This is a genomic window from Candidatus Cardinium hertigii (assembly GCF_050864855.1).
GTDB lineage: Bacteria > Bacteroidota > Bacteroidia > Cytophagales > Amoebophilaceae > Cardinium > Cardinium hertigii_C.
This window is the reverse complement of the sequence record NZ_JBOZWW010000058.1, coordinates 1-57671: the sequence shown is the minus strand read 5'-3', so window position 1 is coordinate 57671 and position 57671 is coordinate 1. Positions and strand designations below refer to the sequence as shown.

Genomic DNA, 57671 nt, shown 5'->3' with positions numbered 1-57671 from the left:
GATCGGGTTTCAAAATTAATCGCTCCCTTTTGCACGCGCTTTGCATGAAGCTGTTTGGCTAAGTGATTCAATACGGTAAGCGCTTGGTAAAAATCACCTTTTTGATGGTCTATGGCCATTTGAGCTTCTTCATAAGAAAATCTTTTATCCGAATAAATGATGGTTTCTCCCAACCATTTGTCATAAACTTTTCCTTGTGCATCCAATTCAAAAATAGCTGAAAAGGTTAATTTAGTTTCGTTTGGACGCAAAGAGCATAGCCCATTAGAAAGTATTTCCGGTAACATGGGAATACAACGATCTACTAAATATACAGAGGTATTGCGTGCATATGCTTCTCTATCTAGCAAACTATCTGGTACAACGTAATGACTTACATCTGCAATATGAATACCTATTTGATGGTGGCCATTGGCTAAAGGCTGATAAGAGAGGGCATCATCAAAATCTTTGGCATCTACTGGATCTATGGTAAAAGTAGGTATATGCCGCAGGTCTCTTCTTTTGGTTATTTCTTTTTCGGTAATGACCGTAGGTATATTTTTGATGCTTTCAACTACATGGTCAGGAAAGGTCTCTTTTAAACCAAACTCAGCCATAATCGCATGCATCTCTACTTCATGTAGGCCAGCTTGGCCAAGATGTTGCACCACCGTACCTGTTAATGCTTTATGCGTACTGGGAAAAGAAGTTAATGCAATGACTACTTTGTCATTTTCTTGTAGGATGTCGTTATATTTCCCCTCTAATAGAACCGTATGTGTAGTGCGTTTTTGTTCAAAAATGGCTTGGGGTTGCTTTCCAGAAACAGTGATGCGTCCAATGATGGGTGCAGTATTGCGTTCAATAATTTCTACTACCATACCTTCTGGTCGTTTACGGCCTTTCCCTGGAAGCAAGCGAACTTTAACTAGGTCTTTATCTAGTGCATATAGTAAATTTTTTTGATGCACTAATATATCTGTAGGTTGATCAGCTGCGATAATATAAGCATATTCCGTACGGACATAATCTACTCGACCTGTTACATAAGTAGGTACACTGGCATATGCATACCGTCCGCTCTTTAGCTTTTTAATTTTACCTTGTTGCACAAGATGTAATAACGCTTTTTTTACTTTATTTTTATCTGATTTTGAATGGACCTGTAATGTTGCACAAAGTTGTTGTATGGTATATGCGTGATGTAGATCTTGTTGTAAGGTCTTACAAATAATCGTAGTATAGTTTTGCACTGCTTTTGTCTTATAAAAGTCAAGATTTTATCTTATAGGCACTATAGAGGCAGGATTCCGTCTGTCGTTTGCGTCTAGTCTGTCAGTTTTATCGTTAAGGTACAAGATATGATTATTTTTTTCAATTGTTTTGATGCTAAAGTATGGCCCATGTCTATCGTATGTGTTTAATATAGACTATGACCGGTCTTAAAAATCATAATCACTGTTCTAGTTTCAAACTAAATAGCATCTTGTATAAGGTAAGTTTGTCTATCTGTATTATAAACGTGCATGCTGAATAATTATTTTTTAAATTTATAATCAACTATAAAATATATTTAATAAATTTGTTTACAAACGGTTGTATAAAAAGTATTTTTATATGGGTTATTTTAGTGATCAGGTTTTTAAGTCGTTAAAAGTTACTTGATCAAATCAATTAAAATAGCCAATTGTTTGGTACAAATACCAATAAAATATTATATTAAAAAAAATTTGTAAATCAAGTAGATAAATATATAACGTACGATTTGCGTTAATACTATTTTTAGGTATATATAATATATACATATTATGGTACATAACAGAATGATTTATCAATATCCGCTACTTTTTTTTGATTTTTAGAAAAAAATCTTTACTATATCTTATCTTTAGCCCCATCTGTTTTCTATACTTTTCTAGATTATTTAATTTATGATGTTATTCAATATGCCTATTGTGATAGTAGGGACTTTTTTGTTGTTAACCTTGATAGTAGGGATTTACTTTAGTAGAAAAAAAACCACTTTTAGAGAATATGCGGTAGGGAATAAGAATTTTTCAACAGCTACTTTAGTGGCTACTGTTTTAGCTACTGATTTTGGGGGAGGAGGTTTGGTTCGTAATGTAGAGTGTGGACATAACCTTGGATTATGGTGGATAGTTTTGGGATTTTTAACCTGTTTTGGTTTCTTGCTTGTTAGTAGGTTGGCGTTGCGTATGGGGCCATTTATGCAACACCTTTCTATGGTAGAGACTCTAGGTCATATTTATGGTAAGTATCCAAGAATTATTGCTGCAGTAGTTTGTATATGTGGTTGTATTGTTACCGTTACTATACAAATTAATATAATATCCCAGGCTATCAAGATATGTATGAATTTATCTAAGTTGTCTTATGTCGTTCCGGTATTTGCTACTTTTCTTCTTATTTTTTATTCCATATTTGGAGGTGTTCGTGCCGTTACCTATACAGATGTATTGCAGTTTATAACCTTTTCAATTATTATTCCTTTTTTGGCCTGTTTTATATTTCTAAAATTAGAAAAACCAATTTTCGAAATTGTTCCTATATTATGTAGTTACAAAAAATTTCAGTTTAGTAGCGTATTCTGTCTTGGAACTCATTTAGTAGGCATGTTGCTAATATCTTTTTCTAGAATCGCTTCTTATATAGAAGCGCCTATTATTCAGAGAGCATATATGTCTTCTGGACCTTTTCAGGCTCGAAAGGTTTTTTTATATGCAACTATTTTTAGCTTGTTTATTAAGGCTTTTATATTTATGATTAGCTTGTTTTCTTTTGTGCAAGCACCTAATTTATTGAAAGAATCGGTTTGGGAGTATGTAATGAATCATATTCCATGCTTTTTTCAAGGATTTGTTTCGATTGGTTTATTAGCAATGGCAATGTCTACAGCTGATTCTCAATTGAATGCATGTTCTGTTATGGTAAGTCATGACATATTAAAAAATCTGAATAAGACAAATAAAATTTCTGATTCATTTCAACTTAAAATAGCTAGATGGACGACTCTGGTAGTGGGTCTACTTTCTATGCTCCTAGCTTTTCGATATAGAGATCTTTTAAAATTAATGTATTGGTCTCTTGATTGTGCCGTACCTGTCGTAACGGCTCCTTTTATATTAGCCATTTTTGGTTTTCGGGGTACTGCTCGTACGGTCTTGATCGGAATGATTACAGGTGCGCTATTTATTTTATCCTGGAATAAATGGGTAGAAGTTAAAACGGGAATAAACGGTTCATTTCTGGCTGCGTTAGTTAACGCCTTGGGAATGATGGCTGCTCACTATCTACTAAGACAACCAGAAGGTACAGGTTGGGTTAAACCAGATAATACGTTTAAACAAATCCAGCAAGAAGAAAACAGAAAAATCATAGCACGAAAAGAAGCCATTAAAAATTCTTGGACTGATAAAAAAATAAACTTGGCTAGGCTAGTACCTAGCCGTACTATGATGGTATGTATGGGCTTTTATTTTTTTATAATTAGCTTACTGGCTCATTTTATATTGCCTTTTACAAATCATTATTATTGGCTTATATTTCACCTATTTGGATCAGCGTGTTGTTTAGGCTATCCATTTCTATATGATATTTCCAAAAGGATAAGATCTATTCCAGATTGGTTTATTGGACTAGTTTTGCTAATATTTTTGGGATTTTATCTCCCCTTAAAGGTACTGTTGAACTGGTGGTCCCCAGTAAACCCAATCTTTAGTTTGTCTTTATCTTTAGCCCATTTATCTGTAGTATTGTGGATATTGTCTCTTTATGTCGGTACAACTGTTATATCAATTACTTTATTATTGTCCATTTATCCAATTTATATTGGATTATCCTATCCAGAACTATCCTCGCTATTCCCACTATTTTTAGTCGTTATATTTGTTTTTACATTGATTATTTATTTTAAAGTAAAAGTAAGTAACCTTACTAAACAAATTATTTACCTGAAAGATCAATTAAAAATTAGAGAAGATCAAAAATTCAAACGATCTCTCTATAAAGCAGCTTTGGTTCCATCGACTGGTGCTATTCCTTCTAAAAATTATGGATCCATTTTAGAGAAAGTAATCCGTAAAGTTGAAGAATCAATCTCCTTTTTAGACAATAATAGTCCTATTTATAAGGAAGATTTACAAAGTATTATGAATAAGTTCTATGATTGGGTAAACTATTTTAATAAAAGATCAAAAGCTAAAGATCATGCACTCCTGCAGCCTACTAAAATTTCTTTAGATAACCTAATCCGTAAGGTAGAAGTGGCTTTATCCCAGGAGATGGATAATCCCCCTAAAATTCTGGTAGAAAAAATTGTATGTTCTAATAAATCGTTATCTACCGATATAGTATCCGATATCAATCAAGTAGTTTACTTATTGGTTAAAGCTGTTCTAAGGATTGGTAGCATAGATCGTCGTAATCGATCTATTGTTAAGGTACAATTGCATCCTACTGCTTTGCAATTTAAAAAAGCAGATTCTATTGACCAAAGTTGTCCTCTGTTTATCGATTTTCAAGCTATTGCGCTAGTATTGATCCGGTCTAGTGATACGCATGAATCTTTTCCAAAAGTCAAGTCATGTTATAATGAAATAGATTGTATGGATCCTCAAGTAAAGAAAGATAGACCACTATCTATAGATATTGAACAAGATACCATATTCAGTATGGTTCGTGCCCATTATGGTTATTTAGAAACTTATTTTGACCAGCAGCAACCCATTGTGCTGATGGTCTTGCCTATAGATGTTGGAGATATCATGAATAAAATGACTATTGACCTTCCTTTAGATGCATTAACCTCAGAAGGACTTGTTACCCCTAAAGAAGAATCTGACTCGATGATGGAATTAATGAAATTCCATGACCATATCTGTAAATCATCTTGTGAATCGGATCCTATAGATATAAAAACTGTTTCAGGTATACTCTTATTGATCAGGAAGCACTTTAGATTTAAGCGTCATGCTTCAGGTAAATTGTTTTATGTACGTACAGTAGGGATTGCCCAATTGGTAGTAGATTGGGTTTTTCACTCACCTAAAGTGGTTTATGCTGCTTTACTGTATGAATTGGTGCGTCGTACTTGTTTATCTCCTTCTTATATCAAGGAACATTATAACTTAGGCGTTTATGCGTTTGTCTCTAATGTAATAAAGATGGATAAACGGGAAGCGCTAAACCATCCTTCGTTGCTTTATGTTCAGAATAGACTGGAAAAAGCTATTCAGGAAGAGCATGTACAGCTTTCTGTCCTGTTTATAAAGCTAGCCGAACGGCTTTATGATCTACGCCATGCAGCTGGTTATATTCATCTATCAGAGGTACAGCATATGGCGCAAGAGACGCTAGCTATAGACCTGCAAATAGCGAATATATATTTGGGACCTCATATAGCAAAAGCATTAGAAGAGGCTGCTAAACAGGCATTGGAGGTATGTGACCTTAAGGGAAAAGAAGAAAATAGTTAGTCAGTTCCTTAGAAAATTTATAACGTCAATTCTGGATTAGACAGTAAAAAAAGGTTTTAAAAAGCTCCTTTGTGCTTTAAATTTGGGGGGGGGGATTGAAAAACATAACCTCTATTACAACGGTATCGATACATCGCCTACAACAATTCAAACGTTTCATGTAGTCCATTGGCTTTGCTTGAACGAATGACAAACTGTTCTGGTTGACCGGTAGAAGGGGGCATATCCGCATCCATAAATTTCATATATCGTCCCATAAATTGCAAATGAACTTGATCTAATGCACCATTCCGATGCTTGGCGATAATAACCTCTGCCAAACCTTGTGTAGGATTACCTAACTCATCTTCTGTTAATCCATAATACTCTGGTCTATATAAAAACAAAACTAGGTCTGCATCCTGTTCAATAGAACCAGATTCACGTAAATCAGATAATTGAGGCCGTTTGCTTCCTCCACGGGTTTCTACCGCTCGACTTAATTGAGAAAGTGCTACCACCGCAATATCCAATTCTTTGGCTATACTTTTAAGTGCACGTGAAATCGAAGCAATCTCTTGCTCACGATTGCCTCCCCCTCTATTGGCATCGCCAGACATGAGTTGTAAGTAGTCAATAACGACTAACTGAATATTATGCTTGGCCTTAAGTCTTCTGCACTTGGTACGCAATTCAAAAACGGATAGTGCAGGCGTATCATCTACATAAATCGGGGCATTGGATAGCGCAGCCGTCTTATGCAGCAATTGTTCCCACTCATGATCCATTAATTTACCTTGTTTTATTTTTTCACCAGCTAGCTCTGCTTCAGATGAAATCAATCGATTTACCAGTTGTAACGCCCCCATCTCTAAAGAAAAGATAGCTACAGGTGTCTTATAGTCTATAGCTGCATTGCGTAAAGCAGAAAGTACAAAAGCAGTTTTACCCATACCCGGTCTAGCGGCAATAATAATTAAATCAAACTTTTGCCAACCAGAGGTAACACGATCTAAAGCAGTAAAGCCACTGGGGATACCGGTAAGTCCATTGGCAGATGTACGGCGATTGGATAAACTATCAAAAGCTTCTACCAATAATGAACGCATTTCTAGATAACGTTTGCGAATGTTTCCATCAGAAACTTCAAATAGTGCTTGTTCGGTACGATCTAACGTATTGAACACATCCATAGTAGGATCGTAGGCATACTTCTGAACCATAATAGAAATTTCTATTAACCTTCTGCGCATGGCATATTCTAAAATAGCTCTAGCATGAAATTCGATATTGGCTGAAGAACTAATACGTGTGGTTAGGTAACTTACATAGTAGCTTCCCCCTACTGCAGCTAGTTTACCATCTTTGCGCAACTGATTGACCACCGTAAGCATATCTACCGGTTCTGAGTCATTAAACAGGTGTATGATGGCTCGGTAGATTTCTTGATGAGATTCTTTATAAAAACTTTCAGGTCGTAAAAGATCTATGACACTCACTAGCGCCTCTTTTTCTAGCATCAATGCACCTAACACACCTTCTTCTAAATCTAAAGCGTGGGGAGGATATTTTGAATTGACTGCGAGCGTATCAGGGGTAGAAAGACTAGATGGTTCTACTTCTAAGTTTTTAGTATACATGGTCATAATAGATGATACTTACACTAGCCCAAAATTAGGCATGAGAAATGATTTGATTATTCGCTAAAGCTCTTATTTTCAGGGTTTTAATCATATGTGCCAACCCACTGGAACGCTGAAATCCGATCAATGTGTTTAGGCCAATCGTTGCTATAAAATAGAGATCTGCCTCGATAATATCTTGAACAGATTGGCCAGACAATACCTTCAATAACAAACTAATTAACCCTTTTGTAATCGCCGTATTGCTGTCAGCTTGAAAAAATAGTCGTTTTGTTATAAGTGTATCGGCTACCCATACCTTAGACATACAGCCTTGTACCAAATAGCGATCTGTCTTATATAAGGCATCCATTGGGGCTAATGTATCGCCTAAATCAATAAGATAGTCTAGCATAGCGACTCTATCACCAGAGAAGGTCGTAAAGGCATCTATGATTTCGTCTTGATGTTGACGAATGGTCTTACATGCTCTTTTTACCATATGAACGGTTTCCTTTATCAATAATCTGTTGCAATGTTTCTAAAAATAGATCAATTTCTTCAATGGTATTATAGACGGCAAAAGAAAGGCGGACTACACCCTCTATCCCAAATCTTTGCATAAGTGGTTGCGTACAACAATGGCCTGTACGAACCGCAATACCTTCGGCATCTAAAAATAGACCTACATCTAAATGGTGCATATTGGTCAAATTAAAGGCAATAATAGCTACTTTATGGCTAGCCGTCCCTACCAGTTTTACTTCTGGTATACGAGCCAAACCAGCCAATGTGTAGGCAAGCAAGCTTTCTTCATGGGCAGCTAGTTTGGCGTAACCTACGCTTGAAATAAACTTGAGTGCTTCTGAAAAAGAGATAATTGAAGCCAATGGTGGTGTCCCTGTTTCAAATTTGTAAGGAGGATCATGATAGCGCACTTCTGTTAGGGTAACTTGTTGGACCATCCCGCCACCTGTTTGATAAGGCGGCATCTTTTCTAACCACTTTCTTTTTCCATATAGAATGCCCAATCCAGTTAGACCATACACTTTATGGGCAGAAAAGACAAAAAAGTCACAGTCTAAGTCAGTAACATTAATGGGCATATGGGCTACGGCCTGTGCGCCATCCACGACGACAATGGCACCTTCTTGATGTGCTTGGTCTATAATGTTTTTAATGGGATTAATGGTGCCCAATGTATTAGATACATAGGTTAGTGCAACGATTTTGGTGCGGGGCGAAAAGGTACAATGGGTTAGATCCAATTGTCCTCCATCATCTATAGGAATTACCTTTAAAGTAGCTTTTTTCCGTTTGCAGAGCAATTGCCAAGGAATCAGGTTGGCGTGATGCTCCATTTCAGAAATGACTACTTCATCTCCTTCACCTACTGCCATCACGCCATAAGTCGATGCAATTAAGTTGATGCCTTCTGTAGTACCTGAGGTAAAAACAATATTTTCTACCTCAGGGGCATGTATAAATTTTTGCACTGCGGAACGGGTTTGCTCTAAAGCGGTAGTGGCACGAGCAGCTAAAGCATGCATCCCACGGTGGATATTGGCATTATCCTCCTGATAAAAATGGCACGCAGTATCTATAACTGCAAAAGGCTTATGGACGGTAGCCGCATTGTCAAAATAGACCAGGGGCTTATTATAAACTTGCTGATTTAGAATAGGGAAAAAAGCCCTAATTTGATCTATATCTAAGGGACGAGCAGAAAACATCAAGCGCAATTCACTAGGTTAATAGGCAAAATATACTACAATTTTACAAGCTTTGCTACGAATTTATCGTATATATAATCTTGTAATGTGGATACAGAAACAGAATCAATGATCGTGCTACCAAAAGCTTCTAATAATAATCTTCGGGCTAAAGAAACTGGTATACCACGTGATTGCAAATAGAATAATTGTGAAGGATCCAATTGCCCAGTCGTTGCACCATGGGAACATTTGACATCATCTGCATAGATTTCTAATTGTGGTTTGGCGTAATGACGGGCCGTATCGGATAGAATAAGGGCATTATTGGTTTGATAAGCATTGGTTTGCTGTGCGGCAGGTGTAAGGTAAATTTTACCACTGAAACGGCCTATTGACTGATCCGCTAAGATGGATTTATAATGTTGTTGGCTAAAGCTATCGGGGGCACTATGGATCACTTGGATTTGGTGCGCTACTTTTTCTTTTACACCAAGTGTTGATAAACCATATAGCATAGCACGGGCATGACTGCCATTCATTTGCACTTTAAGATGCATGTGGAACATAGCAGTACCAAAGGCAAAGGTATGATGGGTAAAGGTGGTATGGTCTTTTTGATTGCAATAGAGGGTATTGACTTGGTAACAAGATGGAGCATCCGTATAGATGGTATAATACGATAGATGGGCCGCTTCTTCTAATAAAATATGGGTAAAATGGTTGAGCAAAGGATACGACTTATGTGATAAGGTATACCAATTTTCTATAATGGTTGCTGTACAGGCTTGGCGTACCTTAATCATCAGCTGAGGTACTACATGGCGGGCAGCATCGGTGACAATATGTTGCAATACAATTACTTTTTGTGTAGCTGCTGTAATCTCCAGCAGATAGCGCTCTTGAGACAACATGCTATTCAATAGGACAAATAGATCATCACTAGACCGAATAGCATCCATATAGGCCGTCAGTATCTCTTTCTGTTTTAGAAGTGGCAGATCTAGTAATTTATGCAACGCCACGCCCTGAGGTAGGCTCTGAAAATCCGAGGGGACGTATATTCCATCTACAAAAGTGAGCGTTAGGGTTTGGATTACATTAGCGTCCACTTCCACAGGGGAACAAGTTTGCTTAGATATAGGGTAATCGTAGGGCTGATGGATGCATAAATCAACTATTTCACGCAGGTTATTATAGTCTTCTGTTTGGCTAGCTATAAAATCAGGTTGGTTGAGCCTATTAAATGCCCATAGCCTTTCTGTGTAGAAAGGATCTGTAACAGAAAAATTTTTAAAAATTTCTGTCAACCAATTTGTAAATTCCTTCATAGATGGTGATTAGGTGAGTTGTGCAATCCAGCCATATCCTTCTTTTTCCAATCGTTTGGCAAGTGTAAAATCACCAGACTGTATAATGGTTCCATCATAGAAAATATGGACAAAATCTGGAACTACATGATCCAATAGCCTTTGGTAATGGGTAATCAAAATCATCGCATTGGTTGGACTACGCAACTCATTAATGGCTTGTGATACAATGGTTAATGCATCAATATCTAGACCAGAATCAGTTTCATCCAGGATAGCCAAAGAAGGCGCTAACAGCGCCATTTGTAACATTTCATTTCTTTTTTTTTCGCCTCCTGAAAAACCTTCATTGAGTGAACGTTGTACCAAGGTGTCATCCATACGGAGCAGTTTGCGCTTCTCTTTTAAAAGTTCTAGAAAAGCAACGGCGTCTAAGGGAGGTAAGGCCCTCTGTTTCCTTATTTGATTGATGGCTGTTTTTAAAAAATTAGTAGTCGTTACACCTGGAATTTCAACAGGATATTGGAAAGCTAAAAAAAGACCAAGTGCCGCTCTGGCTTCTGGCACTAGTTGCAATAGATCCTGACCATGTAGCAGTATATTGCCTTCTGTAACTTCATACCCGGCTTTACCAGCTAAAACAGCTGCTAAGGTACTTTTACCTGCGCCATTGGGTCCCATAATAGCATGTACCTGACCTCTTCCTATTTCAAGGTTTACGCCATTTAGTACTTTTTTACCGTCTATGTTTACATGTAAATTGGCTATGGTGAGCATGATCTATTATCCTACTGGTTTAAAGGTAAATGGTATGGCACTTTCCTAGACTTACTTAAAGCTATCATCTAGGGAATCCATTAAAGATTTGACCCATTATAAATAGTATATAGATTAAAATGACATAAAATAGTTATGAAAAAATAGCAACCAAGCCATAGGAGCGATTGCGTTAGACTATGTACTTTGCATTCATCTACTATACGGCCATCAGATCTGCCTCTTTTATTGTTAACAGATGGTTGATTTTATCAATGTAGCCATCTGTAAGATCTTGTAATTTTTTTTCTGCTCTTTTTATGGCATCTTCTGGTATACCATCTTTTTGAGTGGCTTTTAATATTTCTTTATAGTCACGGCGAAAATTTCTAATCACTACTCTTCCTTTTTCTGCTTCACTTTTAATTAGTTTTACCAAAGTTTTGCGTCTTTCTTCAGAAGGAGGTGGCAAAGTAACCATTACCATGCGTCCATCATTTCTGGTAGAAAATCCAAGTTGACTTTCTGCAATCGCTTTTTCTATATGAGGAATCGTACTTTGTTCCCATGGTTGAACCGTCAAAGTACGCGGATCAACGGTAGCAATCGAAGCCAATTGGTGCAGTGGCGTTGGATGGCCATGATAGCTTACCATCAAGTGGTGTAACATACTAGGAAGTGCGCGTCCAGCATTAATTTTTGCAAAAGCATCTTGTGCATGGATGTAAGCTTTATCCATATTGCGCTCAGCTTGATCTAAATGTTCTTGAATAATTTCCATAAATTAGTAATGTATATAGCAAGAAAAGCTACCTGAATAAGCTATTTGACCTGTCACCTTACGACCAGCCATTTATTTACATAGGAACAACAGCATTATACTATTTTTTGTTATAGCATATAGTCATTTAAATGTTAGATTTCATCTACATCCATCTCTTCTTCATTTTCTCGTAGATCTATTATTTCTAAGTCTCCATGGGCACTACTATCAAATGTAAAATAAGCATCTGATAAGGGCGTATTCACAGAAAAATTACAAACTGTACAAATATACCTTGTTTCTTCGTTTTGTACTACTTCCCATCTATGAATTTGTGTGGTAGTACGATCGATCTCCAACGTAATACTTTTAAAGCTGCTATCTTCATGAAGAGGCGTTAACTGGACTATATCTCGCATTATATTCTTGGTTTTATGTACGATACGTTCGCCGATGTAAACAAATAAATAGCCTTTTTGATAGAGATTATATAATTCAGCTAAGTTCAGATCAGAATCTGTTTTATCATATTCGCTAATAGTGACTTCTTTTAACGCTTTATCGTATACCCAGACCGTCTCTCCATCTGTTATAGTTTCTTTTTGGTCATAGGATAATCTATATTGTGGCCCTCGAGCAGTGATGCACATTTTACCATGCCGAATCGTATCCTCTTCTGGATACTGAATGGTCAAATTATAGGTCGCACTAAAATTCTCTAGACTTTGGTAGTAAGCAGAAGTTTTATCTAGAATTTCAAGAGCTTTTTCATCTACTGCTGCAAAAATAGGGACTATTAAGATAACCCAACCTAACAATAATCTAAATGACTGTACTACTAGAAAGTGACAGTGCTTAGTGATTTGCATAACCATTCATACAATATATTACTTTAGTAAGTATAATAAAAAAGAATAGATTTGAGCAACAAAAAATTAAATAGTTTATACTATGTTCTAGATGATCTTGCAGATTATTCGAATAAAAAGCCCTTGCTTCATTTTGAGATAAGACTCTTGAAGGTATTTTGACATTTCCAACGAGCACCCAATCGTTGTCCTACTAAAACTAGTTTATGTAGAGATCTTAATAAAGATAAGCAACGGTGTAATAGATGGCTACTACTTCGTCGTAGCATGTAGGAGTATTTAGCAATACTACGGGCTTGCTTAAGCAATAGCCTAAAATAGATGCCCAAGCAAATTGAAGATACAAGCAATGGCTATAAAGTTAATGCTAACCCCTAATGTATAGAAATATTTCGAGTGATTTAAACGCGCCAATGAATAGATCGCTCATTGAAAAAATAAATGATTTGTCATTGAAGCAAGGACCTATCTATTTTAGTTTTTGCTTGATCAAACTTTGATGTAAAATATGCAAAAAAGATATGGCCAGCCTTAAACAGATAAAATTTATCTAATAATGACGCTTTAAAAATTTTGCTTGTCTTCTGACAGAGAAGTTGGTAACTTCTGCAGAAAATTTTATGGAAGCAACCAAATGATCATTATACTTCTTTTTGATTGATGGCACTATATAATACCTCACAACATTCAGGATGGTTGTTCCAGTTGGCTGCATCAAATGGAGTTCTTCCATATTTATTTTTTACCATGATTTGAATGCCTTTAGTCGCTACCAATGCTTCAACTAGCTTTAAATGACCTTTAGATGCTGCATAATACAATGGGGTATTCCCATGATGGTTTGTAATATTGATATTAATGTTTTTGTTTGCTAGTAACGCATTAAGCACCTCCAAATGGCAGTCAAATACAGCATAATGCAATGGTGTATTTTCATATTTATCCTTGATATTCACATCAATATTTATATGCTTTAGCAATAGCTGTGCCATCTCTAAATGGCCGTTGAATGATGCATAATGAAGGGGCGCATAACTATCTTTGTCTATTGCATTTACATCAATAGTGGTTGATTCTTCCAACAATACTTTAATCAACGCTACATGATTCTCAGCAACGGCATAATGTATGGCAGTATCGTAATGGTTATTTCTTGCATTTACATCAATTGTGTTATGCTGTAACAATAGCCTAACCTGTTGCGCATTACCTTCAAAAACTGCCAAATGAAGTGGCGTGTTCCCATGGCTATCTTTTTTGTTTATATCTACATTTAAATTTTGTTTGGGCATTTGTTCTGGCATATATTTATGATTTAAAGAAGTTTTGCCAGTATAATGACCTGGTTGAGCCATTTAAAACATGTTAAAAGCAACCAAATCAGACTCCGTCCATTTTGCTGGATTGGGGAAAATAATTTTATTCATTTGCTGAAACCCTTAATCTAATAAATTTTTTATAAGTTCCAAACTAAATGCAGTTCCATTATCCCTATCAAGGCAACCTATCTGGCAGTTTTACGATAGTAGGTCTTCAATGCTTGTTGGGCGGCATTAGTTAATGCTTCTGCTATTTCAGGACCCAAATACTTATTTGCCAGCTTAACATCCACAATAAGGGTTTCCTGAGCCATATACCTTACTTCTTCCAGCATAATATAGCCTTCCGCGTGACGTAAGTCATAGAGCCGTTCGGCCAATTTGATAAAAAGAACAGAAAGCTGTATATGGTCTTTTTTAATAGCTTCCTTTAAGCGATTCTGAACATAAAGCAACGAAGGATGGTCTAAATCTTGCCGTTTATCTACGCCTAGTATATTTAATATAAAGGCATACACACCTAAGTTATAATGATCTTTGATATAAGAAAGCGGTACACAAGTATGGCGAACTAATTCATATAATAAAGAAGCATAAATCACTTTAGGTGAATGGAAGACCCATTCTACTACCAATTTAGCAATACCTACTACACGTATATAAAACAATTGACCTGAGCAATGTCGTTTAAAGCCAAAAGACTGTCTGAGTAATAAAAGTAGATTTGAAACTGTTTTAGCATCAATAGGGTCGACTTCATAGGAAAATTTGCAGACATAGTCATGGAACTGCATTAATGCCATCATAGAATCAGCCTGCTCTTTAGAGGTAACAGGAGTTTCTGAGGTAAGGTAGTCTATAGGCAGTTTCACCATCATCTTATCACGAATTGCTGTCCCATCAATAGGCAGTACCAACAGCATGGCTTGTTGCTTGGCATCAAAAGGATATTCCATATAGCCATAGTGGGCACAAATCATACTCGATATGGTTTCTTGTTGTAGATCTATAGATGGTGGTACTTCTTGTTGCTTTTTAGAACCCATTATACCCATTCTATCATCGTACAAAGGCTTTACTTTGGGAAGTATCTCAGAAGTGACTGCACCATTACGAACAACTAGTCCAATAGCCTGAAAAAGCATAGAAGTAGAATGGCCATCGTCTATAGGATCTGATTGCTTAAATTGTAAAGCAGTCGCATGCAGTTGTATGCCAACCATGGGTGCACTGACCCCATCTAATTTTCCGCTCACCCGTAAAACAGCTTGCACCAATGAGTAGATAACTTGATGAATATCACATATAATATAAGGCAATGGTGCGCCACTGCCCCCTTTTATTTGCTCTACAAACATCGTGGGTGGATCATCAACTTCTTGGCACAATACAAACTCTACTTTATCAATCAATTTATCTAAGCTAATTTTAGTAAGCTTCAAAAGTGCATGGTCCTTAGCCTTTTCTCTTTTATTGAAATAAGCGACCCAGTCATACAGCTTATTTATAATACTCTGAAAATCTTGCTTATAAAGAGGCATATTGCTGTCTAAAAAGGAGATGGACTCCTCCATTTTACCTACTGCTTTTCCTAAAATAGAACCATAGCCTTTGGGCGCACTACAATTTGTAAAGGGAACCATAGCTGCGTCATAAAGTGCTTCCTTAAGTTTTTGAGCAGTTCGCATCTTTTCTCTATCCTTGAGATAGTTTACCTGTTGAAAACAGGTATGCATTTTAATTTTAAGGTTAATAAAAATACCGAAAATAAGCAATCCCAATCCCAACCAAAGTAGTAGTAGCCATGCAACAGCTAATGGAGATAGGACCATCACCAATGGCTGGGTAGAATAGAAAATACTCAAGTAGATAGCTATGCATAAGGTCACTGTTACAACACTTAGACCGAGATATAGTGGAAGAACAAATAAAGTTACCACTAAATGGGCCAAAAATAAACCTAAGTTTAAGAGCAAAGTAGTTTTATGCCACCAATGCCAAAACACATTGATAGGCAAACAAAAAAATAAACCGATTAGCCAAAATAGCCCAACTACCCAACCTGGGATAGGCGTTCTCTTTTTAGAGCGAAATGTGCTATACCCTAAAAAGCAAGCACCTACTGAAAGTTGTGGTATCAGCCAATAGCTATGGTTGGTAATAGAGGCTATAAAGCAAGCCAGCAAATTAGTGATGACCACATAAAGCCCCATCCATGTGAGGGTTGCATAGCTAGGTTGAAGATTAGTCAAAGTATCCTTAATATGCATCAACCCATTTTTAATCGCTTCTTTTCGTGCTGCCTTTTTACGCATATGCACTTGTTGCATTTGCTTAGATGCATCATCTTTCAGTGGCTGAAACCAGCCTGAATCATTTGGTTGTTTGAATAGATAGTGTGCAGCCATCATAGCTATCCCATTGGCTAACATGCAAATAAAAGAACCGTTGATACCGGTTGTGGGTTCAATCCATTGGTTCCAGGCTAGAATAGATAGTATACCTGTTACCATACCGATCAAAGCTGTACGAGAGGTCCCCCTAAACCCCAAAACAGCTAAGATAAAAGGCGCAGTTGCTATAGGAAGAGAGAAGTCTAAACTTAATTTGAGCAAATTCAATAGATCATTACAATAAAAAGTCAATAGCATGGCCAATAGACCAATTATTACACTGGTCCATGTAGCCAAGCGGAGCTGGTGCACATAAGGCGCTTGTTTTGGGCTGCGTATACTTTGCAGCATATCATGGCTAATCATAATGGCACAGGCATTGAGCTTAGAATCAGCTGTAGACATAGCCATGGCTAGTAAACTGATACAAACCATTCCTTTAAAAATAGGCGGTACATTGGCCATGATATGTCCCCAAATAGCTGGGACTGGTAATTCTGGTGCACTTACAAAGACAAATAGGCCAATTAGAATGATAAAAATCGTGATGACAAAACTGAAAAGCGTAGAATAGAAAAAAACTTTTCTAGCTTGAATCGAGTTAGCAGACATATAGATGCGTTGCATAGTTGGAGGTTCTATATAACCCATTAAAAAGCTGAGTAAAAGACATCCCATGGCCACTAAATTTCTATCAAAATGAAATGCTTTACTCAATTGGAATTTTTCCTCGCTTTGTAAAAAAGGAATGATTTCTAGCATTGATTTACCTGTGCTTTTAAAGATAAACCATGCTAAAATAGGAATAATGACGGTAAAAGTTATGAACTGCAATAAATCTGTAAAAACAACTGCACGAATACCGCCGAAACTGGAATAAAGAATAAGGATTAAGGAAACTACAACGGTAATTGCTTTAGGGGGGATGCCATCTAAACACATATGGATAGACAAAGACATGGCACTGATTTGTGCAGCAATCATAGCAATCGCATCGCAGATGCCAGATAGTGCCGTAATCATGCGTGGATATTTGCCATATACGCTACCCATCGTTTCTGGCATAGACAGGTGATACATAAACCGACCCATATATAAGGCCAATCTACTGATAATATAAAGATCAAATCCAGCCAAAAGCGTCAAGATGATCTAGTAAAGGCCAAGATTATGTACTTGTTGTACAGAACGTATCAAACCACCCCCTCCATAAGCGGTAGCTAATACAGTAGCCACTAAAGTAGCGGTTGCAAATTGCTTATCACCTATAGCATATTGCCGAAAAGAGGTAGTTTTTCGACTAAAATAAATACCTACTACTAAAGTTAATACAAGAAAAGAAACCACCATGCAAAGTGGTATGTTGAGAAATGGTGCCATAGCTCAATTGGTTACAAATTGGTATTATAAAATATATTTTATACGAATTATAAGTACAAATTTGTATGTATACAATACATTGTTCACTTTTGATAAAAAATAGACCTACATAAGACATTTTTGTTGTTATATTTTATATCTCTAGAGATAGAATTATTTGTAGTAGGCCAATATTTTGTTAGTCTTGAAATAGTATATAATTATTTGTTAATCAATAAAAAATAATTAAACTTGTATGGATTAATCAGTAAGTTTTGAGTTGTTTTGTATAAAATCTTGCAAAATAATGCAGCCAATAAACCACTGAATAGGACTGTTTTATTTTTCTGAGATAGAAAAAAACTTTATTTTTACAGAACGAGTTATTGGAGTGGTGGCCGAGTGGCTTAAGGTGCCCGCCTGGAAAGTGGGTGTACCCCTAAAAGGGTACCGGGGGTTCGAATCCCCCCTGCTCCACTCTTGCGTTACAACCTTTATCAGCCTCTATGAAAATAACTGAACAAAGTTTTTCCAGCTATATTTTTAGCAATTACACAAATGACACCACCCATTTTTCACAAAAAGGACACGAACAAGTTGTCTATTTTCAAGATCAAGCAACTGGGTTGCAAGCAATTGTTGCCATACATGATACTACATTAGGACCTGCTCTTGGGGGGGTACGTTTTTTTGAATACCAAGATGAAAAGGAGGCTCTTAGGGATGTACTCCGTCTTTCCCGTGGCATGACCTACAAAGCATCTATAGCTGGGTTAGACGTTGGTGGCGGTAAAACAGTACTGATGAAGCAAAAAAGGACTGAATTGACAGAGCCATTGCTGCGTAAATATGGCGATTTTATAGATCGGCTAGGTGGCCATTACATTACTGCACCTGACTACAATACCACCATGGAGCATATGGTATATATTGCCAAATCAACCCGCCATGTTGTAGGTCTTCCGCTGGCATTAGGTGGTAGTGGTGATCCTTCAGAACATACCGCTTATGGCGTCTACGTTGCCATGAAAGCAGCCGCAAAAAAAACTTTTGGTACAGATAACTTAGCGGGAAAAAAAATTGGTATAGCTGGGGTAGGTAAGGTTGGCTATTGCTTGGCACAATTATTATGCCAAGCGCAAGCGATTGTCTATGTAGCCGATATCTGTTCCAATAGGCTACAAGCCATAACAGCAGCTTGTAAGGTGGAAGTAGTAGCTATTGAACGTTTGCACAACTGGCCTTTAGACATATATGCTCCATGTGCTTTGGGTGCAGTTTTAAATAGTGAAACCATTCCGATGTTGAATTGTGCCGTTGTGGTCGGTGCAGCCAATAATCAACTAGCAAATCAAGGAGAGGATGGGAAACGGTTGCTTGAAAGAGGTATTGTATATGTACCAGATTTTTTGGCCAATGCAGGTGGATTAATTAATGCCGTTACGGAGTTAAAAACAACTTCTATAGATTTGGTCAAACAACGTATAGAGCAGCTTTATACCATCTGTCTTGATGTATTAAATCAAGCTCAAGCAACTACACGTCCTACACAAGAAGTCGCACAAGAGATGGCTATAGCACGCATTGAAAAGATAAAAAACGCCCAACTGTGTCGATAAAGCAGCTGTATTATAATGGAAAATTTTCTTATTCCTAGACGCTTTGTGCGCATAAAAGCACTACAAAATCTTTATGCGTATGCGATTGCCAAACAAGTCCATGAAAAAGAGGCTATAGAACAGATAAAAAAAGATTTTATATGGGATTCCTTTTTACATGAGCCTAGTAAAAAGGAACAGTTGACCAAAGCACAAATCAGGGCGGTTGGCCTTTTTCAAACAGCAATAGCCACTAGCTTTCCTACCCATACTTTTGAGTATGAACCGAATAAAAAAATTGCGCAATCGGTAGATAAGCACCTTTCTTACTATGTAGAAGCATTAAAAAAAGACCAAGCTTTTTTACAGCATGGATTTAACCAGTCAAAGCAATACATCTACATAACCCTTCTCTATGCTTTGTTATTACTGGTAGAATGGTATAAATTGGCAAAAGTCATCCATGTTTCATCTAAAGAAACCACTCCTCTACTTAAAAAGCAGCTGGCACAAAATCCTTTATTGGAAGAGTTGTATCACAATAGCAAATGGATCAAAAGCATCTATAAAAATGGCATCAGCTGGGCCAAGGATCAAGATCAAGTACAAAATTGGTATAAACAATTTATTCAATCCGCAGAAGCGCCCAAAACCTATCTATCACATCCAAATAATAGTATAAAAATTTTGGAGTACGTTATCCAGCATATTATATTTAAGGAAGGGCCAATAAATGATTTTTTTGCTATGAAAGACCTCTATTGGGACGAGCATAAGCGAATGGTAAAGAAAATTTTAATCCATATCTTTACAATGCTCTCTACAAAAGACTTTGCTGCGTTTACGCTGTTTTGGGAAAATTTGGAAAAAAAATGGGTCACAGAATCAGAGTTTTACAGTCGTATTTTGACCATTGTCATTGAGAACTACATCCGTTATGACGAAATAATTGGTGCACAAACTCAAAAGTGGGATAAAGACCGTATCCTATTAACAGATAAGTTGATACTTAAATTGGCCTTAGCAGAACTGATTGAATGTAAAGAAATACCTTTTAAAGTATCTATAAATGAGTATATTGAAATAGCTAAATGGTACGGCAGTACTAAAAGTGGCGCCTTTATAAATGGTGTATTAGAAGGTATTTTAAAAAGAAGCCATAAAGAAAATTAACAGTAAAGTATCCAACCATTTAAATGATCCAATCATGGTAAAAAGAACTGAAAATTTAGTCATCCTTGGCTTAGGTTTTTGCTTAGGTGCTTTTGTGGGCATTCTTTCCGCACCTACAAAAGGATCAGTAGCTAGGGATGGTATGATGTACAACTTAAAATCATGTAAAAGAAAGTTACAAGCTTTTATTCTAAAGGTTGTAGGGCATAAAAATGATATAGCCAACGAAGCTAAAATCACTGGTAAAGAGGTGATTACAGATGTGGTCACTACTGCCCAACAGATTTTAAAAGAATTGGACTTGCTTGCAACGGAATTAGAACAAAAAACCCAGTAGCAACCCGTTAAGACTACTGTTGATCTGACCCATTCGGAAAGCGAAATTGCTTTTATTCGATCAGTCAAGAAAATGTATGAGCTCTAGTTTCGCCAATTTCTCCAAGGTAAAATCATATGCGTTATGCTCCACTATAAATTTTTAGACCAGGTTAAAGCTTTTTTGCTACCTGGTTTTAGCCAAATAAGTGAGATACCTAATTTTTTAATCTTTGGGTAGTAACGCAATGGATTCCTTTGTTTGGTATAGATGATCAAATTTTTAACACGCCATACTTTAAGTATAATGGCCATGTTATGGAGTAGGTTTTCATCTATTAGTAGGTAGTCTACGTCCAGCTTAGCCCCACGCCATCCGTGCCAATCAGCCGGAATAGTGTGAAGGGTCAGGATTATCTTTGTGTACCAGGTAGCTATGATGCCCCCAGTATAATGTCGCATTATACTGCTATTGAATGATCGCTTATTGTAACGTAACCATCTAATCCCATCTTGTAAAGTAAAAGACAACTGATGGTTGTTATAGCAAATTATCGTGCATTTTTTTTGAGTGGCTATAATTTTTTTGATGTGGTACACACTATATAGTCGGCCCTGAAATATTATTTTTGAATAAATTTATTGAATGGATATTTCTTTATAATATATATGGTTTATCAGGCGCTCTATTTTTCTTACCCAAGATATAGGTATAACTGGTTTTGGATTAAGAATTTTAATTATATAGGTTTTAATTTATTTGACTGTGAGGGTATTAAGAATAATTTTCTTGTAATCAGTCGTAGGTTATGAGCAATAGCACATAAAATAACGTTAAGTTTATCTCCTAAAATACCTTTCAAATAGTTAACGGATAATTTACCATCGGCTTTCATATGACCGATATGCGGTTCAATAGAAGATCTTCTTTTTATAGCTTTTTTTAGAGCAGGGGTTATACCCCTTTTAGAACCACTTATAAATATATCACATTCATTAACAGGAATATTATGACCTCTATAGGCTTTATCTACGAAAGCATATTTTACCTTGGTACCAGATAATTGCTCGGCTTGTAATAAACTCTTCTCTAAAGTATGGCCATCATAAGCATTAGGATGTATCGCTTCTGTAGAAACAATTAAACCTTTTTTATGGGTCAATGTAAATTGTACTTTACAACCATACTCATAAGGATTTCTAGACTTACCTTTACTCACACAGTAGACCGAGGGTTCATGGATACTATAAACTTTATCTTTACTATTTTTTGATTGATTTATAAGTTTTTTACTTATAGATAGTAGGCGCGTAAATTGGTTGCGTATTAGATCATCACAGGATGCTATAGAACGTTCTACATCTCTTATTACCCGACCAAGATAGGTTTTTAATGTTTTAACGCCCTTGGATAAACGTTTATACTGTTTGGCATGAGCATACCTATCAACTTTACGTTTAATAGATAGACCTAACCGCTGATAAGTTTGACGCAGTTTAATACCTGTTTTCTTGGCTATACTGACCAGTTTTTCTCTGGCTTTATTAAGCAAAGAAGAGTCAGTTGGGTAACGGATATTTTTCTCCATTACAGTAGTATCAGCTATAACTTTTTCAAGTTCTTTTCGGGTCACTACTTTTTTTTTTAGCGATAAGTCTATAGTCATAGATAAGATTTTATTGAGACCTTCTTGACCTAATCTATGGCGCCAACGGGTCAATGAACTGGGGTTACAAGGCACCTTAAACTGAAAATAATCATATCCACAAAAGTATTGCCAATAAGGGTTTTCTACCCATCTAACCACTACTTGTTCATCAGAAATATTATACATATGACTGATAATGAGAAGACCTATAATTAAACGAATAGGCAAAGGAGGTTGACCAGGTCCATAGCTAAAACCGCGGTCTAAATCTGATGCTAAGGAGTGCCAAGGAATCGAATCAGATAACTGGAATAAAGGATGTTTCGGGTTAAGAAAACTAGATAAGCGTTGCTCAAACAAACGCTCAAGGCTATTATTTATTTTCTTAGATTTCATCCTTATTTTGCAAGCTTTTTATACAAAACAACTCTAAAACTGGTTATTAACCAATACAAATTTAACCATTTATTTGCTGATTAACAAATAATTATACAGTATTTCAGGACCGACTATATAATGTTGTGCATAGGCTGGTTATAATAAGATATATAAGATTTTTATTTTGAAAAAAAAGCCAAATTGAAAGCAGTATAATATAGAGTAGGCAAACAGTACGCTTATCTATAAAGCAGCATGAAAGGGTACCCATAGGCCATTTTGCCAACCAATAGACCAGTGTATTGGTGGTAAAAACCAATTTTTCAAGGGTAAAACCAACTAATGTATTAATGATGGGACAATAACTACTTACTAAAAAGACCAAACTAACCATTAGGATGGTAAAAATAGCAGGTACGACCAGCCAATTGGCAATAATAAAATAGAGCGGAAATTGTTTAAAGTAATATAGAATCAGTGGTAATGTACTCACTTGTGCGGCAATAGATAAGGTAGTAGCCGTCCATATTTTCCGTAGGAAATATTGTTCAAGTGTGATAAGGCGATGGAGCGAAGGCTGGAGATACAGTATACCTATCGTTGCCAGATAGGAAAGTTGAAATGCACAGTTGAATAATAAAGATGGATCCCATAATAATAAGACAAAAGCAGAAACAAATAATCCATTGTAACGATTAGATCCTCTACCGATTAGGAAGCCTATTCTAGCCATAGTAATCATAATGGTTGCACGCAGTATAGGTGGTGCAAAATGACAAAGCCAACTATATAGCCAGAGCAAGAGAAGTGTACAAAGATCTGGTAGGATAAAAAATCCTATGTACCTACATATATATTTAAAAATAGCTTTTAGCAGCATGTACAACATACCTACATGCAACCCAGAAATGGCTAATACATGAATCGTACCTGTATCGGCATACGCTTTTTGCAATCCTGAATCTAAAGTTTCTTTTGCACCCCATAGAAGGGTGGAAATGAGTGCAATGGCTTGATTGTCTTGTAGTTGCTTGTGGAGTCTTTCACTACACCATTGTGTGATCATGGCTCTCCAGTTACTATTTTGTACTTCGGTGGTGAGTAGATTAAAATCTTGATCGATTTGTTTTAAAATATGACGATGTGTAAAGGAGTTATAGAAGGCGCTATTGTCATTTACCAGTTGGATGTGGTTGGATAATAGTATCCGATCGGGGTTCCCATGAATCAGTAGTTTATCTCCTTTGTTAGGCTTATAGCCAGATTTTTTAGAAAAATACAGTTGTATAGATCCCCTACTATTGTGCCAGCCAGAGCTGTCTTTTATATCGATCATCAACGCTTTACAGCTAAGTGGAGTATATACCTTTTCGATACAAACGGTATACCCTTCTACCTGTTGAGGCACTTTCATCCACCGCATTGCTTTGCTTTGTTCTGCAGTTTGTAACAATAGGTTGCTATAACCGACTAAAAAAATAAGCAGTAGTCCTATAGGGTTTAACCAGGTAGTGGTCCTAGTATATAGCGCAGCCATCCAATATAGTATACCCAGTGTCAGCAAAAGTAAAAGTGTCGTAAATAAGTCTGTTGGGTAATAAATGGCCAATAGGATGCCACTTATATAAAAACATATAAGGCGGAAGAGTGGTAGTGCAGTAGTGGTTAACATCTATTGGTTCATATAAGGCCGTTGCAATAGCAAATTGCATCTTTACCAAAACAAAAATATGGCTTTACAAGTTTCTTATAGGTCTTTAACGGGAACATAAGCATAACTTTTGTTGATGTTAAAAGTTTACAAAAATGTTTCCAAAAAGGCCAATTTTTTGTGATAAAGCTGTTAAAATTTTCTATAACAATGGTCTTAGTCTCTATTATACAGGTCCTAAAATCTGTTTTAAGGTGGCAGCTATGGCTGAAACTGATTCTGCTATATCTCCAGCACCAATGGTAAGGATGATCTGATGTTCCCTAATAGTGGAAACAGCTAATTTGGTAAGTAATTCATCCATAGTCACTAAAGCTTTTCTTGTACAGGTTAGTTCGTCAAATATAAGTTGTGCGGTTACACCTGGCATAGGTGCCTCTCTGGCCGGATAGATGGGTAATATAAAAACTTGATCTGCTAAACTTAAACTGGTAGCAAATGTTTTGTAAAAAGCTTTGGTACGTGAGAATAGATGGGGTTGAAAAATAGCTGTTATAGTGCTGTTGGGATAGATTTTTTTCACTGAATGAAGCAAAGCACTAATTTCTACAGGATGGTGGGCATAGTCATCTATAAGTAGATAAGATGAATGGTTGCAAACAACGGAAAAGCGTCTTTTTATGCCAGCAAAACAGGCAATAGCGGTATGGATTTGGGCTGCTGTTATACCAAGTTCCAAACAGATTGTAATCGCTGCTAATGCATTTTCAATGTTATACCATCCAGACATAGGTAAAACTATATTCGAAATTTTGATGCCATATCCTAAGTAATCGAAAACACTTTGATGGGATGTCATAGTTACCTTACTGGCTACAATAGTGCCTTCACCTAATCCATAGGTTAGAAAAGGTTTTGTATAATGTTTCCAAATTTTTAACTGATCTGAAACTCTATTTTGTATAAGCAGACTTTGCTGGTTTTGTTGAATAAATTTTATAAAATTAGCTTCCATAACTGCCGGTGTAGTATAGGTTTCTGGGTGATCTGCGTCTGCGGCAGTAACAATACTAAAAGTGGGTTTGAGATGGAGAAAAGATTGGTTAAATTCATCGGCTTCTATTACCATTAGCTTGACCGAATCTAATGGACTATTATGTAATAAGTTGGTATTGTATTGCTCCATGATCCCCCCCACAAAGGCAATCATTGGTATACCGCTTTGGTAGAGTATATGGGCAATCATAGCTGAAGTGGTGGTTTTACCATGTGTACCGGCCACTGCTATTGTAGTAAATGGTCTGGAAATAAGTCCAAGGACTTCTGCACGTGATAGTAGTGTGTAACCAGCTGTTTTAAAATAGTTTAAAACAGGGCTATCAATGGGTATAGCCGGTGTATAAATGACTAAAGTTTGGTTGGGGTGGTGGCAAATAACTTCAGGAATAGCAGCCAGTGTATCTTCACAGTAGATCGTTATACCTTCCTTTTTGAGTTGTAATACCATGTCAGATGGGTGGCGATCGTATCCAAAAACTTGATAACCTTGCTTAGCCAATAACCGTGCCAAGGCACTCATGCCTATGCCACCTATCCCTATAAAGTATATAAAAGTGTAGTCGTTCAATGGTATCATAATGGTAAACTAGCAAGATAAATGAAAGCTAAAAATAGCTAAAAAGGGTTTGCAATCTTCTATATTCGATTAAAAGCAGTCAATTGTATGGCACAGTTGGTATAGAGTAGGGTATGTTAGCTACGTGTTTGTCCAAATACCCTATGTAAACTGATCAGGCGTAATGTCAGAAAAGCGTTTCTTTTTTTTTGTAAAAAAATCAACAACAATACTTCTTTTATATCTATTAGCCAAGTAGGATGAAAAACAAATTGGGTTGCTTTTTTTTTTAAGTTTGAAAAAATCTATTTGTGCTTGCACAATCGCCCAGCTATGTGCGAATTTTCCCAGATACCACATCCTAAAAATCGCCAATAGATTGAAAATTATATTTTTTATTGTACCCATCCGATGAGCTGGATCGTACTTGTACAAAGTCAATAACCTATTTCTAAAATTTAAGTAGGTTTTGCCAGGGCTCTGATAAGCTAATGTAGCCCCCCCTAAATGATAAACGGTACTGGTACCACAGTAATAGACTTTCCAACCAGCAATATGTGCACGCCAGCAAAGATCAATTTCCTCAAAGTGGGCAAAAAACAGCTCATCAAAGCCCCCTAATGTATGGAAAGCTTTGGCCCTTACCAATAGACATGCGCCACTGGCCCAAAAAATGGCTCTTGTATCATCGTATTGTCCACTATCTTTTTCAATATGGTTGAAAATCCTTCCTCGACAAAAAGGATAACCATATACATCTATAAAGCCACCTGCTGCGCCCGCATAATCAAATTGATCTGGTCTTTGCAGCGACAATATTTTAGGTTGACAAAATCCAATTAAAGGATCATGTTCCATAAGGGTCAACATCTCTGTTAACCAGTTTGCTGTAACCAAGAGGTCATTGTTTAACAGTACATAGTAGGTAGCTTTAATCTGTTTTAGCGCCACATTATACCCTTTAGCTACACCATAATTTTCATGATGTACCATACATGTTACGGTTGGAAAATGGCTGTGTAAGTAATCTACCGAACCATCTGTAGAGCCATTATCTACTATTATGATCCGATGGTCATGGCTATACAGCAGTAGAGTAGGCAGATATGCTTTAAGCAATGATAGTCCATTGTAATTCAAAACTACAATCGCAACAGTTGGCAACGGGGCTATTTCGTTTCGTTTATAGCATGGCTGCATCTTCTTGTATGACTCTTTGGATTTTATGGTCTACTTCTTCCAACGCTAGGTTGACTGCACCTACTATAAGGTCTTGGACCATTTGACGATCTGTTTTATTCAATAGTTTTTCATCTATTGAGATAGAGCATAGCTTTTTAGTTCCATTTACCGTTACTTGAACCAGTCCAGCGCCTGTTTCTTTGGTTACGGTAAGTTGGTCCATCTGTTTTTTGACCGCTTCCATTTTTGACTGGACCTGTTTCATTGCACCAAATAAATTCTTTATATCCATTGTAATACGTTAAAGTCTAATGATAAGATTGTATAGGTTATTTGCTTGTTGTGCTACATACTACTGCTTATTTTTATAGCTTTTTATCCTATGGCTGATCCAAAATCTAATAGGCGCTAAGCTATGCACTGCCACAAGCCATAAGGCATGGATTACAATTGGACTATCACCTTCTATCAATAGTCCACTAAACAGCCAAATGATAATAGAAATATCTATTAAGAGCATATACAAGACTGCTACTAGATAAAAACCATAATACACCCTACCATCTGACCATATTTTTATCCAATAAATGTGGTCATGGCTTAGTAAGCTATCCACCAACCAAGTTAATCCTAAAAAGATAAATAGTTGTTGAATACCTAGTTTAAATCGATGGCTTTGTAAAATTTTAGCAGGTTTTATCTTAAACCATAACATAGCTACAGCTGCCGTTGAAAGCATTGTTAAAGCAAAAAATATAGGAAATTTAACTGGAAAAATCTTTTGAATGCTACTTAACTGGGTAGATCCATTGGGTTTGGGCTGTATACTTAAAAATAGTAGTTCAGCGCCTACTAAAAGGAAAAGGAGCAGTCGTATTTTATTTTTTGATGGCGCTACAACCTCATCTTTAGCAAGACCATTGAATCCTGCATATAGCCTGCTTAGCCATCTATCGGGTATAAAGTAAGCAAACCAACTACTGGCTACTGTTATGCCAACTGTTAACGTAGCAATCGTTCCTACTAAATGCAGTATAGGTAATCCATTGTTGCCTGCGACCACTATAAGGAGTATGCCTGATATCGATAAAGGACTGGCTAATAAGGCCATATATCCAGCAACCGCAATGGGAAAAACCAGCCGGGCCTTATCTTTATGTAGGCCATTTGGGTCGCATATCAATCTATATAACCATCCGTTATCTCCTGTTAAAAAAACCAATCCATAACAAAATAGCGCTATTAAAATCCCATAATAGTTGTTGATCTGCGTTATAAAAAATTTGCATTTGTTTGTCAGTAGGTAAAAAAAACCACTTGCTTCCAGTGTAGCCATCAGAAGCAACCAAGTGGCCTGTAAGAGCATTAGGTCATTAGGAGGGGGGGCAGGTTGTAGCGAAAAAGTTAAGGACCCTAAGACCAATCCACTTAGTAACCCAAGGGAAATCCCACCTAAGTACAGACTTGCGATCAGCACTATAAGGAGCATACCCCATCCAATTGTACACATCATATAGATCCAATAAATATCGTTAGATTACAAGCCAGCTACCCCAATATAGACCATTAAGAATCCAATGCCAATTGCACCAGCAATCGAGACCAAACCTGGTAACATAAAACTGTGGTTAAAAAGGAATTTGCCCACCCGAGTGGTACCTGTACTATCTAAATGCATAGCGGCCAGCATCGTTGGGTAAATTGGAATGATAAATACACCATTTACGGCTGCAGCAGAGGCTAATAATATTTTAGGAGGAATCCCTAATGCGATACCTAGTGGAAATACAGCTTTAATCGTAGCGGCAGAACTACCCATAATAGCAGCCATAAGGAGTAGAATAATAAAAAACTGCCAAGGTTCAGCGCAATAGCTCGAGATAACCTGAAGCAATATAGGTTTATTATTTTCTACAAATGTACTGCTTAACCAAGCGATCCCTAGAAGGGCTAACATCCCTTGTATGCCAGCAGAAAATGCTTTGCCTGCTGTAATAGATTTAGGTGAAATCCGGCACAATAACATAATACATGCAGCAGTAGACAACATCACTAGTGGCATAATATAAGCAGATGGGAATAGCACCTTTATACCATTTACTTCCCAAGAAGGGCGTAAAGATTGTATAGCATCTAGCAACACAATTGCTAAGCTGCCCAGTAGGAAGCAGCCAATTGAAAGCTTTGCACGGTTGTCGCTTCGAGCCAGAACAGCAGGAGAGGGGGGGGGTGTCTTTGTACCAACCATTGAGGAAGCTGGCATAGCTTTGCTTAGTAAATTGGTAACCCATGTGGCCATCAGTACGCCACCCATTGTGGAAGGTATGATAACCTTTAAGATGGTAACCACGTCGATGCCAGAGGCACTTAAAAATCCGCTTAAAATAACCATTATAGAAGAGATAGGACTGGCCAGTGCACCATGTAAAGCCGCAATAACAGAGAGTGATAAAGGACGCTCCGGACGAATACCTATTTCTTTAGAAACTTCTGCAATAACAGGAAGAATAGAATAGGCGATGTGGTTGGTCCCTCCAAAAAAAGTAATCGCATAAGTGACTATAGGACTAATATATATAATGCTACGTGGATGTTTTCTGATACAGGACTCAGCCAGTTCGACCAAGTAGCTTAATCCACCTGCAGCTTCTATAGTACCTACTGCAGCCACTACTGAAGCAATACAGAGTGTGATTTGAAAAGGAGGATCTGCTGGTGTCGCGTTTGCAACCACCATAAACAACCATATACCCAATCCACCCAGCATACTCAAACTTAAGCCTTGTAACCGAGCGCCTAGAAAAGAAGCGATCAGCAATATACTTAAACCTATCAAAAGCATTTGCGCAAGTCTATTTGTATTATATCTTCAACACACAAGAAAGCAGCTTGCTGTTGTATTTTACTTTATAGCATATAATGGCATCAATCAAATCTACATAAAAAATTACAAACGGTAAAGTAAATTGGTAAAGGTTACCAATTTACAGCTTTCTATTTTAGCGTAAAACATAGATAATAGATCTGCATCCCTTGTGCTATAAATCGCTTTTCATAACTAGTTTGAATACCAAAATGGTTATCTATTAATGAAGAACGATATAGATTTGTGGTATAGTAAAGAGGTTGTATTCCCTTTTCTTGTAGGCAATCTAATGTATGGTTAAACAGCAAGCTGTTATCGGTTTTTAAGTGAATAGGCCCACCTTGTGTAAGTATGGTTTCATATAGTTTTAAAAAACGCATACTGGTCAGTCGACGTTTTATGTCCCTGGTTTTAGGTCTAGGATCTGGAAAAGTAATCCAAATCTCAGCCACTTCATCTTCTGCAAAGAAATCCAAAACGTGGGTTACTTGTGTACGTAGAAAGGCAACATTTTGTAAGCCATATGTTTTGGCCGCTTCTGCACCTTTCCACAAACGGTCTCCTTTAATATCAATGCCTATAAAATTTCTTTCTGGAAATATTTTAGCCAGCCCTATGGTATAGGCACCATGGCCACAACCCATTTCTACGGTAATAGGATGATTGTTTTGAAAATATAAATCATTCCATTTTCCTTTAATGGTATTGTAAATCGGTTGTGGTGGTTCTATGAGATGTTTCAACCATTTGTTTGCTTCGAAACGCTTGCGCTTCTGCCTCATAATTTTACTTCGTGCGCATAACGCTTAAATATAGAAGTTTGAGGAACCATTCTTTTGAATGGTTCAATAGATGGACCAATATTGGGCCAACGAGTTGGCATGCATATATTGGATCAGTAACGGTGAAAGTTTGGTTGTTCATCTTAAAACTTGTAACCCTATTAAACGGAGTCTTGCATTAAGGTAGTTAATATCGTATATCCTTCTTCTTCAACAGCAATGGTATGTTCAAAGTGTGCTGAATCTTTTCCATCTTTGGTAACAATGGTCCAACCATCTTGTAAAGTTTTAATAGCTGAACGACCTAAATTGCATATAGGTTCTATAGCCAATATCATACCAGCTTTTAAAATAGGCCCCTGATTAGGTTTACCATAGTTTGGAATTTCAGGTGGTTCGTGCAGCATGGTGCCTACGCCATGTCCACCTAATTCTTTTACAATGCTTAGCTTATGTTGTGTAGCATATTGACCTATGGCATGAGAAATAGTAGATAGATGGATGCCTGCTTTAATGACGCGTAATCCTTCCCATAAAGCTTTTTCAGTGTGGACCAATAAAAATTTTTTCTCATCAGAAATATTGCCTACAGGGTAGGTCCAAGCACTGTCTCCAACATATCCTTTGTATTTTGCACCTATGTCAATGGCAACAATGTCACCCTCTTCCAATAGTTGATTGCTGGGTATGCCATGTACCACGCTATTGTTAATAGAGATACAAGTGGCATTTGGAAAGCCACAATACCCTTTAAATACAGGATCTGCATCGTTGCTTCGAATGATTTCTTCTACTATAGCATCTAACGTTAGACCACTAATACCTGGTTGGATGGTATTTTTTAAAACATCATGGCAAAGCGCCACAATATGACCTGCCTGTTGCAATAGCTTTCGTTCAATATGCGACCGTATTTTTATCATATAGCATCATTAGAGGCCAGTGTCTATTTTTGTGCCAACTTAATTCAAAATTATTTTGAAGATGTATTATGCTGATTGATACATCGATCTGCTTATAGCGGTGTAGCGTTAAATAGCATTATTTAGTATCTCTTTGTAAGATGATGCAATACGAACTAGCCCCTCTAAGTGGAGGATATCGGATTCGAACCGATGACCCCTTGCTTGCAAAGCAAGTGCTCTAGCCAGCTGAGCTAATCCCCCGTTTTTTTAACGTAATTATTACAGACAGTGTATTTTGTACACAAATATAGTAGTGTTTATTGAATAAGTCAAAATAAATCCTTTTTTTAGTATATCTATTTGTGATACATTATGATTATATCTATTATTGTCGCCATGTCTTTGAATAGAGTCATTGGCCAGCAAAACAGGCTTCCTTGGCATCTTCCTGCTGATTTAAAAGAGTTTAAAAAAAAAACATTAGGACATTATTTGGTAATGGGTAGCCATACTTTTCGTTCTATTGGCCGTGTTTTACCCGATCGAGTGAGTATAGTAGTTAGTACAAAAATGGATCAGTCTGTTGTGGGTTATCATGTAGTACGCAATATTGAGGAAGCGATAAGCTTAGCAAAAGAGGAAGGGGCCTCAGAGTTGTTTGTCATTGGAGGAGGAAAAGTTTACGAACAAACTTTACCTTTAGCGCATAAAATTTACCTAACAAAAATCCACCTAGTCGTATCAGGAGATACTTATTTCCCTTTGATAGGGGAGGAATGGGTCGAACGTATCATCTGTTCTTTTAAAGCAGATCATAAAAATCCTTATGATTATGAATTTATGCTATTAGAAAGGGCAAGGACACCATAAATCTTTATTTTTTATATAAGTAATATGGATTAAGCCAAATAGCTATTTTTTAATAGAATGGGATATACTTTTTTGGATAAAAAAATAAAGTAGATTTGCTATTAAATAAGCAAAAATGCAACGTTTTAAGTTTTTTTATTAAATTGCATAGGCTTAGCTTTAATCTAGTATAAGATATCAAAATAATATTTCTGAAATAGAAAAATAGAAGATTGTGCTATAGTTTTACATATCCACATGGATTGGGCTATTGGCCAAACAAAATAGAATTCTTATAAAAGTGTCTAAAGCTCTTTTTAGGTACCAGCATGATTCCCATGTTTAAATCAAAAAAATAAAAAAATAATTATGGAGTTCACGGTATCATCAGCTTTGCTTTCACAGCAGCTAACGGCCATTAGTGGGGTTATCACTCGTAATCCAGTTGTTCCAATCTTAGAAAATTTTCTTTTTCAGATAACCGATAACCATTTGGTCGTTACAGCATCAGATTTACAAACCTCTATTAGTGCTACTTTAGCGATTCAATCGGATGCCCAAGTAAGTGTAGCCATACCTGCTCGTATGTTGCTTGATACAGTTAAGAATTTACCAGAACAGCCTATTAAGTTAGCAATTAATCCCAATTCTTATACAGTTTCTATTCAATCAGATAATGGACAGTATAAATTGGCAGGGGAAAGTGCGAGTGATTTTCCGCAGCTGGCTACTTTAGAGGATGGTATAGCTTTAGACGTAGAAGTGGATGTATTGAAAAATATTTTGCAAAAAACTATATTTGCAACTAGTAATGATGAATTAAAACCTGCTATGTCAGGTGTATATATCGAATTCACGCAGGCTATGGCTACTTTTGTGGCCACAGATGGTCATCGGTTGGTTCGTTATATTCGTGAAGATCTCACTGTATCTGCACAAAGCCCCATTATTGTACCGAAAAAAGCATTGATGCTTTTAAATGGGCTAATAAGTAGTAGAGATAAGCAGGTAGGTTTTACTTTTGATCGGCATAAAATCCAATTTAGTATTGATAATATTAGTGTGATCACTAGGTTAGTGGATGAACGATATCCAGACTATGAGAACGTGATACCTAAGGAACATACCAGTAAACTTACCGTAAATAAACCTGCGTTGATCAGTGCCCTCAAGCGGGCTGCTATTTATGCCAATAAAGCTACCCATCAAGTGAAATGGATGCTTACCAGCAATGAATTGACTATTTCAGCAGAGGATTTAGATTTCTCTAATGAAGCACAAGAAAATCTTATTTGTATATATGAAGGCTTACCCCTAGAAATAGGATTTAATGCAAGGCTTTTACTAGACATGTTGGCTAGTATCTCCACAGAGGAGGTCGAATTCTTTTTCTGGGGGGGCAATAAAGCAGTTTTAATATTCCCTAAGGCACAAAATAAACAGGAGCATTTGCTGTTATTGATTATGCCTATTATTTTTTAAACTTATTTTTTTATAAGTCTATTTTTCTTAGGATAATCTTCCGTTTCTAAATTAATGTTGATCAACTTATGTCTTGCATCTTTTATAGATTTCAGTCAGTTCTATTTTTTTTATTATTTACTCCAACTTTTGTTCAAGGAAAATTGGATAAAAGTCAGTCGAATACATTGATCATCTTATTTCATGGATTGGGCAATCATGCCGCCTCTTTTAATACGATGAAAAAGAAGCTTGAGCAAGCCTTTCCTACCGGTTCTGTTGTAGCTTTGACCAGTGTAGAAGGTATAAAGAGTATAAGCGCTTCTATAGAAGAACAAAGTGCAATTAATTTTAAAGAGCTTTCTACTAAAGTAAAAGATTTAGAGCAGAGGTCTATCATCTTGATAGGTCATAGTCAAGGTGGCCTCCGTGCATATGCTTTTCTAAGACAATATAGACACCTTAATATAAAAGGGCTGGTTGCCCTAGCTGCGCCATGGGAGGGCGTTCCTGGAGCTAGGGTAGATGCTGAAATGCTTTCACACCATTTGAGCGTTCCTGTTTTGAATGATTTACGTAAGCTTTCGCTCGATCTTGGTTATCCTGAAACGGATCTTGAAAAGCGACTTATCTTAACTATACAAGACAATCAAGCACTATGTCTTTGTCCTGGTGGTAAAGACTTGATAGAGGGAAGTGCTTTTTTATGTAAAGTAAAAAAATCACTTCCTAATGTGTCTGTTCCTATATTGGCGATAGGAGGTGGGCAAACTGATTTTAGTACGCTGCTAACCAATAGAAGACGCCATCGTTTCAAGGCTTTAAATGATATGTACACTTTTTTTGTAGTGGGTGAAAAACAGCTTAACCAGTACCATGATATGCAAATTCCCCTTTATAGCCAACATGCCCTTAATATGCTCCCTAAAAGCAAGTGTAATTTCAAAAGAGTTTTGATCAAAGATGCCTTTCATAGTACCCATGTTTTGGCCATACCAGTTCCAAAGTATAAAGCCATCCTTGAACATCCTTGTGTCTTCCATGCAGTAATACAATTTGTCAAACCCATACTCAGTAAATAAGCTAAAAAATCCTTTCATTACTTTATTCGTATAGCTGCTGGAGTAGTGTCTGAGTGGTTGAAGGTATCCGTCTCGAAAACGGATGTACCGTGAGGTACCGGGGGTTCGAATCCCTCCTACTCCGCTTCTGGCTTAACTATATAGAGCCGCTACTATTTTCAGTAGCATTTACCTACTAAATCGTTTTTCTATTCCTATGTATGCCCTTTAAAGCGTAGTTTTATATCGGTATACCTCTAGGTATTGTATTACTTTGAAAGTCTATGAAAAAATTATTAATAACGGGTGGCGCTGGTTTTATAGGTGCACACTGCATTCAATTGTTTTTGAAAAAATATCCTAGTTATTATATTGTTAATCTAGATAAGTTGACCTACGCAGCGCGTGTATCTTTTGCACTTCAAGAAAAACCAAATTATTATTTTGTAGAGGGAGATATTGCCAATTTTTTATTAGTTAAAGCTTTGTTTCAAAAATTTAATTTTGATGGTGTGATTCATTTCGCTGCTGAATCACATGTAGATAGGTCCATTATCGATCCCCTTCTTTTTATAAAGACCAATATAGAAGGAACAGGCGTGCTGTTGCATGCAGCTTATAACCATTGGTTTAAAGCACCAAGGCAGTCAAAACATCCGAATCATCGGTTTGTATATGTTTCTACAGATGAAGTGTATGGTTCATTAGATGTACATAATAGACCGTTTACAGAAGCTGCTACGCTCGCACCAACTAATCCCTACAGTGCTAGTAAGGCAGCAGCAGAATGCTTGGTAAGGTCTTATAACCATACTTATGGACTTCATACAGTTATTACCCGATCAACCAATAATTATGGGCGGTATCAACATCCAGAAAAACTAATTCCGATGGTGTTGAAAAATGCATTACAAAATCAGTCTATTCCATTGCACGGAGATGGAAGTAGTATTCGAGATTGGCTACATGTGGAAGACCATTGTAAGGCTATTGATTGCCTTTTTCATAAAGGCCAAAGTGGTCAATCTTATAATATTGGTGGCCATCAAGAACAAACTAATCTTCAAATCGCGTCAATGATTTGCCAAATACTCGATCAATTGAAACCGTTATATGGAAGATCTTATACTTCCCTTATTTATTTCACTTCTGAAAGAATAGGACAAGATAGACGTTATGCACTTGATACTGGAAAAATTAAAGAAACAGTAGATTGGGCACCAACTATTCAATTGCAAACCGGTATTCAGGATCTTGTCCGCCATTATATGCAACAAGATTGATATTTGAGCGGATCAAAAGTACTCTTTTGAGGAAAATTTTCAATAATCCAGTAGCTAACCATTATTTTCTTCGCAAATCTCTATGGCCTGTTCTGCTGCGGTTGTTAATGCTTCTACGATTTTAGCATTCAAATATTTCTTTGCTAGTTCAATATCTATGGCAAGGGTTTCTTGGGCCATGCATTTTAATTCATCTAAATACACATAGCTTTTAGCATGTCGTAGGTCATAAAGTCGTTCAGCCAGTTTAATACAAAGTATAAAAAGTTGTTCTCGATTGATTACTTGTTTAAAAGAATTTTTGATATAAAGTCCACATGGTTCCATGCTTTGTCGGTCATTTACTGCTAAAATACTTTCTACAAAAGAGTATATATTCAGATCATAATTGGCTTTAATATAAGAAAGGGGTAAATCTGCATAATGCACTAAGCTGTATAGTAAAGCAACATAAATGGGTTCTGGATAAAACCGGATCCATTCTGCAACCAATTGTGCAATACCTATCGAACGTACATACAATAATTGCCCAGATGGATGACGCTGAAACCCATAGCATCGCCTTGTTAATAGGACTATTTCATCTATTACTGCTCTACGTGCTTCAGATATTTCTAATATTTGATTGTAAGATTTAATAAACACCTCTATGGATTGATCAATTTCTTTTTGAGTTGTGGGCGCATTTAAAGGGTGTATATTAGAAATCATTGCGTCTCTAACGTTTACTACATTACAAGGTACTACCATTAGCATAGGTCTTTTTTTAGCAATGGGAAAGCGTAGGTAGCCGTAGTGTGCACGAATGGCTCGTTCTATTATACGTTTTTCGACATGTATACGTTCTGCATCTGTATGACTACTGTGCCACTTAAGCTCTCTACCTTCTGTAATGTCTTGATAATAATTTTTAATCTTGGGCAACATGATTAAAGGAGTATTAGCGTTGCTGATTACCATTGCTATAGCTGGGAAGTTCATTTCTGAGTGGTATGTCCCTGTTTGCGTATTCTTTTGTATATATTTTAATTGAGTAGTATATAATTGAATTTTTATACGTTCAGTTTTTGAACCATCTAGGTTAGCAGTGCGTAAAACAGTGGGAACTAATGATTGAATCATATGGTTAATATCACATGTAATCCTTTTAGGAATAGTATGATCTTTTATTTCTATCGCTAGTTTTGGAGTTGGTGATGCTTTAGTTTCTAACACGGTCTCTAGCTTAGCAATCAATTCATCTATAGAAATTTCATTTGGCGTTAATAATATATGCTCTACATATCTGGCACGCTGCTTTAAAAAAGTAGTAAAAGTGACAAAATTATTGATAATACTTTGAAGGTCTTGCTTGTAAAATGGCCGATTATCTAAATATGAAATAAGTTCCGTGGCATCTTGCATCCCCTTTTCTACAAAAGATTCAACCTTTTTTCTGTTTTTATAACTAAGTTTTGAGCCAATATCTAGGTTAGATGCTATCGCTTTGCCTTGCTTTTTTTCTTCTCCAGTTAGCTGATTTTTAAAGTAACGGTTATAAATTTTATAAGAGGTTATTTGCCGCTTGTGATAAATGATAATATTAAAAACGATTAGGCCAAACCCTAGTAGAGATAGTAAAGAATCATTTAATGACAATAGGTTATTTAGACCTATGTTATACATTTCATAAAAAATGATGCACAGTGCACCAGCTACTAACTTTATGCTTATATAAAGGGGCAATACAAATAAAGTTGTCGATAAATGTGCTATAGATAAAGTTAGTGCAAATTGAGGGTCTTGCACCTTTATCCAATGCCATAATACATTTATAGGAAGACAAATAACAGAGCATACCAGCCAAAACACACCAATTTTCCAAGGTGATATTTTGATTTTTGGCGCTATTGTATAGCTTACAAGGCCGGTACCTATAAAAAATTGTAATATATACCAGTAAATAATAGTCTTTGCACTTATGCAATCTAATACAGTGGTAAGTACAACATAACATCCTGTAAATCCAATTACTGCATCACTTGGTATTAGTTTAGCTAATTTTTCTTTTACAGAAATAAGCTTTAATACATTTTTTATGTATGCTTTTTTACTTTTAATAGATTGTTTAATCGCGTTAATTTCATGTAGAGATTGCCTACCATCTAAATCGTCTGCCTCTAATGGAGTAGCAGGTAGATGCAAATAGAAAGCAATTACTAAAACGAATAGCAAAAAGGATAATGCTATAAGAAAAAATGCATAAAATGGCATTGTGCATGTGGAATAAATTACTATAGAAACTAGTATAATATACGAAATAAACTATACAAAGAATATAGAGAGAGCTACGATAGTAAAATTCAAATATTATGCACTTAGGATTATTGAAATAAAACAATAGACATACCGCTAGAAAATACTATCATTTGGCATTTTAATTATTTGATAGTTTTTATTTTAGCTTATTAAATTTGGTTTTTACATCGGTCAGATAGTATAAATCCTAAAAGGCATTTAGCTATGACAGGTGAGCTACTAAAGAATAGCCATACCATACCATACCATCTATACCCATAAAACTTATGATTTATCCATCATTTGAGCCTTGTGATCAGGCCTGTAGCAATAGTTCACATCGTGAGGGGCCAGTTTATTGTATGCCATCTCTTCTAGAGATGGCTCTATTGCTTTTGTTGGATTAGCATTATAATAGTGCTTTATGAATTGTTCAAAAGTATAGTCAGCTGAATCGGGCAAACTACTCATGGCACTATTTTGAATCCCATTGATCACACAATCGACCCATTTAAGCTTTTTAGCTTGGTCACCATACTCTTCCCAATCTCCATACACAGATTTTTCATAGAGCTTTTTATTAAATGTTTCAAGAGATATGCCCATTTTTTTAGCTACTCTACCTCCTAAACGCTTCCATATTTTATCCAAACGCATATAAGCTTCTTTTGTTTCTCTAAGATTACCATAGATAAACCAAGCAAGAGGTTGATGATGTAAAATAGTAGCATTTGGATAAGCATAAGACTTAGTAGCTAGTGTAGTAATCATAGCTGCCATAGAAGCAGCGAATGATTTTACGACTACGTAAACAGGTGCTTTACTAGACTCTATAGCTTGTAAAATATTGTAGCCTGCCGTTACAACCCCGCCTGGAGAGTTGCCAATAACAAGAAATATAGGATATTCTTTATTTTGGTTATTAAAATAATCAATTTGATCTACAATATAATTTGCTTTCCAGGGTGTAATAGGACCATTCAACTCAATGCATCGGTCAGAAAGCACTAGCGTATTGCTTTGCTTGATCAATGGATCTTTCAAATAGATAGGTTTCTTTTGAATGTATTTATCCCGGGTGTTTGTCGCTTGTAAAACTTCTATTTCTGCTTTTAACCGATGGCTGGTCTCTTGCAGCAGTTGCGCTTGTCCTTTTTCTAATTGTATTTTTTTATCTAACTCAGTTAACTGGGTATGATAGGCTTCCATCTCCTTCATACACTTAGCTTGCGCCAATGCTAGCTCAATAGTAAGCTTTTCTTGCTCCATATTCAATAAAAGCATAGCTTTATCATGTGCCCTGCGCACATGTTCATTTTCTATTTCTTTGTCTAGCCTCTGACGCTCCCTCTTAAGACGCAGTTGTTCAATTTGAGCAATAATAGTTGAGAGTTGTTTTTCTAAGCGTGCACGGTTGAGTGCATTTTCTGCTTCTAGGTCATGCTGTAACTTAGTCTTTCCAGCAGTATCAGTACCATTTGTGTTGGTCTTTTTTTGTATAGTAGGGGATACAACAGCTACTTCTTTCTTTTTATCTTTTGTCTTATTTGCTAATGCTATATTATGACAAGTGAGTGATATAAAACAAGAAAATCCTAACCTTATTAATCTACAATTGTAATTCAAACCAAACATTTTAGTTATTTTGAGTTTGTAAAAGATTGTTGTAAAAGCTGTCCGGCTAGGACTCGAACCTAGAGTCTTCTGGACCAAAACCAGACGTGTTACCATTACACTACCGGACAATAACTTTGTCATGTACACCTACAAATATATGAAATATACTTTTAAAAAGTAAGCAATTATCGGCTTGTTATAATGGTTTGTATTTTATACGTTATCTGCATGGTATATAGCTTTTTATGGCCAATAAAATTGGATAGGCTAATAAAAAATGGTATATTTTTAGTACCAGTCATTAACATTTTAAGTGGTGTCTAAATTTGTTGCTTAATCATTACCTAATAGATTATTTTATAGTATTAGCTCTTCATTCTATTGTATATTTAACCCACTATTTTTAAAGCTTTTTTTCTGTTATTTTGAGTAGTTTAGTATAATACTTGCGTTTTAGATGGTTGTTTATAGCTAAAAAATTACAATGTTCTTTCGTGCCCTACCTTTTATTTTAGTATGCATGTTTTTATTATTGAAGTCTTCTTTTAAGAAAGAAGAATCGGTAAAAATTAAGCCAAATAATGCGATTATAGGATTTACAGCATGCTATGTTATACTGACTACTATATTGACTTATATAAGTGTCGGTTTTGTCTATTGGTATCTACTTCAATTTGTTACAGCTCTTTCGCTCATAAGTTATGCACTCGATTCCCATAAAAAAAGACCATCCGTCACAATGGGTCGAATTTGGTTGTTAAGTGTACTTTTTTGTCTTCCTGTAAATGTGCTTTGGCATTGGTCGGGGACGCTACACGCTTCATTGGCTTTTACATTGGCCTTATCTGTAGCCCATTTGACTGTAACTTTATTTATCTTACCCTTGTGTATAAGTGGACGGCTCGTAGCCTTTATGTTATTGGTGATTGTTTACGCCATATATTGTAAAGGTATGGAGCTACTATTATTGGAATCATCTAATTTTTTAATGTCTTTGGTCGGCTTAAGCTTAATACTTTTTTTCATTATTGTTTATCAAAAACGTAAATTAGCTGATTATACAGATTATGGAAATTATTTAAAGCAAAAAATAAAAGAAAAACAAATTAAAGAACAGGTAATAAAAGAAACTGAATTTTCTTTATCTTCTGATCTAGAAACGATTTATAATCATCCAAAAGAAGCGCACGTTGTTATAGATCAAATGATGAAAGAGGTAACAAAACTTATTGCCTATTTAGACAATAGGCCAATTTATAAGGAAGATTTAAATCTGATTATAAATAATTTTGTTATTTGGGACATTTTTTTAAAGCAACGAGCTAGATCTAGAAATAATATTATCTTGATACCAACCAAAGTTAGCTTTGATGAACTCATTCAAAAACTAGAGGTTGCATTAAAATTGGAATGTAAGGAGCATACTATTCCAAAGTTGGTAATAGAGTCTAAAGATGATAAACTGTCTAAAGAAATCATATGTGATGCAAACCAGATAATTTGCTTATTGACACCTATTGTATTAAGCATGGCTGGTTTAGATACTTCAAAAAATCGTTTTGTAAGTATTGAATTGTATGCTACTTATTTAGAATATGCCTTAACAACATTTTCTAAAGACCAATCAGATGTGCAGTTTCCTGCTATAGCCCTAGTAATTGGTCATGCCGCTATTCCTCAAGAAGCGTTACCTAAAATTAAAGATTGTTATCAACATATTACGGAAAATAGTCAGTGTAATTGGCATAGTGTGGTACAAAAAGAATCAGAATGGACCAATATGGAAAAGCGTAATATACAGCAGGTTGTTCGTACCCATTATGGTTATTTACAGTTTCCAACTACTCCTAAAAAACCTATGCTTGTAGTACTTCCTTGTAACGTAGCTGCTGTGCGGGATAAAATGATTGCTAGTATAATACCTTCAAGTACTTCTATTAGCTCAAGGGAACTCAAAACATCTATGGTCGTTTTAAAAAAAGCTTATAACAGTCTTGGCACAGTGGCTGATATGCGTCCCACTGTATTAGATGAACTTTTTTTATTGATAAGGCGTTGTTATGGTTTTAGGCGTCATGCATCAGGACAATTATTCTATGTCCGTGCATTAGGTATTGCTGAATTGGTAGCAAAGTGGGTGCCTTATCAACCTAAACCAGTTTATTTTAGTTTGCTCTATGGCTTAGTACGTTATGCAGGCTTGCCACTTCCTTATGTTAAAGCCAATTATAGCGTAGACGTCTATTCTTTTATAGAAAATATTATGGCTGTCAATAAACGTCAAGATATGGAACCATGTGGGCTTTATGTGGGTAACCGCCTTAAACGGGTCATTAATAGAGAACAACTCTTTATCCCTTGTATTAAATTTGCTGAACGACTTTATGATTTACGTCATGCCAAAGGCTATGTTTCTTTGGACGAAGTAAAGCATATGGCTCAAGAAACGCTTAGAATAGATATTGAACTTGGGAAAAAGTATTTAAATGCAAATATCGTAGAAGAATTAGTAGAGGCAGCCAATCAGGCACTCCAAACTTGTAAAGGTATATGCTAGATGGAGGCTAATTTTTTATTAGCCCAGTAAGTTGTAATGGATCTTTAATGCAAGTTGCTTAGGCCTATACTTTTCATCTCCATTCGTTAGCTCAGGGCTTATAGACTTTTTGGCTAGGCTTGATCGCCCCAATTCAAAATCAATATCTATTAAAAAATGGCCTAAAACTATCCCTATGCCTAGTATATAGCCATTGATCTTTTCTTTATAGATTTCTATCAGCTGGTTGCCTTTAAATTCTCCATCGTTTTCTCCCACAGGCATTCGAAAAATAAGACCAATATGAGGACGGAATAGATTAAAAATAGGGATGCCAATGGTTAAAGGTGCCTGAATATATTTCAAGTAATTACGATCTGATTTATTCAATAGTTTATAGGAATCTAATACAAACCATCCATCTAGTTTAGCATATAAAACCCAAAGATCTAACTGTGCAAACCATCCTATCTGTAGTGCTATATTGTCTATAGAAGTTTTTAAACTTGTTTTTTTTAAATTCAGGGTAGTGTAAAATCCAGCTATACCCAAAGATGGCCCTGTAGCCAACCCAACAGCTTTTGATGGATATGCCACGGATGTGTAGGCCAGAAAAAAAAAGCCTAACATATATTTTTTTAGGTTCATTCCTTTTATGTCCATAATTATTTTTACTGTCAAAAACAATACCCACTTTTTATACCTTTACCATTAACGCTAAGGAGAGGAAGCTGTTGTATTAGATCAAGATGGCTGATTTCCCTGAGTAGTAGTTACTTCATCAGTATCACTTGGCGAAATGACGCCATTTAATGCTTCTTCGCTCTGCACTTTGGCTAAATTAGGACTTCTATTCAATAATGGTGCATTTTTGAGAAAAATAGAAGATAGTAGCGTTAAAAAAAGCAATAGGCCTACTAGTACCCAAGTAGATTTTTCTAAAAAATCTGCTTTTTGATTGATTCCAATGCGCTGTATAGAAGCTGCGCTTCCACCTGAAGGAGTGATGCGTTCTTTAGGTTCTTGCAGTAAAATAACACCAATCAAGAGGATGGCTATGATAATAATAAATATAGTAAGCAGATTGAATATAGACATAGCTAAAGATCATTTTTTAAGCTAGAGATGATACCCTCAATATACGATTTTTTTTCAGGATGCTTTGCCATTAAATGGTTATAAATTTCAATGGCACGTTTGTATTTTTTTTGTTGGACCATTATGTTAGCTAATGTTTCTGTTGCAAAACGATCATCTAAAGTAGTGGCTTGTGCACAAAGATCTATACAGCTTTCCTCTTTTAGTGGTGTGACTTCTACAAAAGGATCAAACTGTAAATTTTTATTTAAAATTGTATCAATAACAGAGAACTGCTTAATGCTATTTTCATTTGTACTCTTTTTAAGCGACTTTTTAGCAATGATTTCTAAATAGTTATTAGCGGTAGCGGCAGTTTGTTGCATACCCTTATCGTTGGCATTGCTGACTATTGGCGGTAAAGAAAGTTTGTTTTCTAACCATTTGTGCAACTGTATACGATCAATCGCATAAGTAGCAGCCCTTTGCACCACATACTTTTCTATATCTTGCTCTTTTGTATAGCTTGCTTTGGCAAGCAGTGCATGGGCTAAGTAAAAGTAAGGGTAGCCTTGTATAAGGGCTTCTAAATCCGGTATATCTGCTGGCGAAAGGGTTCCAGGATGTACCAATAATTTTAATAGTTTTTGAACTTGCATGGTAAAAACAATTTGAAATTTACCAATTATTTCCTATGGATTTGTTACAAATATCATCCACTAGTTTAAGAAAAATCTCTTTAATCAATTGATTTTCTTTTTCATCCTGATTTTCAGTAGAAAGGATATCAGAACTGGCTGAAAATTGTTTTTTATGAAAAGAGGATGTTTCATCAAAAGTATTCACGCAAGAAACTTCTACGGTTATGGTTAGGCGTTGTATTTCCTTAGGATTATCTTTATCCTCACTTTTGGTACTGAAGGTTGTATGATATGAAAAGGACTTAATCACTCCTTCGTACTGTATGTCACCATCTTTATCTTGTTTGGTTAAGGAAGTTAGGCGTAATATTTTTACTTCAAGTGCTTCTGTAAGCTTTTTGGGTAAATCTGTTGGGCCATCTGATGTCTCTGTATAAAACTCCTGAATAGAAACAGTTTGTATATCACCAGGGAGTGAAACCCCTGAGAAAGTAAAAAGACCACAACCATTCAGCCAAAATAAGCTAAAAAGCAAGTATAAGCTACGGTTTAACATCGAACTCTTCAATCTCATATTGTTTAATTTTTCGATAAAGCGTTCTTTCAGAAATCCCTAAATCATCTGCTGCATTTTTACGATTTCCATGGTTTTTTTGCAGAGATCTACGAATTAAAGCCTGCTCTTGGGCTTCAATGGATAGGTTTTCTGTTTTATCAGATGCGCCTATGCAATTTAGGCGATCTTCTTTAAAAGATTGTGCTATTTCTAATAGATGGATCTGTTTGGCTATATTTTTTGGATCATTATGGGTGCTGAATAGGCGTGTATCTTCTTTTATAATGGGGTGGTTTATAGGGCTAGACTCCATTAAATTAAACATTAACCCTTTTAATTCTGCGATATCTCTTTTCAAATCAAATAAAATAGGGTAAATATATTCTTTTTCAAGTAGCTCATTATTGTTCCATTTTTTATAAAGTACGGGTAAGGTATGGTTTTGTACTTTTGGTAAATACTTTTCCAATACCTGTGGTGTAACCATTACTACCTCTTCAAGAAGTGCCATTTGTTCTACAATATTTTTTAATTGACGGATATTACCTGGAAAGGGATAGGTACATAAAATATTTTTTACTTCGGTACTGATTTCTAATGGTTTAGTACGATACTTAGTAGCAAAGTCACTAGAAAATTTGTGGAACAATTGTATAATGTCTGCACCTCGTTCACGCAGAGGAGGTATGTTAATGGGAACAGTATTGAGCCTGTAATACAAATCTTCTCGGAATTTATTGTGTTGAATGGCATCGACTAAGTTTACATGGGTAGCAGCCACTACACGCACTTTGGTTTTTTGTACACTAGAGCCACCTACTTTTATATATTCTCCATATTCTAATACCCGTAAAAGTCTGGTTTGGGTACCCAAAGGCATTTCACCTATTTCATCTAGAAAAATGGTACCCCCATTTGCTTCTTCAAAATAGCCTTTTCGGCTTTCTAATGCACCCGTAAAGGCACCTTTTTCATGGCCAAAAAGTTCAGCGTCTATTGTGCCTTCTGGAATAGCGCCACAGTTAATAGCTATACATTTACCATGTCGGCAGGGACTTAGTCCATGAATAATTTTTGAAAAAGATTCCTTTCCAGTACCACTTTCACCCATAATTAAAACAGATAAGTCAGTAGGAGCTACCTGCATGGCTACCTCAACCGCTCTATTCAACAATGGTGCATTGCCAATAATATTAAACCGTTGCTTGATGTATTGAAGATCTTCTTTCATAATCTTATGGAGATACTACTGTGCCAAATAAAGTAGCTGCATTGCAATTGGTAATGTGTACATCTACATAACTACCTATTGTATGATTCCCTTTAGGGAAGACAACAATCTTATTTTGACTGGTTCTACCTTGCAAAAATGCTTCTGATTTCTTAGAAGGTTTTTCAATCAATACTTGATGAACCTGATCTATGCTTTTTTGATTGTGCATTAACCCATGTGCACGTTGCTTGGCTATGATTTCACTTAATCTACGCTTTTTAATGGTTTCTGGTACATCATCTGGGTATTTTCTAGCGGCCAATGTACCTGGCCGCTGGGAATAATAAAACATAAAAGAAAAATCATATTGCACTTCATCCATTAAAGAGAGTGTATCGTCATGTTCTTTTTCTGTTTCGGAGCAAAATCCTGCAATCATATCAGAAGAGATGGCGCAAGATGGACCTAAAATAGTTCTAATGGCCTGAATTCTTTCAAGATACCATGCTCGATCATAGGTGCGGTTCATAAGCGCTAAGATGCGGCTATTGCCGCTTTGCACAGGAAGGTGAATGTGCTTACAGATATTGGGATAACGTTTCATGGTATACAACACTTCATCGGTCATATCTTTGGGATGAGAGGTAGAAAAACGTACCCTTAAAGTGGGATCAATTTCAGCTACCATGGCTAGTAATTGGAAAAAGTGGATCACCTTATCATTGGTTCTATTTGATAGTGGGTCAGTAGCTGATGCAGTAGATGGATCCCAGCTATAGGAATCTACATTTTGCCCCAAAAGCGTAATTTCTTTATAGCCTGCTTCAAATAATTTTTTAGCTTCTTGGACTATAGAATAGGGATCTCTGCTTCGTTCACGCCCTCGGGTAAAGGGAACAATACAAAAAGAACACATATTGTTGCATCCCCTCATAATAGATATAAAGGCGGTTACCCCACTGGAGTGTAACCGAATAGGAGCAATATCGGCATAGGTTTCTTCTTTAGATAGAAAAGTGTTGACTGCCTTATAGCCTTGATCTACCTGACTAATAAGTCGGGGAAGATCTCTGTAGGCATCTGGACCTGCTACCAAGTCAACTACTTTTTCTTCTTCTAGCAATTGCGTTTTAAGCCGTTCTGCCATACAGCCTAATATACCTACAATAAGATCTGGTTGGTTTATTTTTTGTTGGTTAAAAACCAATAGTCTATTGCGAATGGTCTGTTCTGCTTTATCCCGAATGGCACATGTGTTGATGAGAATAAGGTCTGCTTCATGGTGCTGATCTGTAAAGACAAAACCTTGTTGCGCCATAATAGAAGCTACAATTTCACTATCTGAAAAGTTCATTTGACAGCCGTAGCTTTCTATATATAGCTTTCTAGGTAACCCAGGATTGTGCCTACTAAGCGGTTTGGATAGGCTTTTTTTGGCAGAACAATTTGTAGAGATAAATGTGTTTTGTTCCATGTGTATAGAATCGTGTTGCTATATAATATAATAATCTATCGCAAGCCTTTTGAGTAGCATAGGTGACAATTTGGTAAAAGCTATATAAAAATACAAAATAGATAGGATTGCCCCTATGGGGCAGTTACAACATCTTAGCCTTATTTAAAATGAGTCCGCGAAGCTGGTCAATACTATTTGGGTCCACTAGTGTGGAGGTGTCACCTAAATGGCCTTCTTGTCGTACTATTTTTCTGAGCAGTCGACGCATTATTTTGCCAGAACCCACTTTAGGAAGCGCCGGTACAGGTTGTATCAGATCTGGAACCGCAAAGGCTCCTATTTGGTTTCGAATGATTGATTTGATCTCAGATTCCATTATCTCATTGTATAGCTGTTCTTGTTTTAAGACAATAAAACAATGGATGGATTCACCTTTTATAGCATGTAAGGCCGATACGGCAGCTGCTTCTGCTACCGAGGGATGTTGCATCAATACGGATTCAATTTCAGCGGTTGATATCAAGTGACCGGAACAATTCAGCATATCATCTGTTCTACCTGTTATCCAAAAATAGCCATCTGCATCACGTTGTGCACCATCTCCTGTATAGTAATATCCATGGTATGGCTCAAAGTAGGTAGCTTGAAACCGCTGATGATCTCCATCAATGGTCCGTGCCATTCCTGGCCAGGGATTTTTGATTACCAGATGGCCTTTTCCTCTACCTATAATTTCAATACCATCTTCATCAACGATCGTGGCCACAATGCCCCAAAAGGGAAGTGTAGCAGAGCCAGGCTTCAATGGTGTAGATCCAGGAAGTGGACAAATAATGGGTGCGCCTGTTTCTGTTTGCCAAAAGGTATCAATGATGGGACAGCGACTTGATCCTACTACTTCGTAAAACCAGCGCCAAGATGAAGGATCAATAGGTTCCCCTACTGAACCCAGTATGCGCAAGGAGGCTCTACTATATTTTGTTACATATGAAACAGGTAGTTGCATAAGGGTTCGAATGGCTGTAGGGGCTGTATAAAATGTCGTTACTTTATACCGATCAATCAAATCCCAAAAGCGCCCTCCATCTGGATAGGTTGGAATGCCGTCGAATACAACAGAAGTGCTTTTACAGGCCAGTGCACCGTAAACATTAAAAGTATGACCTGTAATCCAGCCTAAATCTCCAGAGCAGAAAAATATATCTTCTGGATGGTAGTCAAAGACATATTTGAATACCGTTGCCGTATACAACAGGTATCCACCAGTTGTATGGAGTACCCCTTTTGGTTTGCCAGTGGAACCACTTGTATAAAGTATAAAGAGCGGATCTTCCCCATCCACCCACTCAGGTGCACATACTTCTGAGGCAGATGCCATCAATCTTTCCCAAGCGCAATCTATGGCATCATCCCAAGGAATCTCAGGTATTTGTTGGGTAGTGTGCAAGTGCTTCAACATGATACAATGGCTTACTGGGTGGCCAGCCCCCTTGCATTGCATCAATGCTTGGGTGGCAATCGACTTCAGTGCAATAAACTTTGTGCCCCTAAATGTTCCGTCCGCTGTTATCAAGAGTTTTGCTTGTGCCGCTATGATCCGTTCTGCTAGTGCGTTTGCTGAGAATCCTGCAAATACAACAACGTGGACCGCACCAATCCGCGCACAACTTAACATAGCTACTATCGCCTCTATGGTATTTGGCATATAAATGGCTACCCGGTCTCCCTTTTTTATCCCTAGACCTTTTAAAACATTGGCACATTTACAAATAGCCTTTAGCAGGGCTTGGTAGGTGATTTGCTTTTGTTCACCTGGCTCATTTCCTTCCCAATAATAGGCAATCTTATCTCCATAGCCATCCTGAATCGTTTTGTCTACCAGGTTATAACAAATGTTGGTAGTAGCCCCTTCCATCCATTTTATAAAAATATTTCCTTTGTTTAAGTCAAAATTGTAGTTAAGGAATGGACCTGCCGGTTTGGTTTTCCAAAAAAAATCTGTAGCTATTTTTTCCCAAAACTTTACCGGATCTTTAATCGAAGCGTTATATATTTCTAGATATTCATCCAACGATGCAATATAGGCTCTTTTTTGAATGGCATCAGAAGGAAGGTAGATTGGTTTTGAATCTGTTGTAGGGCTTTTCATACTTTAAAAATTCTTCTATCGATGTGTAAAGTAGTCAATCCAAATTAAGGTAATAAAATGATTGATTGTTGTTTTTTCAGTCCACTATAATTTTAAAGAATGGCTATAGTAGCCAGTAGATTTCTTGCTGCAAGGACACTATGCAAATCTGCAGTAATCGTCAGGATCAAGTTTTGTCCCGTTTTTTTTAATTGACAATGCGTTGGACGTTCTTGTATATAGTGCATAATACTTTCCCATGTATTCAAATTTCTTTTTTGAAAATCAACTCCTAAGTAGCAATGTAGAGATTGGCCTTTGAATAAAATTTTTTGAAAGCCAATTCGTTCTGCTTCCCATCGCAGTTGTATCGTTTCCAATAGGGTCTCTGTAGGGCTAGGCAATGGACCAAATCTATCGATTAACTCTTCTTTAAATTCGGTTAATTGATCGATATTTTTAAGTTCATTCAGCCTAGTGTAAAGTGTGATCCGTTGGGTGGTACTAGCGACATATTCAGGTGGTAAGTGTGCTTCACAGTCTGTTTCAACGGAGCATTCGTTGTATAGCTTTTTGGTTTCTTGGGGAAACAATGTTTTAAAATCACTATGTTTCACCTCTTCTACCGTTTCTTTTAATATTTTACAATAGGTATCGAAACCAATATCTGCTATAAAGCCACTTTGTGCTGCACCCAATAAGTCCCCTGCGCCACGTATGTCTAGATCCTTCATAGCCACTTTAAAGCCATCTCCTAATGCAGAATATTCTTCTAATGCAGCCAGTCGTAGTTTTGCTTCTGGCGTAAGGGTTGTATCTTCTGGAATCAATAAATGGCAAAAAGCTTGCACATTAGAACGACCTACTCTTCCACGCATTTGATGTAAATCAGCAAGACCAAAAAGATGGCTATCATTGATGATAATGGTATTCACGTTAGGTATATCCATTCCAGATTCTATAATATTGGTAGCTATTAGTATGTCGTAACGGCCTACCATAAACTGTAGTATTTTTTCCTCTAGCATCGATCCGGCCATTTGACCATGGGCTATACAGATGCGTGCGGTCGGCAGTAAGTCTGATAAATTTTGCGCTATAGTTTGGATATTGCTTACCCTATTGTGCACAAAAAAAATTTGTCCTCCACGGGCCATTTCATCTTCTATGGCTTCTTGAATGATTTTAAAATCGAAGCGGTGTACCTTTGTTTGGATAGCTAGTCTATGGTTAGGAGGCGTACTCAGTATACTTAAATCTCTAGCGCCCATCAGTGAAAAATGAAGGGTGCGTGGAATAGGTGTAGCCGTTAAAGTGAGGGTGTCTACATTCAAGCGGATTTTTTTCAATTTTTCTTTTGCACTTACACCAAATTTTTGTTCTTCGTCGATAATCAACAACCCTAAATCTTTAAATTGTACACTATTCGTCAGCAGTTTGTGTGTACCAATAAGAATATCCACCTTTCCAGAAGCAGTATCGGCAACCGTTTGCTGAATTTCTTGTTTCGTTTTAAACCGGTTGATGTAACCAACGTGAACGGGTAAATTGGAGAGTCTATTGATAAAAGAGTTATAGTGTTGTAGTGCTAAAATAGTAGTGGGCACCAGTACAGCCACTTGCTTGCCATTTGCTGCGGCTTTAAAAGCCGCACGAATGGCTATTTCTGTTTTGCCAAATCCTACATCGCCACACACCAGTCGATCCATAGGAGTGGGGCGTTCCATGTCTTGCTTCACTGCATCAATGGCTATGGCTTGATCGGGCGTTTCTTCATAACAGAAAGAAGCCGCTAGTGCACCATCTAGTAGCGTATCTTTCCCAAAAGCAAACCCTTTCGTTTTTTTTCGTTCTGCATAGAGTGTAATGAGTTCTTTGGCAATGTCTTTGATCTGTTTTTTAACACTGTTTTTTTTACGTTGCCAGGCAGAAGTCCCTAATGTATGCATATGAGGTGTTGTGCCATCCTTGCTGCTATATTTGCTGATTTTATATAGTTCTTGTACGTTTACGTAGACCATATCATTATTTTTATAAATCAGTCGGATGGCTTCTTGCTTCTGTGTATGGATGTTTAATGCATGTAATCCAGAAAATCGGCCAATGCCATAGTCACTATGTACCACATAGTCACCAATTTCTAGTTTTCTGCATGCATCGGTTAGTAAAGTTTCCGTTGTAGTAGGGGGGATGGGTGGTTGGTACCTATAGTATCTATTAAAAATTTGATGATCACTATAGCAGACTATTTGGGCTGTATGGTCTATATATCCTTCCCGTAAACTGAGCAGCAATGGTGTAAAAGTTGCTTTTTCTTCCAAAATAGACTTTAATCGTGCAAGTTGTCCTGCAGAAGCCGCTGTAATACATACCTGGTAGCCTTGCTGATTTTTTTTATTGAGGTCATCTGCTAGAAGGTTAAATTTTTGTTGAAAAATAGGTTGTTGTGCAGCATCGTAGTGTAGTATAAGATCGTTATCTGCCGCAACAGATGCGACCGACCCAAATAAAATTTGATGAAAGGGTAGAATAGATGCTGTAAAACTTTCTATGGTTTCTAGGGTATGGGAGGGGACTGATGCAGTATTGGGGCCAGATAGTTGTTCCCATATTTTTGCTTTGTTTTTTAGCCAAATGGCGCTACCTACTGGTAGACAAGCTGAAAAGGAAGTGTAGCGCAATGGTTTTTCCATTGTAGTTTCTGGGTTGGATACAATCGTTGCCACATCGGTTTGTTTAAAAGATTTTTGGTCTTTGGGATCAAAAATACGGATGGTAGAAACTTGATCTCCCCATAGTTCTATTCGATAAGGAAATGATTGGTTGAGGCTATATATATCAATAATGCCGCCACGTATTGCAAATTGACCTGTCTGGTAAACAAAATCTACTTTTATAAATCCTTTTTGTTTCAGTATGCTTTCCAAGCTTTGAATAGACAGGGTTTGATCTACTTGTATATTGTAAGACATAGTGGCCACTAGGGATGGGTCTAAGATCTTTTCCAGCAGCGCGGCTATATGTGTGACGACCAATGGCGCAGATTTGCTTTCGTTTATAGCATGTATGATGGCCGATCGTTTGTGTTGAATGGTTTGCTTATCGTTGTGTTCTTCTAAACTGGGTAAGCGGAGCACAGAGCAGCTGGGCAATAGCTGGTTTAGGTCTCCATACATAGCCAGTGCTGCTTCTTTGTTTTCAACTACCACTAATTGTACATGGCCACAACTTTGTTGCAGTGCGGCAATCAATACAGCGTCTAAGCTACCCTGGATACCATTCAGATGAAAGACTTTGTTTTTTGGATCTTCTTTTAGGTAGTCCGTAAGCTTGGTGACTATTTCTTTTTTTTTGTATAGTACTATAAAATCGTTGAGCTGCAAGATTAAAATAAAAATTAATAAACGTAGAACAGTTGTTGTATATCAGCCATTTAAAATGTCTCCTATTGGTACGATTGGGCTGCAAAATAGCATGCATACACTTTATAGATTGTGCCTCATGCAAAGCTACAAATACTTTTTTAAAAAGCGTGTTGCTTTTTTATGCTTCAAGCTAAAGCCAAATATTATTTTCAAAAAAACACTATAAGAAGCACAGAAAGGAAAGAATCCATTAGAAATGTTTGGGAAAATAGAAACTTGGCTTTGGATAAACTAAACTCTAGCTGTATTACGATATTATGATAGTAAGTATGGGATGTTATATTTTCTTTACTAACTTGAGACCGTTATAATAGATTTGTTAAGTCCTAGGATAAAAAAGTTGGATTACAATTTATTAGATGGTTAACTTATATCGATAGCCTAAAAAATTAGAAAAAATAATAGTAAACATCTATTACAACGGTCTTATATTGTAGATTCGCTTCCATTAGGCCTTCTTAGAGGTTGTTCAAATTAAGTGTATCGATTTATGGGTCCATTTCTTATGATGATATTATCTAGCAAACAAATATAAATATATTTGTTTGCTAGTCAAAATATTTCTTTGTTAGTAGCTTCTATTAGCTTTTGTAAATTAGTTTAACGAGCTGTTTTACAACTTTTTCGTGACCTTTTGAGTATGCAATATCCAGTCCCCTAAGAATGTCTTCTTGTTGTAGATTTATATTAATATTATGGTGTCTACATAGCGCTTCAACAACTTTTTCTTCACCATAAAAGCATGCAATATACAGTGCGCTAGAAAGATCTTCCGGTTCTATGTTTACATAAATATCATGGGCGTTAAGTAGCTTTGCAATAACTTTTTCATAACCTTGAAATGCTGCAATATTCATTGCAGTCAAACTGTCTTTTTGTTGTAGATTTATATTAATATTATCGTATTTAAGTAGCTGTTCTACAACTTTTTCATGACCATAGAAGCATGCAGTATAGAGTGCCGTATTACCGTATTTTGTTTGATGATTTACATTAATATTATCGTATTTAAGTAGCTGTTCTACAACTTTTTCATGGCCTTTTTTGGATGCAATATGGAGTGCGGTATCACCATTTTCTGTTTGTTGATTTACATCAATATTATGGTGTTTACGTAGCTGTTCTACAACTTTTTCATGTCCATTTTCGGATGCAATATGGAGTGCGGTATCACCATTTTCTGTTTGATGATTTACATTAATATTATCGTTTTTAATTAGCTGCTCTACAACTTTTTCATGGCCTTTTTTGGATGCAACATAAAGTGCAGTACAACCATTTTCTGTTTGTTGATTTACATCAATATTATGGTGTTTACGTAGCTGCTCTACAACTTTTTCATGGCCTTTTTTGGATGCAATATAGAGTGCCGTAAAACCGTCTTCTGTTTGATGATTTACATCAATATTATCGTTTTTAATTAGCTGTTCTACAACTTTTTCATGTCCATTTTCGGATGCAAGATACAGTGCGGTATAATCTTTACTATCTTTTGAATTAATTTGGGGGTTATTTTCTAAATGTCTTAATAAGTATTTCACTACTTCTAAATTACCAGTTTCAGACGCTTTATGAAGCATGGTACGTCTTGTATTGTCTTGATAATTTATTATATTAAAACTTAATCCACCATTTATGATATTAACGGAAACTTGTGCGTCAAGTTGAATCATATTTGAAATAAATAATATAGGATCATCGTTGCCTAATGGTTTAGCTGCGAGACTCTGTAAAGTTGGAAAGTTTTGGATTCTCTGCTGAGCACCCTAATCATTTAAGCTATATCTACTGGAAAAGTTAGCACAACCAGTAGTAAGTACTAAAGATGATCCTATACCTAATCCGGAAATTAATTTGTAAATTACAATATTTTTTATATCTTTTTTATGAATAAACATGCAAATAAGTATTAATAAAATTTTAATAGGTTAAAACAAAAAATATGTTTTCATAAACATAAAGGGTATATTTATTCAAAACTCAGTCTAATCAAAAAAATACTTTTGCAAAGTTCATAAAATATTTATCAAAAACAAAATAAAATAAATATTTATTCTATTGATAAATAAATATTTTTGATCTATTTTATACATAAAAATTTATTTTTATATACAATTTAACTTAAAAATTTTTACTAAACTTTTTAACTTTAATAAATAAATTATATTAATTATATAAAAATTTTTTATATAATTAATATAATTTTTTTTTATATTTAATGTTTATTTTGTTAAAACAATGATATAAAATGGAAAAAAATAAGCTTGGTTTTTTTAATTCATCAGGAAAGGCTAAAATAATGTTAGCGTGATGAAAAGAAGATTGAATATTCAGCTAGTTATGGTCCAAGTATGTCATAATGGTTAAAACGCCTTAAAATTGGTAACCTCTGTTTTTAGAAAATCCCTACTTAGCATTTGATCCATACAAGGTTGTTAAGATTTATAAAGATCAGATACGTATCCTTAAAGATCAAAATGATACCCTAATCTAAGACCTATAGGTAATAGGACAGGTTAGAGAGACTCGCCATTGGAAAATGCTAAAGCGCTTGGACTTATTACTTAAAAAAAGTCTTATTGCATCCAATCTTAGAAATGAATCAAATAAAAAACGTTGATAACGTGCATTATTATATCTGAATCGTTTTTTTATTTTACTATATCATCAATAGCATAATATATTTCAACTAATTTTGATAGATTTAATAAGAGGTTTCTTTGGTTTTTATGGTTATTTTTCAATCCCACAAATTTAAAACACAAAAGAGCTTTTTATACTCTTTTCTTAATTTTTAATCCGAAACGTTGCGGACTTTTTCCAGCTCTTTAAATTAAAATAAGATTATTTAATACAAACGTACGACTGACGTTATTAATAACCGTAAAATTTTTCCTAATGACCAATCTGCATTAAAAGTGGTATATTTAGCCATACAGAAGGCATCGGAAAAGTGGACTATGGCTTTGCATGATTGGAGAGCCGCTATGAATCGATTCGCTATCGAATTTGAAGAAAGATTCTACTAAAAAACGGCACTTACACAAAATCATTTACAGGCTCAACTTTTATTTACAAACTCCATATTTTCAAAAGACCCGCTTATGGATATCGTTAATAATGGAACTTGTAGAAGCTGAAGGTATAGTGGACCGAAAAAACTGGACAAAGAATTATAGACTTTGTTTCCGTGATATTTCGCCTATAGGGTATTGATTTTTTAAATGTGTAATATATACATTCATAGGTTTTTGATATTTAATGCTGGAATGAAATCTGTTGTAATTGTATTTATGCATGTAATCTTTAATTCCCTGTCGTACGTTTGTATTATAAAGTTATTTTTAATTTAAAGAGCTGGAATAAGGTCGCTTCCCTGTTGGTATTAAATACCGTCTTAAACGTTCCATCCCCAGCTTTTTTCATCTTAAAACTGAATAGTTCGCCGGCCATTAAAGCCCGTGTTATGCGACGATAGTTAAAAAGATGAATCAATTTAATACAAACATCTAATAATATGCAATATATAGGCATCGATATAGCAAAGAATAGTTTTGTAGTTGCTTTCCCTAAAGGTAAAGGATATATTACGTCTACATATAAGAATGATAGGAATGGCATTACAATCTTTTTAGGTCAACTTGATAAATCATTGCATCACTGTGTGTTAGAAGCCACTGGAAATTATGATGCTTTATTAGTAGAGATGCTTCTAGAATCTGACCTATCTGTTTCAGTTATTAACCCTAAGCAAATCAAACACTTTTCTAAAGTAATGCTATCTGTAACAAAAACTGATAAGGTAGATGCTCAACTTATTGCGCTGTATGGATCAAAGATGGAGCCTAAACCCTATAAAATGGCTTCAGCAAGTATACAAGCCTTAAAGCAACAAAAAACACTTCTTGCTCAACTCAAAAAGCAACTTACCATGTCCTATAATTTGCTAGAGTCTTTTAACGTATTGCCTAAAGTAGATGATTTAGCACTAAAAATGCTGAATCAAAATATAGATTATCTGGAAGAGCAAATAGCACGATTAGAGGAAGAAAACTATAAAGAGCTCTATGAACGCATTAGTTCTATTAAAGGGATTGGTGATAGAACTACCATGGAACTTATTGTTTCCACTGGTGGAGGTAAACACTTTCAAACGGCTAAACAGTTCTCTAAATACGTTGGGTTAGCTCCTATTTAGTCGGTCCTGAAATACTGTATAATTATTTGTTAATCAGCAAATAAATGGTTAAATTTGTATTGGTTAATAACCAGTTTTAGAGTTGTTTTGTATAAAAAGCTTGCAAAATAAGGATGAAATCTAAGAAAATAAATAATAGCCTTGAGCGTTTGTTTGAGCAACGCTTATCTAGTTTTCTTAACCCGAAACATCCTTTATTCCAGTTATCTGATTCGATTAC

41 protein-coding genes, 4 tRNA genes and 2 pseudogenes (1 of these 47 running past the window's edge) are annotated in these 57671 nt (G+C 36.2%); 13 read left to right on the top strand and 34 right to left on the bottom strand.

Features of this window, described 5'->3' with window-relative positions:
* On the bottom strand, window positions 1-1235 hold the 5' portion of the coding sequence (rnr, locus tag ACRRVB_RS03695; protein WP_432466629.1) for a ribonuclease R. It extends 865 nt beyond the left edge of the window; only the first 1235 of its 2100 coding nucleotides appear in the window; its start codon is at window positions 1233-1235; its stop codon lies off the left edge, out of view.
* Window positions 1236-1913: 678 nt separating this feature from the next.
* Here rnr and ACRRVB_RS03690 point away from each other — a divergent pair.
* Window positions 1914-5477, top strand: a complete 3564-nt coding sequence (locus ACRRVB_RS03690) for a sodium:solute symporter family transporter (RefSeq protein ID WP_432466628.1) — start codon at window positions 1914-1916, stop codon at window positions 5475-5477.
* Window positions 5478-5614: 137 nt separating this feature from the next.
* On the opposite strand, the gene dnaB is transcribed toward ACRRVB_RS03690, so the two are convergent.
* The 10 genes from dnaB to ACRRVB_RS03640 all read right to left on the bottom strand — a co-directional run bounded on the left by dnaB (window position 5615) and on the right by ACRRVB_RS03640 (window position 17580).
* A complete protein-coding gene (gene dnaB / locus ACRRVB_RS03685) occupies window positions 5615-7102 on the bottom strand; it encodes a replicative DNA helicase (protein WP_432466627.1) in 1488 nt (495 codons plus the stop codon).
* A gap of 28 nt (window positions 7103-7130) precedes the next feature.
* Entirely contained in the window at window positions 7131-7580 is a 450-nt protein-coding gene (locus ACRRVB_RS03680) for a SufE family protein (RefSeq protein ID WP_432466626.1), read from the bottom strand.
* A complete protein-coding gene (locus ACRRVB_RS03675) occupies window positions 7561-8811 on the bottom strand; it encodes an aminotransferase class V-fold PLP-dependent enzyme (RefSeq protein ID WP_432466699.1) in 1251 nt (416 codons plus the stop codon). The genes ACRRVB_RS03680 and ACRRVB_RS03675 overlap by 20 nt, the downstream gene beginning before the upstream one ends.
* 35 nt (window positions 8812-8846) lie before the next feature.
* Window positions 8847-10121, bottom strand: a complete 1275-nt coding sequence (locus tag ACRRVB_RS03670) for a SufB/SufD family protein (protein ID WP_432466625.1) — start codon at window positions 10119-10121, stop codon at window positions 8847-8849.
* 9 nt (window positions 10122-10130) lie between these two features.
* Window positions 10131-10877, bottom strand: coding sequence for a Fe-S cluster assembly ATPase SufC (gene sufC / locus ACRRVB_RS03665; protein ID WP_432466624.1), 747 nt, complete (start codon window positions 10875-10877; stop codon window positions 10131-10133).
* Window positions 10878-11076: 199 nt separating this feature from the next.
* A complete protein-coding gene (gene frr / locus ACRRVB_RS03660; protein WP_432466623.1) occupies window positions 11077-11637 on the bottom strand; it encodes a ribosome recycling factor in 561 nt (186 codons plus the stop codon).
* Between the two features lie 134 nt (window positions 11638-11771).
* Window positions 11772-12488: an outer membrane lipoprotein periplasmic chaperone LolA1 gene (gene lolA1 / locus ACRRVB_RS03655; protein WP_432466622.1), complete on the bottom strand. Its 717-nt coding sequence runs from the start codon at window positions 12486-12488 to the stop codon at window positions 11772-11774.
* A 641-nt stretch (window positions 12489-13129) separates the two neighbouring features.
* Window positions 13130-13843, bottom strand: coding sequence for an ankyrin repeat domain-containing protein (locus ACRRVB_RS03650; protein ID WP_432466621.1), 714 nt, complete (start codon window positions 13841-13843; stop codon window positions 13130-13132).
* 149 nt (window positions 13844-13992) lie between these two features.
* Window positions 13993-17337 (bottom strand): sodium:solute symporter family transporter, encoded by a 3345-nt coding sequence (locus ACRRVB_RS03645; RefSeq protein ID WP_432466620.1) that lies wholly within the window; start codon window positions 17335-17337, stop codon window positions 13993-13995.
* A 15-nt stretch (window positions 17338-17352) separates the two neighbouring features.
* On the bottom strand, window positions 17353-17580 hold the full coding sequence (locus ACRRVB_RS03640) for a hypothetical protein (protein ID WP_432466618.1): 228 nt from the start codon (window positions 17578-17580) through the stop codon (window positions 17353-17355).
* A 367-nt stretch (window positions 17581-17947) separates the two neighbouring features.
* Between ACRRVB_RS03640 and ACRRVB_RS03635 the strand changes: the two genes are divergently transcribed.
* The 4 genes from ACRRVB_RS03635 to ACRRVB_RS03620 all read left to right on the top strand — a co-directional run bounded on the left by ACRRVB_RS03635 (window position 17948) and on the right by ACRRVB_RS03620 (window position 20667).
* A tRNA-Ser gene (locus ACRRVB_RS03635) sits at window positions 17948-18036 on the top strand.
* A gap of 29 nt (window positions 18037-18065) precedes the next feature.
* A complete protein-coding gene (locus tag ACRRVB_RS03630; protein WP_432466617.1) occupies window positions 18066-19178 on the top strand; it encodes a Glu/Leu/Phe/Val family dehydrogenase in 1113 nt (370 codons plus the stop codon).
* 15 nt (window positions 19179-19193) lie between these two features.
* The gene (gene nusB / locus ACRRVB_RS03625) at window positions 19194-20330 is read left to right on the top strand and encodes a transcription antitermination factor NusB (protein WP_432466616.1); all 1137 of its coding nucleotides are present in this window, start codon (window positions 19194-19196) and stop codon (window positions 20328-20330) included.
* 34 nt (window positions 20331-20364) lie between these two features.
* Window positions 20365-20667 carry a hypothetical protein gene (locus ACRRVB_RS03620; RefSeq protein ID WP_432466614.1) on the top strand — a complete coding sequence of 101 codons (303 nt, stop codon included), beginning with the start codon at window positions 20365-20367 and terminating at the stop codon, window positions 20665-20667.
* A gap of 131 nt (window positions 20668-20798) precedes the next feature.
* Here ACRRVB_RS03620 and ACRRVB_RS03615 read toward each other — a convergent pair whose 3' ends face one another.
* The 11 genes and pseudogenes from ACRRVB_RS03615 to ACRRVB_RS03565 all read right to left on the bottom strand — a co-directional run bounded on the left by ACRRVB_RS03615 (window position 20799) and on the right by ACRRVB_RS03565 (window position 31934).
* Window positions 20799-21245: a hypothetical protein gene (locus ACRRVB_RS03615; protein ID WP_432466613.1), complete on the bottom strand. Its 447-nt coding sequence runs from the start codon at window positions 21243-21245 to the stop codon at window positions 20799-20801.
* A gap of 39 nt (window positions 21246-21284) precedes the next feature.
* Window positions 21285-22690 (bottom strand): annotated as a pseudogene (locus ACRRVB_RS03610) (IS5 family transposase).
* A gap of 103 nt (window positions 22691-22793) precedes the next feature.
* Window positions 22794-24344: a ComEC/Rec2 family competence protein gene (locus tag ACRRVB_RS03605; RefSeq protein WP_432466612.1), complete on the bottom strand. Its 1551-nt coding sequence runs from the start codon at window positions 24342-24344 to the stop codon at window positions 22794-22796.
* Window positions 24345-24549: 205 nt separating this feature from the next.
* Window positions 24550-25959 (bottom strand): UDP-N-acetylmuramate--L-alanine ligase, encoded by a 1410-nt coding sequence (murC, locus tag ACRRVB_RS03600; RefSeq protein WP_432466611.1) that lies wholly within the window; start codon window positions 25957-25959, stop codon window positions 24550-24552.
* Window positions 25960-26100: 141 nt separating this feature from the next.
* Window positions 26101-27138, bottom strand: coding sequence for a glycosyltransferase family 2 protein (locus tag ACRRVB_RS03595; RefSeq protein ID WP_432466610.1), 1038 nt, complete (start codon window positions 27136-27138; stop codon window positions 26101-26103).
* On the bottom strand, window positions 27122-27412 hold the full coding sequence (locus ACRRVB_RS03590; protein ID WP_432466609.1) for a YbaB/EbfC family nucleoid-associated protein: 291 nt from the start codon (window positions 27410-27412) through the stop codon (window positions 27122-27124). The genes ACRRVB_RS03595 and ACRRVB_RS03590 overlap by 17 nt, the downstream gene beginning before the upstream one ends.
* 60 nt (window positions 27413-27472) lie before the next feature.
* Window positions 27473-28633 (bottom strand): anaerobic C4-dicarboxylate transporter family protein, encoded by a 1161-nt coding sequence (locus ACRRVB_RS03585; RefSeq protein WP_432466608.1) that lies wholly within the window; start codon window positions 28631-28633, stop codon window positions 27473-27475.
* A gap of 24 nt (window positions 28634-28657) precedes the next feature.
* Window positions 28658-29962 (bottom strand): anaerobic C4-dicarboxylate transporter family protein, encoded by a 1305-nt coding sequence (locus ACRRVB_RS03580; protein ID WP_432466607.1) that lies wholly within the window; start codon window positions 29960-29962, stop codon window positions 28658-28660.
* 152 nt (window positions 29963-30114) lie between these two features.
* A complete protein-coding gene (gene trmB, locus ACRRVB_RS03575; protein WP_432466606.1) occupies window positions 30115-30768 on the bottom strand; it encodes a tRNA (guanosine(46)-N7)-methyltransferase TrmB in 654 nt (217 codons plus the stop codon).
* 161 nt (window positions 30769-30929) lie between these two features.
* Window positions 30930-31691, bottom strand: a complete 762-nt coding sequence (gene map / locus ACRRVB_RS03570) for a type I methionyl aminopeptidase (protein WP_432466605.1) — start codon at window positions 31689-31691, stop codon at window positions 30930-30932.
* A 169-nt stretch (window positions 31692-31860) separates the two neighbouring features.
* A tRNA-Ala gene (locus ACRRVB_RS03565) sits at window positions 31861-31934 on the bottom strand.
* A 111-nt stretch (window positions 31935-32045) separates the two neighbouring features.
* Here ACRRVB_RS03565 and ACRRVB_RS03560 point away from each other — a divergent pair.
* From ACRRVB_RS03560 to rfbB, 5 genes are all read left to right on the top strand, one after another.
* Window positions 32046-32543, top strand: coding sequence for a dihydrofolate reductase (locus tag ACRRVB_RS03560; RefSeq protein ID WP_432466604.1), 498 nt, complete (start codon window positions 32046-32048; stop codon window positions 32541-32543).
* A 348-nt stretch (window positions 32544-32891) separates the two neighbouring features.
* Entirely contained in the window at window positions 32892-34004 is a 1113-nt protein-coding gene (gene dnaN, locus ACRRVB_RS03555; RefSeq protein ID WP_432466603.1) for a DNA polymerase III subunit beta, read from the top strand.
* A 68-nt stretch (window positions 34005-34072) separates the two neighbouring features.
* Complete coding sequence (locus ACRRVB_RS03550) at window positions 34073-35065, top strand: esterase/lipase family protein (protein ID WP_432466602.1); 993 nt, start codon at window positions 34073-34075, stop codon at window positions 35063-35065.
* 39 nt (window positions 35066-35104) lie between these two features.
* A tRNA-Ser gene (locus tag ACRRVB_RS03545) sits at window positions 35105-35189 on the top strand.
* A gap of 139 nt (window positions 35190-35328) precedes the next feature.
* The gene (gene rfbB / locus ACRRVB_RS03540; protein WP_432466601.1) at window positions 35329-36327 is read left to right on the top strand and encodes a dTDP-glucose 4,6-dehydratase; all 999 of its coding nucleotides are present in this window, start codon (window positions 35329-35331) and stop codon (window positions 36325-36327) included.
* 54 nt (window positions 36328-36381) lie between these two features.
* On the opposite strand, the gene ACRRVB_RS03535 is transcribed toward rfbB, so the two are convergent.
* From ACRRVB_RS03535 to ACRRVB_RS03525, 3 genes are all read right to left on the bottom strand, one after another.
* Entirely contained in the window at window positions 36382-38511 is a 2130-nt protein-coding gene (locus tag ACRRVB_RS03535; RefSeq protein ID WP_432466600.1) for a hypothetical protein, read from the bottom strand.
* A 378-nt stretch (window positions 38512-38889) separates the two neighbouring features.
* Complete coding sequence (locus tag ACRRVB_RS03530) at window positions 38890-40239, bottom strand: ClpP family protease (protein ID WP_432466599.1); 1350 nt, start codon at window positions 40237-40239, stop codon at window positions 38890-38892.
* A 38-nt stretch (window positions 40240-40277) separates the two neighbouring features.
* Window positions 40278-40349 (bottom strand) — tRNA-Gln (locus tag ACRRVB_RS03525).
* A 356-nt stretch (window positions 40350-40705) separates the two neighbouring features.
* On the opposite strand from ACRRVB_RS03525, the gene ACRRVB_RS03520 reads away from it, so the two are divergent.
* A complete protein-coding gene (locus ACRRVB_RS03520; protein ID WP_432466598.1) occupies window positions 40706-42778 on the top strand; it encodes a hypothetical protein in 2073 nt (690 codons plus the stop codon).
* A gap of 18 nt (window positions 42779-42796) precedes the next feature.
* On the opposite strand, the gene ACRRVB_RS03515 is transcribed toward ACRRVB_RS03520, so the two are convergent.
* The 9 genes from ACRRVB_RS03515 to ACRRVB_RS03475 form a co-directional block, all read right to left on the bottom strand.
* The gene (locus tag ACRRVB_RS03515; RefSeq protein WP_432466597.1) at window positions 42797-43420 is read right to left on the bottom strand and encodes a hypothetical protein; all 624 of its coding nucleotides are present in this window, start codon (window positions 43418-43420) and stop codon (window positions 42797-42799) included.
* Between the two features lie 81 nt (window positions 43421-43501).
* Window positions 43502-43855 carry a preprotein translocase subunit SecG gene (gene secG / locus ACRRVB_RS03510; protein ID WP_432466596.1) on the bottom strand — a complete coding sequence of 118 codons (354 nt, stop codon included), beginning with the start codon at window positions 43853-43855 and terminating at the stop codon, window positions 43502-43504.
* Window positions 43856-43857: 2 nt separating this feature from the next.
* Window positions 43858-44493, bottom strand: a complete 636-nt coding sequence (locus tag ACRRVB_RS03505) for a DUF8458 domain-containing protein (RefSeq protein ID WP_432466595.1) — start codon at window positions 44491-44493, stop codon at window positions 43858-43860.
* Window positions 44494-44512: 19 nt separating this feature from the next.
* Window positions 44513-45031, bottom strand: coding sequence for an LPS assembly lipoprotein LptE (lptE, locus tag ACRRVB_RS03500; RefSeq protein ID WP_432466594.1), 519 nt, complete (start codon window positions 45029-45031; stop codon window positions 44513-44515).
* Window positions 45018-46262 (bottom strand): sigma-54 interaction domain-containing protein, encoded by a 1245-nt coding sequence (locus tag ACRRVB_RS03495; protein WP_432466593.1) that lies wholly within the window; start codon window positions 46260-46262, stop codon window positions 45018-45020. The genes lptE and ACRRVB_RS03495 overlap by 14 nt, the downstream gene beginning before the upstream one ends.
* Before the next feature lie 4 nt (window positions 46263-46266).
* Entirely contained in the window at window positions 46267-47718 is a 1452-nt protein-coding gene (gene miaB / locus ACRRVB_RS03490) for a tRNA (N6-isopentenyl adenosine(37)-C2)-methylthiotransferase MiaB (protein WP_432466592.1), read from the bottom strand.
* A 124-nt stretch (window positions 47719-47842) separates the two neighbouring features.
* The gene (acs, locus tag ACRRVB_RS03485; RefSeq protein ID WP_432466591.1) at window positions 47843-49849 is read right to left on the bottom strand and encodes an acetate--CoA ligase; all 2007 of its coding nucleotides are present in this window, start codon (window positions 49847-49849) and stop codon (window positions 47843-47845) included.
* A 92-nt stretch (window positions 49850-49941) separates the two neighbouring features.
* On the bottom strand, window positions 49942-53211 hold the full coding sequence (gene mfd / locus ACRRVB_RS03480) for a transcription-repair coupling factor (RefSeq protein WP_432466590.1): 3270 nt from the start codon (window positions 53209-53211) through the stop codon (window positions 49942-49944).
* 623 nt (window positions 53212-53834) lie between these two features.
* A complete protein-coding gene (locus tag ACRRVB_RS03475) occupies window positions 53835-54926 on the bottom strand; it encodes an ankyrin repeat domain-containing protein (RefSeq protein WP_432466589.1) in 1092 nt (363 codons plus the stop codon).
* 1209 nt (window positions 54927-56135) lie between these two features.
* Here ACRRVB_RS03475 and ACRRVB_RS03470 point away from each other — a divergent pair.
* Together ACRRVB_RS03470 and ACRRVB_RS03465 are read left to right on the top strand one after the other, a co-directional pair.
* Window positions 56136-56282 (top strand): annotated as a pseudogene (locus ACRRVB_RS03470) (IS256 family transposase); the annotation flags it as partial.
* Window positions 56283-56770: 488 nt separating this feature from the next.
* Complete coding sequence (locus ACRRVB_RS03465; protein ID WP_432466587.1) at window positions 56771-57451, top strand: IS110 family transposase; 681 nt, start codon at window positions 56771-56773, stop codon at window positions 57449-57451.
* Window positions 57452-57671 lie beyond the last annotated feature (220 nt).

Bases quoted from the DNA above. Each gene is read 5' to 3' on its own strand.
- ACRRVB_RS03690 (WP_432466628.1), top strand. From the start codon at position 1,914: ATGATGTTATTCAATATGCCTATTGTGATAGTAGGGACTTTTTTGTTG.
- dnaB (WP_432466627.1), bottom strand. From the start codon at position 7,102: ATGACCATGTATACTAAAAACTTAGAAGTAGAACCATCTAGTCTTTCT.
- ACRRVB_RS03680 (WP_432466626.1), bottom strand. From the start codon at position 7,580: ATGGTAAAAAGAGCATGTAAGACCATTCGTCAACATCAAGACGAAATC.
- ACRRVB_RS03675 (WP_432466699.1), bottom strand. From the start codon at position 8,811: ATGTTTTCTGCTCGTCCCTTAGATATAGATCAAATTAGGGCTTTTTTC.
- ACRRVB_RS03670 (WP_432466625.1), bottom strand. From the start codon at position 10,121: ATGAAGGAATTTACAAATTGGTTGACAGAAATTTTTAAAAATTTTTCT.
- sufC (WP_432466624.1), bottom strand. From the start codon at position 10,877: ATGCTCACCATAGCCAATTTACATGTAAACATAGACGGTAAAAAAGTA.
- frr (WP_432466623.1), bottom strand. From the start codon at position 11,637: ATGGAAATTATTCAAGAACATTTAGATCAAGCTGAGCGCAATATGGAT.
- lolA1 (WP_432466622.1), bottom strand. From the start codon at position 12,488: ATGCAAATCACTAAGCACTGTCACTTTCTAGTAGTACAGTCATTTAGA.
- ACRRVB_RS03650 (WP_432466621.1), bottom strand. From the start codon at position 13,843: ATGGCTCAACCAGGTCATTATACTGGCAAAACTTCTTTAAATCATAAA.
- ACRRVB_RS03640 (WP_432466618.1), bottom strand. From the start codon at position 17,580: ATGGCACCATTTCTCAACATACCACTTTGCATGGTGGTTTCTTTTCTT.
- ACRRVB_RS03630 (WP_432466617.1), top strand. From the start codon at position 18,066: ATGAAAATAACTGAACAAAGTTTTTCCAGCTATATTTTTAGCAATTAC.
- nusB (WP_432466616.1), top strand. From the start codon at position 19,194: ATGGAAAATTTTCTTATTCCTAGACGCTTTGTGCGCATAAAAGCACTA.
- ACRRVB_RS03620 (WP_432466614.1), top strand. From the start codon at position 20,365: ATGGTAAAAAGAACTGAAAATTTAGTCATCCTTGGCTTAGGTTTTTGC.
- ACRRVB_RS03605 (WP_432466612.1), bottom strand. From the start codon at position 24,344: ATGTTAACCACTACTGCACTACCACTCTTCCGCCTTATATGTTTTTAT.
- murC (WP_432466611.1), bottom strand. From the start codon at position 25,959: ATGATACCATTGAACGACTACACTTTTATATACTTTATAGGGATAGGT.
- ACRRVB_RS03595 (WP_432466610.1), bottom strand. From the start codon at position 27,138: ATGCAGCCATGCTATAAACGAAACGAAATAGCCCCGTTGCCAACTGTT.
- ACRRVB_RS03590 (WP_432466609.1), bottom strand. From the start codon at position 27,412: ATGGATATAAAGAATTTATTTGGTGCAATGAAACAGGTCCAGTCAAAA.
- ACRRVB_RS03585 (WP_432466608.1), bottom strand. From the start codon at position 28,633: ATGATGTGTACAATTGGATGGGGTATGCTCCTTATAGTGCTGATCGCA.
- ACRRVB_RS03580 (WP_432466607.1), bottom strand. From the start codon at position 29,962: ATGCTTTTGATAGGTTTAAGTATATTGCTGATCGCTTCTTTTCTAGGC.
- trmB (WP_432466606.1), bottom strand. From the start codon at position 30,768: ATGAGGCAGAAGCGCAAGCGTTTCGAAGCAAACAAATGGTTGAAACAT.
- map (WP_432466605.1), bottom strand. From the start codon at position 31,691: ATGATAAAAATACGGTCGCATATTGAACGAAAGCTATTGCAACAGGCA.
- ACRRVB_RS03560 (WP_432466604.1), top strand. From the start codon at position 32,046: ATGATTATATCTATTATTGTCGCCATGTCTTTGAATAGAGTCATTGGC.
- dnaN (WP_432466603.1), top strand. From the start codon at position 32,892: ATGGAGTTCACGGTATCATCAGCTTTGCTTTCACAGCAGCTAACGGCC.
- ACRRVB_RS03550 (WP_432466602.1), top strand. From the start codon at position 34,073: ATGTCTTGCATCTTTTATAGATTTCAGTCAGTTCTATTTTTTTTATTA.
- rfbB (WP_432466601.1), top strand. From the start codon at position 35,329: ATGAAAAAATTATTAATAACGGGTGGCGCTGGTTTTATAGGTGCACAC.
- ACRRVB_RS03530 (WP_432466599.1), bottom strand. From the start codon at position 40,239: ATGTTTGGTTTGAATTACAATTGTAGATTAATAAGGTTAGGATTTTCT.
- ACRRVB_RS03520 (WP_432466598.1), top strand. From the start codon at position 40,706: ATGTTCTTTCGTGCCCTACCTTTTATTTTAGTATGCATGTTTTTATTA.
- ACRRVB_RS03515 (WP_432466597.1), bottom strand. From the start codon at position 43,420: ATGGACATAAAAGGAATGAACCTAAAAAAATATATGTTAGGCTTTTTT.
- secG (WP_432466596.1), bottom strand. From the start codon at position 43,855: ATGTCTATATTCAATCTGCTTACTATATTTATTATTATCATAGCCATC.
- ACRRVB_RS03505 (WP_432466595.1), bottom strand. From the start codon at position 44,493: ATGCAAGTTCAAAAACTATTAAAATTATTGGTACATCCTGGAACCCTT.
- lptE (WP_432466594.1), bottom strand. From the start codon at position 45,031: ATGTTAAACCGTAGCTTATACTTGCTTTTTAGCTTATTTTGGCTGAAT.
- ACRRVB_RS03495 (WP_432466593.1), bottom strand. From the start codon at position 46,262: ATGAAAGAAGATCTTCAATACATCAAGCAACGGTTTAATATTATTGGC.
- miaB (WP_432466592.1), bottom strand. From the start codon at position 47,718: ATGGAACAAAACACATTTATCTCTACAAATTGTTCTGCCAAAAAAAGC.
- acs (WP_432466591.1), bottom strand. From the start codon at position 49,849: ATGAAAAGCCCTACAACAGATTCAAAACCAATCTACCTTCCTTCTGAT.
- ACRRVB_RS03475 (WP_432466589.1), bottom strand. From the start codon at position 54,926: ATGATTCAACTTGACGCACAAGTTTCCGTTAATATCATAAATGGTGGA.
- ACRRVB_RS03465 (WP_432466587.1), top strand. From the start codon at position 56,771: ATGCAATATATAGGCATCGATATAGCAAAGAATAGTTTTGTAGTTGCT.